Here is a 57671-nt window from a genome sequence, read left to right as displayed (position 1 = left end):
GCCCAGGTGCTCGCGCACCTCGTCGGCGACCGTCGGCAGATCGTCCGGATCGGGCACGACGCGGGCCGGCGGCAGCTGGTGCTCGAACCCGGCCGCCTCCGGGCGGTGGAAGGACGCCGTCAGATTGAAGATCGTCCGGCCCTGCTGGACGGCCGTCACCCGGCGCGTGGTGAAGGACCGGCCGTCCCTGACCCGCTCGACCTCGTAGACGATCGGCACCCCGGGACGGCCCGGCCGCAGGAAGTAGGCGTGCAGCGAATGCACCGGCCGGTCCCCGTCGGTGGTACGGCCCGCCGCCACCAGCGCCTGACCGGCCACCTGCCCGCCGAAGACCCGCTGCAGGGACTCCTCGGGACTGCGGCCGCGGAAGATGTTGACCTCGATCCGCTCCAGGTCGAGCAGGTCGACCAGACGCTCGGCGGGGTTCGTCATGCGCTTCTTCTCCACTCTCGCAGCGGCGCCGCCGTTACGGACGCGCTCACAACTGGCCCACCGAGGTGACCCGGAGAACCGCCCGGCCCTCCTCGTCGGACGCGGCCAGGTCGACCTCGGCACTGATGCCCCAGTCATGGTCGCCGTTCGGGTCGGCGAACGTCTGCCGGACCCGCCACAGCCCGTGCGCCGGGTCCTCGTCGATCTTCAGCAGCTTCGGGCCGCGGGCATCGGGCCCGGTGCCCAGCTCCTCGTACTCGTCCCAGTACGCGTCCATCGCCTCGCCCCACGCGTCCTCGTCCCAGCCCGCGTCGCCGTCGAGCTCGCCGAGGTCGCGGACCCGGTCCAGCGCGGCCAGCTCGACCCGGCGGAACATCGCGTTGCGCACCAGCACCCGGAAGGCGCGGGCGTTCGCCGTGACCGGCTTGACCTCGTCGGCCCGCTCCTGCGCCTGCTCGGCCGTCTCCACCTCGGGATTGGCGAGCTGCTCCCACTCGTCGAGGAGACTGGAGTCGACCTGACGGACCATTTCGCCGAGCCAGGCGATGAGATCCTCCAGGTCCTCGGACTTGATGTCGTCCGGGATGGTGTGCTCCAGCGCCTTGTAAGCGCTCGCGAGATAACGCAGCACAATGCCCTCGGTACGCGCCAGCTCGTAGTTCGACGTGAACTCGGTGAACGTCATCGCGCGCTCGTACATGTCACGGATCACCGACTTCGGCGACACCGGGTGGTCACTCACCCACGGGTGGCTCTGGCGGTAGACGTCGTACGCGTGCCACAGCAGCTCGCTCAGCGGCTTCGGGTACGTGACGTCCTGGAGAAGCTCCATCCGCTCCTCGTACTCGATGCCGTCGGCCTTCATCTGCCCGACCGCCTCCCCGCGCGCCTTGTTCTGCTGCGCGGCGAGGATCTGACGCGGGTCGTCGAGCGTCGACTCCACCACCGAGACCATGTCCAGCGCGTACGACGGCGAGTCGGCGTCCAGCAGTTCGAACGCCGCGAGGGCGAACGTGGACAGCGGCTGGTTCAGCGCGAAGTCCTGCTGCAGATCGACGGTGAGCCGCACGATGCGGCCCTCCGCGTCCGGCTTGTCCAGCTGCTCCACCACGCCGCCGTCCAGCAGCGAGCGGTAGATCGCGATCGCCCGGCGGATGTGGCGCAGCTGCGCCCTGCGCGGCTCGTGGTTGTCCTCCAGCAGGTGCCGCATCGCCTCGAAGGCGTTGCCGGGCCGCGCGATGACGGACAGCAGCATGGTGTGCGTGACCCGGAAACGAGAGGTCAGCGGCTCCGGATCGGACTGGATCAGCTTGTCGAAGGTGGTCTCCGACCAGGCCACGAAGCCTTCGGGCGCCTTCTTGCGGACGACCTTGCGCTTCTTCTTCGGGTCGTCACCGGCCTTCTTGACGGCCTTCTCGTTCTCGACGACGTGCTCCGGGGCCTGTGCGACGACGAAGCCCGCCGTGTCGAAGCCCGCCCGCCCGGCCCGGCCCGCGATCTGGTGGAACTCACGCGCCCGCAGCGTCCGCACCCGGGTACCGTCGTACTTGGTGAGGGCGGTGAACAGCACCGTGCGGATGGGGACGTTGACCCCGACGCCGAGCGTGTCCGTACCGCAGATGACCTTCAGGAGCCCCGCCTGCGCGAGCTTCTCGACCAGCCGCCGGTACTTCGGGAGCATGCCGGCGTGATGCACACCGATGCCGTGGCGGACGTAACGGGAAAGGTTCTGGCCGAACTTGGTGGTGAAGCGGAAGTTGCCGATGAGATCGGCGATCTTCTCCTTCTCCTCCTTGGTGCACATGTTGATGCTCATCAGCGACTGCGCCCGCTCGACGGCCGCGGCCTGGGTGAAGTGCACGATGTAGACCGGCGACTGCCTGGTGTCCAGGAGCTCGGTGATCGTCTCGGTGATCGGCGTCAGCCGGTACTCGTAACTGAGCGGGACCGGACGGGTCGCCGAACGCACCACGGAGGTGGGGCGGCCGGTGCGGCGGGTCAGGTCCTCCTCGAACATCCGGACGTCACCGAGCGTGGCCGACATCAGGACGAACTGGGCCTGCGGCAGCTCCAGGATCGGGATCTGCCACGCCCAGCCGCGGTCCTGCTCCGCGTAGAAGTGGAACTCGTCCATCACGACCTGGCCGATGTCCGCGTACTTTCCGTCACGCAGCGCGATGGAGGCCAGCACCTCGGCCGTGCAGCAGATCACCGGGGCGTCGGCGTTGACCGAGGCGTCGCCGGTGAGCATGCCGACGTTCTCCGTACCGAACAGCTTGCACAGGTCGAAGAACTTCTCCGAGACCAGGGCCTTGATCGGGGCGGTGTAGAACGTGACCTTGTCCTGGGCCAGCGCGGTGAAGTGCGCACCCGCCGCGACCAGGCTCTTCCCGGAGCCGGTGGGCGTGGAAAGGATCACGTTCGCCCCGGAGACCACCTCGATCAGCGCCTCCTCCTGAGCGGGATAGAGGGTGATGCCCTGCGTCTCGGTCCATGACGAGAAAGCCTCGAAGAGGGCGTCGGGGTCGTCGGTCGGGGGCAGCTGATCGATAAGGGTCACGCCCCCATCTTGCCTGTCTTCCACCCCGATGAGGGAACCGGACGACCGCGCGAAGATCACGGGCGATACGCTGCCCTCTCAACTCGGCCGCACCACAACGATGATGGCCGGAACATGTGCACAGGCGATACCTGTCACTACCTATCGATTTCTACGGGGGCGGAAACAGCCATGATGGGACCGGCACACTCTCTGTCAGGAGCAGCGGCCTGGCTGGGGGTGGGCGCGGCCGCGGCTGCCGCGGGACACACCATGCCGTGGCCCGTCCTGGTCGTCGGCGCGCTGATCACCGCGGGCGCGGCACTCGCCCCGGACCTCGACCACAAGTCGGCGACCATCTCGCGCGCCTTCGGACCGGTCTCCCGCGGGCTCTGCGAGATCGTCGACACGCTCTCGCACGCCGTCTACAAGGCCACGAAGATGCGGGGCGACTCGAACCGCAACGGCGGTCACCGGACGCTGACCCACACCTGGCTGTGGGCGGTCCTGATAGGAGCGGGCGCCTCCGCCGCGGCGATCACCGGCGGCCGCTGGGCGGTGCTGGCGATCCTCTTCGTCCACCTGGTGCTCGCCGTCGAGGGACTGCTCTGGCGGGCCGCCCGGATGTCCAGCGACGTCCTGGTGTGGCTGCTCGGCGCGACCAGCGCGTGGATTCTGGCCGGCGTCCTGGACAAGCCGGGCAACGGCTCGGACTGGCTGTTCAACGCACCCGGCCAGGAGTACCTCTGGCTCGGGCTGCCGATCGTGCTGGGCGCCCTCGTCCACGACATCGGCGACGCGCTGACCGTCTCCGGCTGCCCGATCCTGTGGCCGATCCCGGTCGGCCGCAAGCGCTGGTACCCGATCGGCCCGCCCAAGGCCATGCGGTTCAGGGCCGGCAGCTGGGTGGAGCTGAAGGTACTGATGCCGGTCTTCATGGTGCTCGGGGGAGTGGGCGGAGCCGCCGCGATGAACTTCATCTGACGCACCCCTGCCGAGCTCCGGCACGACGGCGCCCCGGGCGGATTCACTTCCGCCCGGGGCGCCGTTCGCCATGACGGCGGAGCTGCGGGCCGGGTGCGCCCTTCCGTGCCGTCACGTTCCGGCCGGGTCAGCCGTGCCAGGACCGCCACAGCGCCGCGTACGCGCCGTCCGCCGCCACCAGCTCGTCATGACTGCCCAGCTCGCTGATCCGGCCCTGTTCGACGACGGCGATCACGTCCGCGTCGTGCGCCGTGTGCAGCCGGTGGGCGATCGCCACGACCGTACGGCCGTCCAGCACCCGCGCCAGCGAACGCTCCAGATGGCGGGCCGCCCGCGGGTCGAGCAGCGACGTCGCCTCGTCCAGCACCAGCGTGTGCGGATCGGCCAGCACCAGCCGGGCCAGTGCGATCTGCTGGGCCTGGGCCGGAGTGACGGCCAGACCGCCCGAGCCGACCTCGGAGTCCAGTCCCGCCTCCAGAGCCCTCGCCCAGCCGTCCGCGTCGACCGCGGCGAGGGACGCCCACAGATCCGCGTCCTGCGCCCCGGTGCGGGCCAGCAGCAGGTTGTCCCGCAGCGAGCCGACGAACACATGGTGCTCCTGGTTGACCAGCGCCACATGGGTACGGACCTGCTCCGTCGTCATCCGTGACAGCCGCGCACCCCCCAGCGTGACCTCACCGGTCCGCGGGGCGTAGATCCCGGCCAGCAGCCGGCCCAGCGTGGACTTGCCCGCACCGGACGGGCCGACCAGCGCCAGGCGCGTGCCCGGGGGGACATCCAGCGACACCTTGTGCAGCACGTCGAGGCCGGCGCGGTAGCCGAAGTGCACCTCGTCGGCACGCACGTCCCGGCCGTCCGGGGACACCGTGGCATCTCCCGCGTCGGGCTCGATGTCGCGGACGCCCACGAGACGGGCCAGCGACACCTGGGCGACCTGCAACTCGTCGTACCAGCGCAGGATCAGACCGATCGGATCGACCATCATCTGCGCGAGCAGGGCACCCGTCGTCAGCTGACCGACGCTGAGCCAGCCCTCGATGACGAACCAGCCGCCGAGCATCAGGACCGCGCCGAGAATCGTCACGTAGGTGACATTGATGACGGGGAAGAGCACGGACCGCAGGAACAGCGTGTACCGCTCCCATCCCGTCCATTCCTTGATCCGCCGGTCCGACAGGGCGACCCGGCGCGCCCCCAGACGGTGCGCCTCCACGGTCCGCCCGGCATCCACCGTCTCCGCGAGCATCGCCGCGACCGCCGCGTAACCGGCGGCCTCCGAACGGTAGGCCGACGGCGCCCGGCGGAAGTACCAGCGGCAGCCGAGGATCAGCACCGGCAGCGCGAGGAGTACCGACAGGGCCAGCGGGGGAGCGGTGACGGCGAGCGCGGCAAGCAGCAGCCCCGCCCACACCACACCGATGGCCAGCTGCGGCACCGCCTCACGCATGGCGTTGGCCAGCCGGTCGATGTCCGTGGTGATCCGGGACAGCAGGTCACCCGTCCCGGCCCGCTCCAGCACACCCGGGGGCAGCCGGACCGAACGCACGAGGAAGTCCTCGCGCAGATCGGCCAGTATCTCCTCACCGAGCATCGCGCTGCGCAGCCGCATCATCCGGGTGACCACGGTCTGCACGACCAGCGCCAGCCCGAAGACCGCCGCGGTGCGCTCCAGATGGAGGTCGGTGACCCCGTCGGACAGGTCCTCGACCAGTCCGCCCAGCAGATACGGGCCCACGATCGAGGAGATCACCGCGACCGTGTTGAGCAGGGTGACCACGGTGAACGGCCGCCGGTGGCGCCGGATCAGTTCCCGCACGTAGGCCCGTACGGTCGTGGGGGTGCCGACCGGCAGGGTCGTGGCCGACTCCGGGGCGGCCGGGTCGTACGACGGTGGTGCGACGCCGATCATGCCCTCTCCTCGATTTCCTCGCTCGTGCTGATGTCCTCGCCCCTGCCCGCTGCGGACGGGGCGGCGATCTCGTCGTCCGTCTCACGGGTGACGACCGCCCGGTACCGCGGCTCGCTGCGCAGCAGATCGCGATGGGTGCCGACCGCCACCACGGAGCCCCGGTGGACCAGTGCCACCCGGTCGGCCACGTCGAGCAGCAGCGGGGAGGAGGCGAACGCGACCGTCGTACGGTCCTTGCGCAGCGCCTTGATGCCCGCGGCGACCCGCGCCTCCGTGTGCGAGTCGACGGCGGACGTCGGCTCGTCGAGCACCAGCGCCTGCGGATCGGTCACCAGCGACCGGGCCAGGGCGAGCCGCTGACGCTGCCCGCCCGAGAGCGACCGGCCGCGTTCGGTGATCCGGGTACTCATCGGGTCACCGCCGGAGTGGACCGACGCCTGCGCCAGCGCGTCCAGGACGTCACCGCAGTGCGCGGCCGACAACGCCTCCTCGGCAGCCACCCGGCCGGACGACGGCACGTCCAGCAGTTCGCGCAGGGTCCCGGAGAGCAGCACCGGGTCCTTGTCCTGGACCAGAACGGCGGTCCGTGCCGCGTCCAGTTCCAGCTCGTCCAGGGGTACGCCCCCGAGCAGGACCGAGGGCTGCTCAGTGGCCGCCGCCGCGCCCTCGGCCTCTTCCTCCTGCACCAGGGCCGGGGGGTGGCCGCCCAGCCGGTCCGCCAGCCGGCCCGCCTCGTCCGGGTCGCCGCAGACCACCACGGTGAACAGACCCTCCGGTGCCAGCAGCCCGGTGACCGGGTCGTACAGATCCCCGGCCGGAGCGGCGTCGACCGTCGACGGCCGGGCGACCCGGCTCAGCGAGAGCACCCGGACGGCGCGCTGCGCGGACGGGCGCGAGAAGGAGTAGGCCATCGCGATCTCCTCGACGTGCCGCAGAGGAAAGAGCATCAGCGTCGCCGCGCTGTACACCGTCACCAGCTGGCCGACCTCGATCTTCCCGTCACGGGCCAGCGCGGCGCCGTGGGTGACCAGGGCGATCAGCAGCAGGCCCGGCAGCAGCACCTGGATCGCCGAGATCAGCGACCACATCCGCGCGGTGCGCACGGCGGCCTTGCGGACCTCCTGCGAGGCGCGGCGGTAGCGCTCCAGGAACAGTTCCTCGCCGCCGATGCCGCGAAGGACGCGCAGCCCGGCAACGGTGTCCGAGGCCAGCTCGGTGGCCTTGCCGGCCTTCTCCCGCTGGGCGTCGGCGCGGCGGGTGGCGCGGGGCAGGAGCGGCAGTACGCCCAGGGCGAGCAGCGGCATGGCGAGTGCCACGAGCACGCCCAGCGAGGGCAGGTAGAGGATCAGTCCGACGCAGATGATGACCAGGGCGGCAGCGGCGGCGGCGAAGCGGGAGAACGCCTCGACGAACCAGCCCATTTTCTCCACGTCGCCGGTGGATACCGCGACAACCTCGCCCGCGGCGACCCGGCGGGTCAGCGCCGAGCCGAGCTCCGCGGTCTTGCGGGCCAGCAGCTGCTGGACCCGGGCGGAGGCGGTGATCCAGTTGGTGACAGCGGTCCGGTGGAGCATCGTGTCACCGACGGCGATCAGCACGCCGAGTACCGCGATCATGCCCCCGGACATCGCGAGGCGGCCGCCCGAGCGGTCGACGACCGACTGGACGGCGAATCCGACGGCAAGCGGCAGGCCGGCGAGGGAGCACTGGTGCAGCAGGCCCCAGGACATGGACTTGAGCTGGCCGCGGATCTGATTGCGGCCGAGCCAGAGCAGAAAGCGAGGGCCCGACCGGACATCGGGATCGCCGGGATCCGAGTACGGAAGATCGCGAATGTGCATGACGTCCCAAAGATCGTAAGGAGCTGAGATCCGTGGGGGGATCTCCAGAAGCACGTGGGGGAACAGGCAGGAAGGACAGCTGGGATAACAAACCGTCCAAGCTTCGCGTGCCATGGTGATTGGGGCAAACCCTTTTGCGGTCGGCGACGGTGACGACGGTGACGGCTTCAGGGACGGCGACGTCGACCGTGGGACGCGCAGGGGCTGCCGGACGGCGCGGCAGCAACGGCCGCGCGGTGCACGGGTAAAGTTTCGGCACGCATTCGCCGGCCTCCGTACGGCCGGGCGCAATCCGATGCCCCCGGGGTGCGAGCATGGGCGGATGCATATAGCCGGTGCGGTACGAGTGGTGGTCTCGGCGGCCGCCTGCGGTGTTCTCCTCACGACCCTGGCGTCGTGCGGCGACGGGCAGGACGCGAAGACGAGGGGCGCACGGTCCGGCGGTGCCCAGAAGGACAAGCCCCGGACCGTCGATCTCAAGCGCATCCCGGACGTGGGCGACCGGCTGCAGTCGCAGATCCCGTCCAACTCCCGCCAGGTCGTGGCCGTCTACGGGGCGGGCAGGAACTCGGCGGACTCCACGGTCGTGCTGTACACCAAGTCCGGTTCCACCTGGGACAGGGCCGCCGGCTGGAAGGGCCACAACGGCAAGAAGGGCTGGACGGCCGACCATCACGAGAACGACAAGCGCAGCCCGGTCGGCGTCTTCACCCTCACCGACGCGGGCGGTGTGCTGCCCGATCCCGGCGCACTGCTCCCGTACACCGAGACGGCGTCCATCCAGGCCCCGCACTACTGGGCCAAGTCCCACTGGAACGACTTCGACTACGTCATCGCGATCGACTACAACCGGGTCAAGGGCACCGCGCCCAACGACCCGACCCGCCCGCAGGGCCAGTCCAAGGGCGGCAGCATCTGGCTGCACATGGACCACGGCAGCGGCACGTCGGCCTGTGTGAGCATGCCGAAGGCGGCCATGGAGAAGCTGCTGCGCACCCTGGACCCGAAGCAGAACCCGGTCGTCGTGATGGGCGACCGCGCCAGTCTCCGGGCCTGACGCCGGCCGCCCGGGCCGCTACCGGCCCGGGCCCGGGCGGGTCGCCCGCTCGAGTTCCATCAGCACCGAGTAGTAGGAACGGCCCGTCGCCCTGTCCATCCCGATCTCGCACATCCGGTTGGCCGACAGATAGGTGTCGTACTCCCGGGTGTTCACCTCGGCGGCCTCCTTCGCCGTAGCCGAGGCCGTCAGTTCGGGGTGCAGCATGCCCCGGTCGCCCGCGAAGCCGCAGCACGCGGCGTCGTCCGGGATCACGACCTCCTGGGCACAGGCCTCCGCGACCGCGCGCAACTGGCCGACATCGTCCAGATGTTCCATCGAGCACGTCGGGTGCAGAACCGCTGAAGCGGCCTTCCGCAGCACCGTCAGCTCCGGCAGGAGCTCGTCCGCCGCCCAGACGAGGGAGTCGACCACCGTCAGCTCGCGGTGCAACTCCCGGTTGTCCTCGGTCAGATACGGCACGACCTCATGGGCGATGCCCAGGGTGCACGAGGAGGCGTCGACGACCAGCGGCAGCTTCCCGCCGGCCGTCCAGCCCCAGGCGGCCTCGACGATCCGGTTGGCCATCACGGCGTTTCCGGCGTCGTACCCCTTGGAATGCCAGATCGTCGCGCAGCACGTCCCCGCGACGTCGTCCGGGATCCAGACGGGCTTTCCGGCGCGCCCCGACACGGCGACCACGGCCTGCGGCAGGGACGGGCCGCGATGCCCCTCGGGGCCGCCGAAGATGCGATTGACGCAGGCCGGGTAGTAGACCGCGCTCGCCCCCGCCCTGGCGGTGCGGGGCAGCTTCCGGGCCGCGGCGCCGGGGATCTCCGGCAGCCACTCGGGTACGAGATCGGGGCGTACGGCCCTGCGGGCCAGACCGGTGACGCCTGCGAGCAGCCGGTCGTCGATCCGGCCCGCAGCGGCCACCGCGAGGCGCGCCGCGGCCTCCACGGCGCGGAAGTTCTTCGCGGTGAGGGCTGCGACGCGCTCCTCGCGGGGGGAGTGCCGCCGATGGCGGAAGTCCTTCATCATGGCGCCCGTGTCGATCCCGACGGGACAGGCGAGCTTGCAGGTGGAGTCACCGGCGCAGGTGTCCACGGCGTCGTAGCCGTAGGAGCCGAGCAGTTCCTTCTCCACCGGTGAACCGTCCGGCTGCCGCATCATCTCCCTGCGCAGCACGATGCGCTGGCGCGGCGAGGTGGTCAGGTCGTGGCTCGGGCAGGTCGGTTCGCAGAAGCCGCACTCGATGCAGGGGTCGGCCACGGCTTCGACCTGGGGAATGGTTTTCAGCCCGCGCAGATGGGCTCTCGGGTCGCGGTCCAGGACGATCCGGGGTGCCAGCACTCCGTCGGGGTCGATGACCTGCTTCGTGCGCCACATCAGCTCGGTCGCCCGCGGGCCCCACTCCAGCTCCAGGAACGGGGCGATATTGCGTCCGGTGGCGTGCTCAGCCTTGAGCGATCCGTCGAACCGCTCCACGGTCAGCCGGCAGAAGTCCGCCATGAACGCGGCGTACCGGTCGACGTCGGACGGCTTCGCCGCGTCGAACGCGAGCAGGAAGTGGAGGTTGCCGTGGGCGGCGTGGCCCGCGACGGCTGCGTCGAAACCGTGCTCGGCCTGGAGCTCCAGCAGCGCCTCGCAGGCGTCGGCCAGCCGGGAGGGCGGGACCGCGAAGTCCTCCGTGATCAGCGTCGTGCCCGACGGCCTGGAGCCGCCGACCGCGGTGACGAACGCCTTGCGGGCCTTCCAGTAGCCGGAGATGGTCCGGGCGTCCCGGGTGAACTCGTTGGTCACCGAGGTGACGGGCCGGACCAGCTCCAGCTGCCGCACGACGTCGGCCGCCGCCCGCTCGTACACCTCCTGGGCCGCCTCGTCCGGGGCCCGGAACTCCACCAGCAGCGCCGCGGTCTCCTTCGGCAGCCCGGCCCAGTCGGCCGGCACCCCCTGGACGCGGACGGACGCGCGCAGGGTGTTGCCGTCCATCAGCTCCACGGCGATGGCGCCCGCCTCGTTGAACAGCGGGACGGCGGCCGCCGCCGCCGTCAGGGACGGGAAGAAGAGAAGCGCGGTCGAGACCCGGCGGTCCAGCGGGAGCGTGTCGAAGACGACCTCCGAGATGAAACCGAAGGTCCCCTCCGAACCGACCATGAGCCCCCGCAGGATCTCCACGGGTGTCGAGCCGTCCAGGAACGCGTCGAGCCGGTAGCCGTTGGTGTTCTTGATCTCGTACTTGGCCCGGATCCGGGCGGTGAGCGCGGCATCGGCCTCGATCTCCGCCTTGAGTGCGAGCAGCCCCGCGCAGAGCCGCGGCTCCGCATGGGCCAGATCCTCGTCCGCCGCCGGGTCGCCGGTGTCCACGACGGTGCCGCTGGGCAGCACGAAGGTGAGCGAGGAGACGGTCCGGTACGAATTCCGGCGTGTGCCGGCGGTCATCCCGGAGGCGTTGTTGGCGACGACTCCGCCGATCGTGCAGGCGATCGCGCTGGCCGGGTCGGGGCCCAGCAGCCGGCCGTGCCGGGCGAGGGTGGCATTGGCCCGCATCACGGTCGTCCCCGGGCGGATCCGGGCCCGCGCGCCGTCGTCCAGGACCTCGATGCCCGCCCAGTGGTGCCGTACGTCGACGAGGATGTCCTCACCCTGCGCCTGGCCGTTGAGGCTGGTGCCGGCGGCCCGGAACACGACGTTGCGGCCCTTGCCGTGGGCGTACGACAGGATCGCGGAGATGTCGTCGATGTCCTCGGGGACGACGACCACCTGGGGCACGAACCGGTAAGGACTGGCGTCGGAGGCGTAGCGGACCAGGTCGGAGATCTTCCAGAGCACCTTCTGCGGGCCCAGCAGCGCGGTCAGCTCGCCGCGCAGCGGTTCGGGTGTGCCCGGCGCCTGCGCGTCGGGCACCCGGTCGTGGGAGGGCGCCCGCCCCGCGCCGGGGCGGAGTGCTTCCGGGTTCGGCTCCAGCAGTGGCATCTCGGATCCCCTCGGCGGCTCGGCGCGGTGCCCCGCACCCGGTCAGCAGCGGCGCTCCGGCATTCCGTTGACCAGAGCGGTCAGCAGACCGCCGAGCACCTCACGCTGATCGGCGGTCAATGGAGCCAGGATCTCCTCTGCGGCCGCCCGGCGCGCGTTGCGCAGCGACCGGAGAGTGGCGACGCCCTCGTCGGTGATCTCGATCCGGACCACCCGGCGGCTGTCCGAGTCGGGGGCGCGGCGCACCCGGCCGCTGGCCTCCAGGCCGTCCACCAGCGTGGTCACGGCGCGCGGGACGACGTCGAGACGCTGCGCGAGATCCGCCATCCGCGGCGGGCCGTCGTAGTGCGCGACCGTGCGCAGCAGCCGGAACTGCGCGGGGGTGATGCCGATCGGCTCCAGCTGACGGCTCTGAATGCGCTGGAGCCTGCGGGTCAGCCGCAGCAGCTGTTCGGCGAGCACGCCGTCGGGGTCGGGGGAATCCATACCAGGAACAATATCAGGACCTTGTTCATTGTGAGTATAGGTAACAATGAGCTATGCTCTCATCCGTTCGACTGTCACGGGCTGCGATCCCTGCGCCCCGGACGGCCGCAGACCGGGGCGCGCCACGCCGTACCAGCAGGCCGTTCCCGTTCCCCGTTGTCGCACGTCCGACGAAGGAGCCCATGAAACCCGACGAACCCACGTGGACACCCCCGAACCGGGATGCCGCCCAGCCGCCCGCCGAGCTGCGCCGCATCCTCCGCCTCTTCCACCCGTACCGCGGCCGCCTCGCGGTGGTCGGACTGCTCGTCGGCGCCTCGTCGCTGGTGTCGGTCGCCTCGCCGTTCCTGCTGCGCGAGATCCTCGACACAGCCATCCCGCAGGGGCGGACCGGGCTGCTCTCGCTGCTCGCCCTCGGGATGATCCTGACCGCTGTGATGAACAGCGTCTTCGGCGTGCTGCAGACGCTCATCTCCACCACCGTCGGCCAGCGGGTCATGCACGACCTGCGCACCGCCGTCTACACACAGCTCCAGCGGATGCCGCTCGCCTTCTTCACCAGGACCCGCACCGGCGAGGTCCAGTCCCGGATCGCCAACGACATCGGGGGCATGCAGGCCACCGTCACCTCGACGGCGACCTCGCTGGTCTCCAACCTCACCGCCGTCATCGCCACGGTCGTCGCCATGCTGGCGCTCGACTGGCGGCTCACCGTCGTCTCGCTGCTCCTGCTGCCGGTCTTCGTCTGGATCAGCCGCCGGGTCGGCCGCGAGCGCAAGAAGATCACCACCCAGCGCCAGAAGCAGATGGCGGCCATGGCCGCCACGGTCACCGAATCGCTCTCCGTCAGCGGCATCCTGCTCGGCCGCACCATGGGCCGCTCGGACTCGCTCACCAAGGGCTTCGCCGAGGAGTCCGAGCGGCTGGTCGACCTCGAAGTGCGCTCCAGCATGGCCGGACGCTGGCGGATGTCGACGATCGGCATCGTCATGGCCGCCATGCCGGCCGTCATCTACTGGGCCGCCGGTATCGCCCTTCAGTCCGGTGGGCCGGACGTCTCCATCGGTACGCTCGTCGCGTTCGTCTCGCTCCAGCAGGGCCTCTTCCGGCCCGCCGTGAGCCTGCTCTCCACCGGGGTGCAGATGCAGACCTCCCTCGCCCTCTTCCAGCGGATCTTCGAATACCTCGACCTGACGGTGGACATCACCGAGCCGGAGAAGCCGGTACACCTGGAGAAGATCCGCGGTGAGGTGCGCTTCGAGGACGTCGACTTCAGTTACGACGAGAAGAGCGGCCCGACGCTCAGCGGTGTCGATGTGACCGTGCCCGCCGGCGCCAGCCTGGCCGTCGTCGGCCCCACCGGTTCCGGCAAGTCGACGCTCAGCTATCTGGTACCGAGGCTGTACGACGTCACCGGCGGCCGGGTCACTCTCGACGGCGTCGACGTACGCGATCTGGACTTCGACACCCTCGCGCGGGCCGTCGGGGTGGTCTCCCAGGAGACGTACCTCTTCCATGCCTCCGTCGCCGAGAATCTGCGGTTCGCCAAGCCCGATGCGACCGAGGCCGAGATCGAGGCGGCGGCACGTGCGGCGCAGATCCACGACCACATCGCCTCGCTGCCCGACGGGTACGACACCCTGGTCGGTGAACGCGGCTACCGCTTCTCCGGCGGCGAGAAGCAGCGCCTGGCCATCGCCCGCACGATTCTGCGCGATCCGCCGGTCCTGATCCTCGACGAGGCGACGAGCGCGCTCGACACGCGTACCGAATTCGCCGTGCAGGAAGCGATCGACTCCCTTTCCGCCGGGCGTACCACGATCACCATCGCCCACCGGCTCTCCACCGTGCGTGATGCCGACCAGATCGTGGTCCTGGACGGCGGCCGGACCGCCGAACGCGGCAGCCATGAAGAGCTGCTCCAGAAGGACGGACGCTATGCCGCGCTGGTCCGCAGGGACTCCCAACTCGCCCCCGTAGCAGGCTGACCGGCCGCAGTGAGCAACCGGGGCCCCGGGGTGCCGGGACGTGCGTCCTTAGGGCATGATCGCCGCCCATGAGAGCTCTCCTCGGGGTCGAACTCCCCGGATACCGGCCAGTCGCCGACGACGCGTGGGCGAACGAGCATGACGACTTGCTGTCGCTGCACTTCTTCGCTCTGCCTCCCGACCTGCCGGCCGGTCTCGATGACGGTCCGACGCTGCGCAACGCGCTCACGCACCACACCGCGCGGGCGGGCGGCGGGCTCATCGAGGCGTCCGTGAAGAAGGTGGGGGAGCTGCCGGCCCTGCGTCAGATACTCAAGCTTCCGCTGCCGGACCAGCCGAGCGGCCAGGCGTTCATCGGCAGCTTCACGGTGCCGCGCGCCGGGTGCAGCACCGTGGTGAAGATCCAGACGGTGGAGCGGGGCATGACGGGTATGCGGGAAGCCGTCGTCCTGGCCAAGGTCGGACCGCAGGAATACTTCCGGCCCCACCCCTACGCCCCGGACGTCCAGGGCGGTCTGCCGTTCCACGTCGCCGACCATGCGCGGTGGGATGCGGAGTTCCCCGATCACCCGCTGACCCGGGTGCGGAACACACTCGACGTGCTGGCCCAGGCCGTCTCGGTGGACCCCGGCTTCGCCGCCCTGCCGCCCTTTAACGGACCGGGACCGCGCGGCTGACGGCACACCGCACACGCGACGGCGCCGCCGCACCCGTGGGACGGGGAGCGACGGCGCCGGGTGGAGCGATGGTCAGATCAGCCAACCCACGAAGTGGACGACGCCGGCAAGCAGGTTGGTGAGGAAGTTCATCGGTGTTTCTCCTTGTGCATGGTGTATCTCAGGGACAGCACAGTCGCGGTCTGCAGCCCGTCGCTTGCGCCCTGTAATCATCTGCTGCCGCACGGCAGTTGAGCAACGAATGCCGAAACGATCACGCGTTCCAGCGAACATCCGATCCCTTGTTCGTTTGTTCGCATCGCGTGATGCGGGGTGCGTGTCGTCGAGGACGGGGTACCGGACGGCGCGACCGCTGCGGGATAGCGTGCCCGCATGGTGAACGAGTCCCCGGACGTACCTCCTCGCCGCAGGCCCGGCCGCAGGCTCCGCCCGACCCGGCGCGGCCGTCTGGTGCTGCTCATCGGCGCCGTCCTCGTACTCGCGGTGGCCGCCGCCGTGCTCGTCCCCCTGCTGACGAGGGAACCGAAGAGCCAACAGGCCACCCGCACCCTCGTGATTCCCGAAGGGTGGCGGGCCTCGCAGGTCTACGCGGCCGCCGACAAGACGCTCGGCGAGCCGGCCGGCACCACGAAGAAGGCCGTTGCGACGGCGGACCTGCCCCTGCCCCCCGAGGCGAAGGGCAACCCGGAGGGATACCTCTTCCCGGCGACGTATCCCATCACCTCCGCCACGACCCCGAAGAGCCTGCTGCGCTACATGGTGGACACCGCGCTCGAACGCTTCGGCGCGGACCACATCACGGCCGGAGCACAGCGCAACGGCGTCACCGTCTACCAGACGGTGACCATCGCCAGCATCGTGCAGGCCGAGGCGGACACCGTGTCCGACATGGGCAAGGTGGCCCGGGTCATCCACAACCGGCTCGCGCGCGGCATGCCGCTCCAGATGGACTCCACCCTCAACTACGCGATGAATCGCAGCACCCTGGACACCACCACGGGCGACACGAAGATCGACAGCCCGTACAACAGCTACGAACACAAAGGGCTGCCGCCGACGCCCATCGGCAATCCCGGCGAGCAGGCGATGGTGGCGGCGATCAGCCCCACCCGCGGTTCCTGGCTGTACTTCGTCACGGTCGCGCCCGGCGACACCCGCTTCACCGACGACTACGCGGAGCAGCAGCGCAACGTCGCCGAGTTCAACCGCAACCGCCGCAACGCGGGCAACGGCTGAGCGTTACGCGCGAGCGCTACGCCCGAGGGGGTTCACGCGGACACGGACACTGCTCCCAGTGCAGCGGGCCCGGATTCCACTTCCTGGGCAGCGGACACGGGCATCGCTCCCCGCTCAGCGGGCTCGGCCCGCTCCAGCAGCCGGCCGATGACACGTACGGCGGCCCGTCCCGCCCGGTTCGCGCCGATGGTGCTGGCCGACGGCCCGTACCCCACGAGATGGACGCGCTCGTCGCGCACGGCCTGCGTCCCCTCGATCCGGATCCCGCCGCCGGGTTCCCGCAGCCTCAGCGGGGCCAGATGGTCGACGGCGGCCCGGAAGCCGGTCGCCCAGAGGATGACGTCGGCCTCTACGCTGCGACCGTCGTCCCAGGCCACGCCGGTCGGCGTGATCCGGTCGAACATGGGCAGCCGGTCGAGCACCCCCGACGCGCGGGCGGCCCGGACGGCGTCGGTGACCGGCAGCCCGGTGACACTCACGACACTCTGCGGCGGCAGCCCGCGCCGCACCCGCTCCTCCACCATGGCCACGGCCGCCCGGCCCTCGTCCGCACCGAACGGGCCCTCCCGGAAGACCGGCGGCCGCCGCGTCACCCAGTGGGTGTCCGCCGCCACCTCCGCGATCTCCATCAGGTGCTGGGTGCCGGAGGCCCCGCCGCCCACCACGACCACCCGCTGCCCGGCGAACTCGGCCGGCCCGGGGTAGTTCGCCGTGTGCAGCTGCCGCCCGCGGAAGGTGTCCTGACCCGGGTAGCGCGGCCAGAACGGCCGGTCCCAGGTCCCCGTGGCGTTGATCAGGGCGCGCGCCGCGTACGTACCCTCCGACGTCTCGACGAGCAGCCGCCCGCCGTCGCCCTCGCGCACCGCGCTCACCTCGACAGGCCGGTGCACCCGCAGGCCGAAGGTGCGCTCGTAGGTGTCGAAGTACTCCCCGATCACCTCGGACGAGGGCCGGCTGCCGTCTGCGCCGGTCAGCTCCATGCCGGGCAGCGCGTGCATGCCGTGCACCTTGCCGTACGTCAGGGAGGGCCAGCGGAACTGCCAGGCGCCGCCGGGATGCGACGCATGGTCGAGCACCACGAAATCGCGGTCCGGCTCCAGACCGCTGCGGCGCAGATGGTAGGCGCCGGACAGACCTGCCTGTCCGGCGCCGATCACCACGACATCCACTGAGTGCACCCCGGTGTTGTTCACGCTTCTACCAACCACGTCGGGGGCGTGGGTCTTCCCGAGGCTCCCGGGGAGCTCAGCGTCCCCCGGCGAACAGCAGCGGCGCGCCGCCCGGCGCGGAGGCCGGCCGGCCGTTCACCGCCGGCACCCCCGGCAACGGGGATGCCGGGACGGCCGACAGCAGCCCCCGGGAGGCCAGCTCAGGAGTGACGCCCTCGCCGAACCAGTACGCCTCCTCCAGATGCGGGTATCCGGAGAGCACGAAGTGCTCCACACCCAGGGAGTGGTACTCCTCGATCCGGTCCGCGACCTCCTTGTGGCTGCCGACCAGCGCGGTGCCCGCACCGCCACGCACCAGACCGACGCCGGCCCACAGATTCGGCGCGATCTCCAGCTTGTCGCGGGAACCGCCGTGCAGCGCCAGCATCCGCTGCTGCCCCACCGACTCGCTCCGGCCCAGGGCCTGCTGAGCGGCGGCGATCGTGTCGGCGTCGAGGTCGCCGAGCAGCCGGTCGGCCGTGGCCCACGCCTCGCGCGAGGAGTCGCGCGAGATGGTGTGCAGCCGGATCCCGAAGCGGACCGTGCGCCCCCGCTCCTCGGCCAGACCCCGGATCCAGTCGATCTTCTTCTTCACATCCGCGGGCGGCTCGCCCCAGGTCAGATAGACATCGGCATGAGCGGCCGCGACCGGCCCCGCCGCAGCCGAGGAACCGCCGAAGAACACCTCGGGCAGCGGGTCCGGCGGCAGCGCGGTCAGCCCGCCCTCCACCTGGTAGTGCTCACCGTCGAAGTCGAACGGCTGCCCGCTCCAGGCTCCCCGCACCACCGACAGGAACTCCGCCGTCCTCGCGTAGCGCCGGTCATGGTCCAGATGGTCCCCGAACCGCCGCTGCTCGGTCGAGTCACCGCCCGTCACCACGTTGAGCAGCAGCCGGCCCCGGGTGATGCGCTGGTAGGTCGCCGCCATCTGCGCGGCGAGCACCGGCGAGATGACCCCGGGACGGAACGCCACCAGGAACTTCAGCCGCTCGGTGTGCTGGGCCAGCGCCACCGTCGTCAGCCAGGCGTCCTCGCACCATGTCCCGGTCGGCGTCAGGACCGCCTCGAACCCGAGCTGCTCCGCGGCCTTCGCGATCTGCGCAAGATACTCGATGTCGGGTGCGCGCACCCCGCTGACCGGCGTGATCCGGTCCCGCTTGATCCCGCCGTCGGTGTACGCATGACGGTCGACGAGCGTGCGCCCGTCGCCGCCCGTGGGCAGGAACCAGTGCAGATGGACATTCATGAGGAGGCCTTTCCGTACGAGCGGGGAGTGGTCGAGGACGCGGGGAGATCGCGGTTGAAGCGGGTGTCGACGTAGTCCTTGAAGGTGAAGCGGTGCGGAATGAGCTTCAGATCGGCGAAGGTGTCCGCGATCTCCTGCTCGGACGCGATCGCGGCCGGATCGACGGCGACGGGAACCCGGGTTCCGTAACTGCGCTTCACCGCGTCCAGCGCCACCTCGTAGGGCAGCCCGGTCTCCTTCGCCCAGACCTTCGCCCACGCCTCGGGGTGCTTGAACACCCAGGCCTGCGCCCGCTCCAGCCGTACCAGCAGATCGCCGATGGCCTTCGACTTCCCGGAGTCCTTGAGCGAGGCGGGGGAGGCGACCTGGAACCCGAGGCCGTTGACGATCCCCTCACCGGTGGTCAGCACCCGCGCCTTGCCGCCGCGCAGCACCTGCGAGGTGTACGGATCCCAGATCGCCCAGGCATCGACCTTGCCCCGGCTGAACGCGGCCAGCGCATCGGCCGGCTGGAGATAGTTCAGCTTCACGTCCGACAGGCCGAGCCCCGCCTTCTTCAGCGAGCGGATCAGCTGGAAGTGTGCCGAGCTGCCCTGAGCGACGGCGATCGACCTGCCCTTGAGCTGGGCCGGGCCCCGCAACGGCGAATCCCTGGGAACGACGATGGCCTCGCCGGCCGAGGAACCGTGTGTGGCGCCCACCACCACGATCCTGGAGCCGGCGCCCGCCGCGAACACCGGTGGGGTATTGCCGACCCCGCCGATGTCCACGGCCCCCGCATTGACCGCCTCCAGAAGGGGCGGCCCGGAGGTGAAGGTGGACCATTTGATGCGGTAGTCGAGATCGTCGAGCTCACCGGAGGCCCGCAGGATGGCTTCGTAACCCCCCTTCTGGTCACCGATGTCGAGCGTGACGCTGCCCTTTCCGTCCGTGCTGCTAGCGGTGGAGGCGGAGGTGGCACCCCCGCAGGCACTGAGCAACAGGGCGAGCGGCAGCAAGAGGGCAGGCAGGGTACGGCGATTCATGGTGGTGTCTCTCTTCGGTCGCGCGGGAGTGAGGTTTCAGACGGCTTCTGCGGGCGCGGGACCGGTGGTCTCCACCCCGAGCTCCGAGAGCAGCCGCGTACGCAGCGCCGCGAACTCGGGGGTGCCGGGACTGCGGGGGCGGTCCAGGGCGACAGGTGTCTCGTACGCGATGGCGCCGTCCCGCATCACCAGCGCACGGTCGGCGAGCAGCAGGGCCTCGTCCACATCGTGCGTGACGAGCAGGACCGCGCAGCCGCGGCGCTGCCAGAGTTCGGCGACCAGTTGCTGAGCCCTGATCCTGGTCAGGGCGTCGAGGGCGCCGAACGGCTCGTCGAGCAGCAGCAGATCGGGCTCACGCACCAGCGCCCGGGCCAGCGAGGCGCGCTGTGCCTCACCCCCCGAAAGCGTCCTGGGCCAGGCCCCCGACCTTGCTGCGAGTCCCACCTCGGCCAATGCCCGTTCCGCCACGGCTCGTTCGGGCTTCCCTGGAAGCCCGAGCAGCACATTGCGCCAGACCCGCTTCCACGGCATCAGCCGCGGCGCCTGGAAGGCGACCGCCCGCCTTCTGGGTACCAGTACCGTTCCCCGGATCTCCCGGTCGAGGCCGGCGAGCACCCGCAGCAAGGTCGACTTCCCGCACCCGCTGCGCCCGAGCAAAGCGGTGAACTCCCCTGCGCGCAAAGTGAGATCGAGCCCGTCGACGACGGCCCTTCCATCGAAGGAACGAGTCAGTCCCTCGACGCGCACCGCATCCTGCGGCGTCGCGTCCGAGGCGGGCGAGAGGGCGCTCACTGGCCCGTGAAGGTCGGTCGCCATTGCAGCAGCAGCCTTTCGAGAATGCGGACGATGACATCGGCGGCGAGGCCGAGGAAGGCGTAGACGACCAGGCAGACGACGATCACATCGGTACGGAAGAACTCCCTGGCCTGGTTCATCAGGAAGCCGATTCCGGCGTCGGCGTTGACGGACTCGCCGAACACCAGCGCCAGCCAGGCGGTCGCCAGCGAGTAGCGCAGCCCCGTCATGGCCCCGGGCAGCGCTCCCGGCAGCACCACATGCCGCACCAGACCCCACCGCCCGAGCCCCAACGACTCACCCGCTTCGATCAGTTGGGGATCAACACTGCGAATGCCCGCGTACACGTTGAGATAGAGATGAAAGGCCACGCCGAGCGCGATCAGCGCCACCTTCGGGGCCTCGCCGATCCCCAGCCAGATGATGAACAGGGGAATCAGCCCGACCCAGGGAACGGTCCGCAGCATCTGGACGCTCGCGTCGATCAGATCCTCACCCAGCCGGGAGAGCCCGGAGACGAGCGCGAGCGCGGTCCCGGTGACACCCCCCAGCAGCAGACCGGCGGCAACGCGCTGAAGGGAGACACCCATGGCGGACGGCAGGGTCCCGTCGGCGATCAGATCCGACCCGGCACGGGCGATGGTGCCGGGAGAGGCCAGCACATCGGGGTGCAGCACGCCGGTGGCGCTGAGCACCTGCCACAGGGCCAGGAGCAGCAGCGGCCCAACGGTGCGCCGCAGCCACCGGGGCACGTTCCGCAGCCGCGCCCCGCGGACGGCCTGCGGTGTGACGGGCTCCAGTTCCAGGAGGCGAGGCGGGGAGGAAGGGACCGGCGAACCGGATTTGAGGGATATATCGGGTGGTGCGAGAGCGTGGTCGACGGTCATGAGAGCTCCACGAGCGATTCAAGGGCAGGGGAGGGCATGGCTCACACCGGGCGCACAACGGCCCTGTCGCCTTGCGGGAGCCGTTGGAGCACCGCAACAGGCCGACGGGGGCGGAACACACCGGGACGCGGCCGGACGGGCGCGACGGAATGCGTTCGCGGTCAGGAACGGACGGACGGTGCGCCCGGGATCACTGACGGCAGATGTGCTGAGAGAACGTCAGCAGCCGCGACAACACGCGGCGGAAGCCACCCGCAGCAGGTCGATGTGACCGCGCGAGGTGAGCAGGGCTGAACGGAACATGGCGATGAACGTAGCGATGCCGCGTGGAAGCGGTCAACGGTGTCTCGGCACGTGGACGCGCGATCCCGCTCCGCGGGCGAGAGGACGGTCCCATGCCATCCGCCTCATGAAAGCGTGAGGCTGAATGACAAGTTCAGGCAGCGGCCCGGCCGCGCCGCTGCCACCTTGATGCGCATGCGTCAGACGGCCGGGCTCTCCAGGTACTGATGGGAGTTCCGCCAGGAACGGAATGCCTCTTCGAACCATGGAATCCCGGCAGAGAGTGGGACAATGCTTTCGCACGTTTCGCTGTAGTAGCTGCGCTGCTTCTCGGGCCGCGGGTGTGTACTCAGTCTCTGTACATTGCTGTAGCGATCGGCCAGTTTGAGCGAAACGACCTCTCCCGGGGCGGACCGTATGCTCCGGAGGTACCGGAGGCGGACCTCCCCCGGATCCTCCCCGGGCGCGGGTTCCGGCTTGGTCACCCAAGCCACCAGACCGGCCACGCGGGGACCGAACTCCTCCCGGACCTCGTCGATCGTGCAGTCGGTGTCCTCCACCACATCGTGGAGAATCGCAGAGACCAGTACATCCTCATCATGGATACCGGCACCCAGAACCAGGATCTCCAGAACCTCGAGGAGATGCTCCATATACGGCTCTCCGGCGGGCCGCCGCTGGTTCCCGTGGAATCGCCGGGCGAACTCCACGGCCGCGCCAAGACGCTTCAGTGAGACCGAAGGGGCGAGGAGAGGCAGTTCCTGAATTCCGGTGTTCCAGTCGTGCCATGAGTCGAATATGCGCGTCGCCAAGGCTACTCCACCTCTGATTCTTCCAAGGTCCTGCTGTATTCCGGCCATCGGGGAATTGTCGACGGGGTTCACCCTCATGGGCAAATGGTGTGGGTCCGGGCCGCGGTCAGATCGTGCACGGCGTGGCGGAATCCGGGACGGGGCGCGCCCTTGACGGCCGGCGTCCCGCACCGCGGGTTGAGGAGGTTTCCGACGATCAGCGCAGGTGTCCTTACGCGGCGGTGGGCCTCGTTCCTGCGGGCCCGCCCACGACCGTGAGCAGGTCAACGACGAAGATCAGTGTCGAGCCTGCCGGGATCAACGGAGAGGGTGACTGCTTGCCGTAACCGAGACGCGGGGGAACGATGATCTCGCGCCGGCCACCGACCTTCATTCCCCTCACTCCCCGGTCCCAGCCCTTGATGACCCTGCCGCCGCCCACGGCGAACTTGAACGGCTGGTCCCGCTCCCAGGAGGAGTCGAACTCCCTTCCGGACGCGAACGTGACCCCTGCATAGTGAACCTGGACGACCCTGCCCGGCTGAGCCTCGGGGCCGTCCCCCACCACGAGGTCCCGGATCGTCAGCTCGGTGGGCGCGTCGCCCTCCGGAACCTCGATTCTGGGCTTTGTCGGTTCGCTCATCACAGTCCCATCGCTCGCCACCGGAATTCCCCGCACGGGCCGGTCGGACACATGGCCATTCCATGCGGCAGGCGATCACGCTACCGGCAATGCCCATGCTCCGAGGCCATGCCACCGGTGTCGAGGTCTCCCGGGTGATCAAAGGCGACGACATCGGGATCGACAACAACGTGGACAGCCGAAAGGCGCCTGTCAGCCGGTCGCGAGGGCGGCCGATGCGTCGATGAGGGTGAGTTGGCCCGGGCCTGCTCTCCGTGTCCGGGCCTGTTCCACGAAACGGCCCAGCTCCGCGCCGACGGTGGCCGAGTCGATGCGCTTGATCACGGGCAGCGTGGCCTCGACGATCTGACACGCCTCGTCGAGGCGGCCGGCACCTGCCAGGGCTGTCGCCTGCCGGACCGCGAAGCGGGCCTGGGAGTTGCTGTCCGCCGGGACGGCCGAGCCGTGCAGGCGCTCGGCGGCGAAGAGGTCGGCGGCCGGCTCGAAGCGACTGAGGCCGAGCATGCAGGACGCCTCGATGAGCCGGGGGTTGCCGTTCTCGATGCGCGGGCCCCAGTGAGGGGTCCGGTCGCCGGTGACCTCGGCGGCGTGGCTCCTGACCCGCTCCAGCGCCCCCCCCCGGCAGGCCCCCGCGTCGCCACGGCGCGCATGTCCCTGGGCCGCGCGTCGCGCGGCGTGCGCGCGGATCACCGGGTTGGCCCGCAGGGGCAGTCCCCCGACGGTGCCCGGCGGCAGCATGTGGTCGGTGGCGTTCAGCCCGGACGGTCACACCCTGGCCGCCACCACCGACGACGGCGTGGCCACGCTCTGGGACCTGAAGGTCGAGTCCGCCATCAGCCGCATCTGCGCCGGGAGCCCCGGCGCCCTGAGCCGGCAGCAATGGAAGCGATACGTTGTCCCACTGCCGTACGACCCACCCTGTGTGGCACCGAGTGACCTGAGCCGGAGATTCCCTGGCAGTATGCGGCCACTTCGTCGATCAGTCCTGCACGGGGAGGCCGGGGCCGTGGACATGGAAGGTGAGCCCGGTGATCCGTCCTGACTGGATCACCGGGCCGTGCTGAACTCCGCCGTTGACGGCGTTGTGTACGGGTTCCGGACGGGCCTGGGCCGTGCTGACCAGCTGCTGGAGAGCGGACAGCACCTCATGCAAGTCGTCGGCCGTGACGGAGTCCGTCCGGAGCAGCCGGTACAGATCGGCGCGCCATCGATCCTTGACCTCGCGGGTGGCTTGCGCGTCGTCAGCGTCCCCGGCTGTCAGTCTGGCCCGGTCGGCATCCAGGTCCGCGGCTGTGGGGCCACCTGGACCGGTACGAGAGAAGAGCCGTCCGACGACAGCACGCGCCTGTACCCAGGAGTCGGTGACCATGAGTGAGACCAATGTGGTGGCTCCCGACGCGGCGAGAGCAGCGAACTCGGATTCCATCATTCCTCCCTGAGGGTCAGATCCCGGCCGGCGGCCGGGTTACGCCGGTGGTGCTGTCCGGCGGCTCTCCGTCCGGGGTGAAGCCCGCCGGCGGGTCGAAGCGGTGCACCAGGTCGTCAGCCGTCTCATGCTGATCCTGGTCCCTGATGGCGTCCGCGATCTGCTTGGCCAGCAGCCTCCGTTGGGTGTCCCCGTCCTCGAGGCCCAAGGCGTTCAGCGCGTCAGCGAGGTGGTCTGCGGCCGTGGGCGCCCGCTCGAAGGCGGCCGCGTGCCATTCCGGGTTCTGCTTGCCGTCCTGGTCCTCACGCGGCTGAGGGATGAGGTCCCGCAACCGCTCGGGGACGTCGGTGTCATTGGCCGCGGAGGTGAGCCGGGCGAGCAGGCCGAGATCCTCCACTGTCCTCTCCACCTGTTCGTCATTCTTGGCGAGCCACCAGACCACGGCGCTGCCTGTGTTCTTGAGGACGTCTTCGCCCAGGTACTTGCGCTTGCTCTGCTCGTACTTGCGCTGGTGCTCCCAGACCGCTTGGTCCTTGCGTACACCGGCGAGGCTGTCCAGACGCTCCTGGTCGTGCTCGTGCAGGGTGAGCCGCACATCCTCGGCCATCGCATGGAGCTGCCCCGTGCTGTCGGGAAGCAGCGAGCTGAGCACACCGCTCAGCTCGTGCTGGACGAGTGAAACCCGGCCCGGCTCCCGCTGCTCGGTGATTGCTCGGGCACGGTCGAGTACGGCTTCGACGGCGAGGCCCGCCGGGTTCAGCACACGGCCGTGACCGGACGCGTTGAGGGCGTCCCAGCGAACGGTCGCGGAGATCAGGAAGTCGTAGTCGGTCCATTGGCTGGGCAGTGCCACACGGCTGACGTGGTGTTCGGTTCGCTCGATGGGAGCAGCGGTGAGGTGTTCCTCGAAGGCGACCGAAACGGAGCCGCGGCGCAGCGCGGCGGCTCTGAAGGCCGTGGCAGGGGCTGCGAAGAGGAGCACCGAAAGGATCGCCCACGCCCACATGGGCCACTGTTGTGTCACGCCCAGGATGGTCAGCACCAGACCGCACAGGACGGTGAGGAAGACGGTGGTCGACTTGCATCCGGTGGTCACCGCGCGGTCCCCCTGGGTGATGCCGCCTGCGGCGGCGTGATCGGTCGGCTGAGGCCTTGAGCTGAGCAGATCTTCTGAAGCAGCAGGTCGGTGGTGAGTGCCGCGCGTAAGGATCCGCCGGGCGCGGTGCGTTCGGCGTCGCGGGCGCTCGCGTACAGCGCGGCGAAGGCCGCACCGCGCCGGCCCTCGCACCGGTCGGCGGCGCCGACGAGGAGGTCGAGCAGCATGTCGCCTCTGGTTCCGGCATCAACCGACGTGTGGAGCCAGCGTTCCGCGTACGGTTGCCAGGTCGGCCGCGGCAGTCTGTTGAGTACGGCACTCCAGCAGGTGATCACGGAGGACCGCACTCTCCTCTCCTCCGCCAGCGCGCGCCCGTTGTCATACGGGTCGGTCAGCGCCTCGGCGACGCCGACCCGCAGGAAGATGCCGAGGTCGGCCTGTGAGGGCTCGGAGCGTGCCAGGCGGTGGAGCAATCTACGGCGCAGTCGGTGGCTCGACTCCACCAGGTCACTCAGCGCTTGCAGCGCGCCTGCGGTGCCGTGCTCGCGGCGCGCCAGGTAGTACAGCCGGAGCATGGCCTGGTCGGGGTGGCCGGCTGCGATGACATCGGCACAGACCTGGACCAGGACCCGGGCATACTCTCCCTTGAGGTGCTTGTTGGCGCACGACTGGTAGATCCAGCCACGCAAGGCCCCTGCGTGTTCGGGATCGCCGAGACCGCAGGTGAGCGCCTGGACGGCGGCCTCCAGCCCGGCCCTGCTCGTGGCCGTCGAGCCCCAGTCCTCGGCCAGCGACGCCAGTCCTTCCGCGCGACCGGTCCGCAGATACTCCCCTGCCAGCTTCGCCACGAGGCCGTCGCGCAGCTCCTGGGTGACATGGGGGCTGTTCAGGGCCACGCTGCGCGCGGTCCATGCGCCGAGATGCTGACGCAGATCGGGCATGTGGTCCCAGAAGTGGGTTCGGACCGCCGAGTCGTAGTCCAGGTCCCTGAACCACACGCGACCGTCCGGTCCGGCACCGGCGGAGATCTCCGCCAGGCGCTCGGCGAGATCTTTGCGCTGGAGCAGCGGGAGGTCGTCGGGTGGCGAACCGACGGTGTGCAAGAGGAGCTGAGCGGCGCGGTGGACGACATCGGCGTGAGCGCCGTGGAGCATGGCCACGCTGATCAGCAGTGCCCGCTGAGAACTGTCACCCAGCCTGGCGACGAGGGCGGCGACCTCCTCCCGCCGGTCGGCCTGCGCCTTCCTGGCAGTTGCGCACCACTGCGTGAACTCATCGCCCGATGCGGCAGCCTCGCGCGCCCGCCGTACCAGGTCGGCGAAGTCCGCGACTTCGCGCAGCGGCCGCCGCTCGTACAGGAACTCCGTGACCGTGGGGTCGGGGCGGAGATACTGCTCGGGCGGTAGGCCATGCGTACGCAGGTGCCGTCGCAGGACCCACTCACGGCGCGGCTGCAGGATCTCGACTCTGTATTGCTGAAGATCGGATTCGAGGGTTCCGCCATGCGGCATGACGACCACGAGATGCGCGCGCTCCTCGTGTACGGCCTTGCGGAGGGCGGAGAGGTCGGCTCGGCAGGCGGCCCACCGGACAGTGTCGGCAGCTGACAGGTCCAACAGCAGCCGGTCGCCTGCTCCGACCAATTCCGGGTCGGCGAGGGGAAGCTCGCCGGCCTCGTCCGGCAGGAGTTCCCGGAAGGTGCCCATGTCCTTGTGGTGTTCGCGCAGGAGCACTCGGGCCGCGCACGACCGGCCGCTGCCGGGTTCGCCGTCCAGGATCACGGTGCCGGTGTCGGCCAGCTGGGAACGAGCGTTTCCCATGCCGGGCGGGGCGACCAGCACGCGCCGCAGCCACGCGAGCTGGTCGTCCGCGAAGCGTGTGAAAGAGGGTCTGCCCATGGCCTGCTGGTCGGCGAGGACGGTGACGTTGATGTCCCCGTTGCCGTTGTGCTGTGGCCCGGTCGTGCCTGTCACCCACGTTGTGCCATTGAGTTCGCTCACCGGCCGTCGTCCTCCTGCCCGTCGGATTCACCGAACCGGTGCCGGATGTCGCCCTGGTGGTTGCCCTCGAAGTACGTCATCCCGCTGCCGGAGAAGTGCCGGCCGCCCGACTCATGGCGGGAGTTCTGGTAGATGTCGCCCTGACCTGTGTGGACGGGCCCGGTGGATCCCTTGATCACGGTGCCGCCGACGTCTCCGGTGAAGTCACGGCTCTGCACCGCGGTTCCGCTCACGTCCCCGATCGAGTTGGTCACGGAGTCCGGTGCGAGCGACGAGGCGGTGTCCCGGTCCAGGTCGCGCAGGCCGGGGACCATGTCGGCCACCACGTCACCGAGACGTTTCAGTCCCGTCTCCACGTCCTGTGTACTGAAGGGGACGGACTGGATGTCGGCGAGCCGGGCCAGCTCGTCAGGCAGATCTCCAGCGTTCAGCCGGTCGGTCTTTCTGCCGTCCAGTACGGGGATGACGGGAAGCTCACAGGCGAACGCCTCCATGATCTCCTTACGAACCCAGTCCTTCGGATCGCGCAGCCGGTTCTGGAAGTTGGTCCAGTCAGGGCCGATGACAGCCAGGAGAACCGCGCTGCGACGCAGACCGGTCAGCAGTTCATCGGGATAGGCCCGGCCGGGGGCGATGGACTTCGATGCGCGGAAGATCCGGTCGCTGCCGAAGCGACGCGACAACTCCTGGTCGATCAGGGCGGCGGTCTTCTCGCCGTCCCCTGTGCGGTAGTTGATGAATACGTCGGTCATTTCGAAGCCTCTCGTCAGGAAGTGGGAGGGCGCGTCAAGGTGCCGAGCCGCGGAGCAAGTCGGCGTACGGCATCATGATTCGGATGGCGGGCCAGGAGGCGGGCGAGGCGCCGGAGGTCGATCGTGACGGTTGCGGACCGGATCGCGGCCACGCCGTCGAGAAGCGGCGCCGTCAGGGCACAGGCGTGGTCGATCTCGCCGTCCGACGCATAGGCCAAAGCCCGGCGTACGCCGTACCGCACCTGGGTGCGGACCGCGTCCCGGGAGACCAGGGCGAGCTGCCGGTCCAGTTCCTCGGCGGCCTCCCGCGGGCGGCCGAGGTCGACCAGGCACCAGCCGGTCACCATGCCGACCGAGTCGGGCAGGTGCATGCTGCCGATCACCGGGCTGTCGGCGCCGTCCTGGCGGGCAAGGAGCGTGCGGGCGCGGTCCAGAGCGCGCCTGCAGGCGTCGCGGTCGCCTGCCAGCGCATGCCCCTGAGCCTCACGTTGCGCCGCCAGTCCCCGGATACGCGGAGGCAGTGTGCCGCTCTGGGCCCGCTGCGCCAGGGCGACCGTCTGCGCCGCGTCGTCCTGGTACAGCGTGATCAGGGCCCTGCGGACCAGCGCGTAGCCGCCCAGTGTGCGGTCGCCTCCGGCCGACGCCAGATCCACCGCGCGCTGCGTCCACCACAGTGCAGCACGCTCGTCCCCCGTCTCCTGCATCAGCCAGCCCACGTATTCGGCGTACCGGGAGCCGAGCGCCAGCAGGTCCCTGCGGGTGCCGGCGTCGGTGTGCGCCGACAGTTCCCGCAGCGTGTGGGTCTGGGCGATCAGGCCGGGAAGCAGGAACCCGGGCTCGACGCTCTGCCCCAGACGCCGGTAATGCGTGAACAGGGAGCGGGATGCCTCCAGCATGCCGGCGCCCGCGGACGGGGCGACCGGGCCGGGGGAGCCCATGGGCAGTCTCATCAACGAGGCGGCGCCGGCCCCCACGGCCTGTCGCCGTCCGACGGGCTGGAACCAGCTCGGGCCGTCCGGTGACAACTGCATGGTCCATTCCTCCTCATTGATTCCGTCAGCCGTCTGTAAGGGCGGCGTTTCGGCAGCGGGTCCGGTGGCCCGGGCGACAAGTGCTCCGTCGGCCCGGAGGGCGGCGTCGCACAGTCGGACGAGATCGCGGCTGGGTGCCTTGATGCCTCGTTCGACCTTGCTCAGCTGCGCCTTGCTGTAGTGCACGGCGGCAGACAGCGCGGTGAGGCTGAGTCCGGCGTCCAGGCGACGCTTCCTCAGCTCCTCGCCGAACCCGGTGGACGGCTGTGGCACGGGAACCTCCAGAACCGTCCGTCCGGGCGCAGGCGTTCGCAGGGAAAGCGTGCGGCAGTCCCGGCCGGACGGACAAGGTGATCGGTGCTGTTTCCCGTTTCCTTCTCCGCAGGTGAGGGGCGCTACTCCCGTGAATCGGGGGCCGTTCTCATTTTCGGGGGCGCAGTGTGCGGCACGTGCGCCCCTTCATCGGGCAGTCGGAGAGCCACATCCAGGAAGGGCAGACCTCACCCGAGGGATCCAGTCGCGATGCCTGCACCGGATATCAAATGAGCCGTAGACATGGCCTGTTGTGCCCATGTGCTACGTCATAAAGGGAATCACCGGAAATCACGGCCTCTGTCCGGTTGGATGAAATGGTCGGGCCCCGGCTCCTGGCCGGCTCACCGACCCAAGGCTGTGCGCGAACGAGGGGGGAACAGCCATCACGTCCACATGGAGTGCCGCAGAGGGTGACGGATTCCGGGCGGCCGTTCTCGCTCTGACCCGGCGGCGCATCGAGATCTACAGGGATGCCGGCGAGAGCTGGCGGTTCGCCGAAAGCCTGAAGTCCGTCAGCGAGGACACCGCCCAGGAGTACGAGGGCCGCACGATCCTCGAACTCGTGCAGAACGGCCACGACGCACTCGGCAGCGCCGAACCGGGAAGAATCGCCGTCCTGGCGGTCTCCCAGGAGAGCGGCGGGGTCCTGTACGTCGCCAACGAAGGCGCGGCGTTCGCCGAGGAGAACTTCCGCGCCATCACGGAGCTGGCCCTGTCGAGCAAGGCGGCGGGCGAGGGGATCGGCAACAAGGGCCTCGGATTCCGCAGCGTTCTGCAACTGACGGACTGGCCCGAGATCTACTCGAAGTCCTCGCCGTCCTCTCCCGGCTTCGACGGATACTGCTTCCGCTTCACCAGGCCCGAGGACGTGCGCACCCTGGTGGACGATCCGGCACTCGCGACCCGGGTGATCGAGGACATCTCGCCGCTGGCACTGCCGGTACCGGCCGATGTCACTGATCCCGTGCTCAAGGAACTGGCTGAGGACGGGTATTCCACGGTCGTCCGGCTCCCGCTGCGCGACCGGCACGCCTGGGGACTCGCGGTGGCGCAGGCGGAGAGCATGGTGGCGGGCGAGGCCCCGCTTCTGCTCTTCCTCGACCGAGTGGCCGAACTCCTCGTCGAGGTGCGCGACGGCTCCGATACCGCCTTCCGGCAAGCCCTCACACGTACCGAGCTCACATCGGACCTGGTCACCGCAGGCGAGAACGAATGGGTACGGGAGATTGATCTCGCCGGGGCGGGCCGCTACCTGCTGGCGCGTCGGACACTCGATCCCGAGGACCTGAACGAAGCGGTTCGCCGCAGTGTCCGGGCGCGCGAGATCGACGCCGCCTGGGAGAACTGGGATGCCGAGGCATGGGTGGCGGTCGCGCTGCGCCTCGACGCACCGCTCGCACACGGACGCATGTACACCTTCCTGCCGATGGCCGAAGGCGTCCACGCTCCATTCCCCGGTCATGCTCATGCCCCGTTCTTCACCAAACTGGCCCGCCTCGACATCAGTGAGGCCGTCGCTCTGAACGCGTACCTCCTTGACCAACTCGCCGCGCTGACACTTGAACTGGGCAGGCGCATCCGCGCGGAGACCCCGCATCCGCGCGCCGCGGACCTAGTGCTCGACCTCATGTGCTGGGACGCCCCGGAACGGCTGGACGCCGCCCTGGACGGGAAGCTCGCCGCCGAGCCGATCGTCCCCCTGCACGGCCGGGAGGCGTGGGGTTCGCTGCAGGACTCCTACGGATGGAACGACGGCAAGCGTTCCTGGCGCGTCCTCACCACGGAGGCATTCACGAGGGCCGGAGCCGACCTGCTGGCCCCGTCCGTCGGCCCGGTCCGCCACACGCGTCTGGACAAGCTGTGCAGAGCAGTCCTGTCCAGGTCCTTCCGACCGCCGGCGCTCCTGACCGCCGAGTGGGCCGAGACCGTGGCCCAGGCACTGCTCGGCGGGACGGAACCAGCAGGACAGGTGTGGGCGGACTTCTACAGTGACCTGTCCCAGGCATTCGCCAGGGACCAGGGCGTGTTGCGGGGCCGGCGCATCATCCTCACCCAGGACATGCGGCTGAGAAGTGCCCTCGGCAGCCGGGCCGGGTCCGGCAGGCAGGACGCGACCGTCTTCTTCCACCCCGAGCCCGACGACATCGCGGACGGCGACGCCGTCACCCGGGTCCCGGGCGACCTCAAGGCACTCCGGCGCCGTATCTCCTTCACCCACCCGGCGATTGCCTGGGACACGGCCGGACGCGGATTCCTCGAGCGCAACGCGCTTGTGCGCCCCTACCAACTGGACCGGGTCTTCGACGCGTTGGAGGATCTCCTCACCGACCATGCCTCGGAGGCGCTGGGCCGCGACGCCCTCACCTTCACCTTCCGGCAGTACCCCCTGCTGACCCAGGCCCAGCGCCGGCGGCTGGCCCGGATTCCCTTCCGGCTGCCGCTGGCCGACGCCGGCCGGTGGAGCAGCGCCGCACGCTGTTCCTTCTCACCCGCCTGGGGCACCGAGGGGGCGCGGCGGCTGGAGCGGTTCCTCGCCGAGGGCGGATCCCGGATCCCGGCCCTGGCCGCACAGCAGGACCAGTGGATCAGCGGACCCGACGACTGGCCCGCGCCGGTCCGGGACCGGGTGGCCTACGCCGAGTTCCTGGAGGCCCTCGGCGTAGGCGACGGGCTGAGACCGGGAGCCGTCGGGGAACGCCTGGGGGCCTGTCAAGGGTACGAACTGCGGCCCGCGGGCCTCGCCGTGCGCCTCGGGCTGGAGGACGCTCTCGCCGACGCCTGGTCGGCCGATGTCAGGAGCGGGTGGACCAAGTTCGCACATCCGTACACGCCGTACGAGTTCACGAAGGCGCCGGCGTACCTGGCGGGAGCGACCGAGGTCGCCGGGCTCGGCGCCGCCGCCCGACGCGAGTTCGCCGAGCTGCTGATGCACGGGCTCCGCACCTGGGGCGAGGACGTTCTCGCCGTCACGGTGCACAGGCCCACCTACCCCTTCAAGGACGCGCACGTCTGGCCCACTCCGCTGGCCTCCTACCTTCGAAGCCTGGACTGGCTCCCCGTGGAGGACCCGGTGGGTCCGTCCTTCGTCGAGCCTCGTCGGGCCTGGTTCAGCACCGACGGTGAACTGCCCGTCTTCGTACCCGCGTTGCCTCTCTCTACCCGGCGCCTGCTCGGCGACAGAGGCGTCGCCGAGCGGATGCTCCGGCTGGGGCTCCGCCGGTGGGACGATCCGCAGCATGCCGGGGCGGCGGTGAAACAGCTCGCTGACGTGCTCGACAAGGGTGAGGTGCCCGAGTACCTCAGCGTCTCGTTCAAACGGCACTACGAGCGGGCGTGGTCGAACATTGCCCGGACGGGCCGGTGGCCATGGGCGCCGGGTGAGGACGTCCGTCTCGTGGTGAGCCGCACACATGAGCTCGGCACCTTCACGCCGGCGGCCGACGGAACCCCGGTCATCGTCTGCGACGAGGCGGACCCCTTGAAGGAAGCGCTCATCGAGCCGGCCGGGCATCCCGTCCTCGTCGTACCGGCGGAGTCCGGTGACGCCGTCGTCCGCCTCGCCGAGGCGAACGGGCTGAGCGCGCAGCGCACGTCGGCGACCCATGTACAGGTACGTCATCGCGACGGCGCCCCCATCATGCCGTCGGGACAGACGGCGGTGTTCACCAGGGGACGGGAGTGGCTGTTCACCGTGGTCGCGCTCGTCATGGAACTCAAGTCCGGGGCGTTCGTGCGCCGCAGCGAGCGCGGCGTCCGTGCCGCGCTCGAACGGCTCCGTGCACTCCGCGTCGTGCACGCCGACGATGTGGAGATCACCGTCTCCGGGACACCGGCCGAACCGCCGTCGTCGACACGCGCACTGCCATTGCCGGATGACGAGCACCCCACGGTGGTCGTCTGGAGGAGCGACGAGGGCTGGGACGAGCTACAGGCGGCGACGCCCGCCGTTGCACAGCTGCTGGGCAGGCCGTGGTTGCAGGACGCGCTGGAACTGGTCCTGGTCAAACTCGAGCGGAGCTTCGACGGCCGCAGCCCCGCGCTCATCGACGACAGCGTCCTTGCGGCGGCGCTGGACACGACCGAGGCCAAGGTCACCGAGTTCAGGCGCAACCTCACCGGCGATGTGCAGGACACATTGAGACTGCTCCGCCCGGTACTGGTGTGTCTCGTCGCCGACACCTGGAACGAGGAGGCCGCCCACATCCTCGACCGCGCGGCCGGCGAGCGTGAGCTCGTCGAGATCATCGACCGGCTCGCGCCTGATCTGCCGCGCTCGCCGACGGATCTGGTGGCTCTGGCCCGCTCCTGTACGAGGCCCGCCGAGCTCCGGGACGAACTGAGGCTCGACTTCCAGCGGTTCAACGCCGCACTCGTCTCTCTCGGCCACCCTCCGGAGTACTACCCCGATCGCCATGAACAGGCCTTCGGAGACTTCGTGCGCGCCCGTTCCGGGATGATCCTCGACCGGCTTCGCGAGCGGTACGCCATGGTCGCGCAGCGGGGCGAGGACATCTCCCGTTACGCCGTGGTCCGCGGATTTCACGACCTGCAACCGGACCCGGACTGGCTTCCCCGGTTCATCACCCCGCCCGAGGAGGCGATGTACGGCAGGGTGCGGGAGTGGCTCCGTGCGCAAGGAGCCGAGGACGACCTCGAACGGTCCACCGAGCTCGAGCCCGTCGACCGGCTGCGTGTACGCAACGCCGCCACGCTCGACGCGCTCGTGCCGACCCTGGTTCCCCTGGTGGCCGCATGGTGCCGCCGCCACGGCGTTCAGGTGCCCGCCGGGTGGCACGGGGCGGCATTGCTGGAGTGCAAGAGCCATGTCGACGGCACCGGGCTGAGCGACCTGCTGGCGTTGAGCCAGGAACAACTGCTCGACGCGGTCGCACACGCGCTGGGGTGGCCCGCCGGAATGCCGCGTGCCGCGGATGCCGCGGCACTGGGTCTCACCGACAACGATTTCGCCCAGACGGCGCGGTCCCGGATTGCCGGCGGCTCCGTCGATGTCGCTCCGCGCACCATCACCATCGGAGAGGCCGAGGTCAGGGTCGGGCGCGACCAGCTCTCCACCATCGCGGACATTGCTTCGAGGACCATCGGTGAGGCGTTCCTCACTCAGTCGGGCAGGGCGCGCCTGGACACCGTGTCCGGTGTGCCCCGGCCGCGGCCCGGAGGTGCCGGTGGCACCAAGCCGCGCATCGTCGTCGCGAATGTGAACCAGGCCAACGACGACCAGCGGTCAGCCGTCGGCCTGGTCGGTGAGGTGGCCGCGCGTGCATGGCTTCAGCGCCACTACCCTCACGTGCGCTGGACCTCGGGCTACGCGGCCGTGGTCAACGGAGACGGTGAGGCGTCCGACAGCCTGGGATACGACTTCGAGGTGGCATGGCGTGACACCACCCGACGGTACGAGGTGAAGGCGCTGAGCGAACCGTGCGTCGGGCGGGTGGAGTTCGAGCTCGGACAGTCCGAGGTGGACGCGGCCCGCCGCCACGCCCGGGACAACCGCTTCCGCATCCTCCTGATCACCTCGGCCCTTGTCCCGGAGGACCGCCGCGTCTTCGACCTGCCGAACCCGTTCTCGGTCCAGGGCCGCGACCGCTTCAGGATGGTCAGCCGGGGAGTGCGGTATCAGTGCTCGCCCTTGGGGAGGGGGTAGCGAACGGGCCGCTACGTCTCGCCGATGACCGCGGCCCGTCCGGCGGTGCGCGGCGGCGTTCTGGCCGCCGCTCTCCGTCCCCGCTGCTTTCCAGCGGCATGCCGCTGGGCGCCGAGTACTGCCCCCGACAGACCTCAACGGGGTTCAGTGCTCGCAGAGGGAGAACTCTCGTTCGTAGAGCTGCTCGTTGTGCTCGGCGACGAAGAACTTGCGTTCCTGCATGAGTTCCTCGCGGTAGTTCTTGGCCTGTTCAAGCGTCATGGTCGAGGTGTCCGACCATGGTTGTTGCGGTGGCACGTCGGATGTCGAAACGATCTTCTCCGACGGGTCGACCAGGAAGAACGCGAGAATCTTGCGATATCCCGGACGGGTGGGGTCCGCGAGGCGGAACGATCCGACGCGGTGTTGCAGGATGTTCGGGAACGCCAGGCAGCGGCCCGCTGGGGTCGATGCCGATCCCAGCGCCTGGTTCAGTGCGTCCTCGTCCTCCAGGCCGTACACCTCACGCAGACCTTTGTCGTCGTTCTGTTCGTAGTGCGGGTCGTCGAGTGCCGCCCGGAAGCCCAGCCGGCTCTCGGTGATGTTCTCGCTGTCCCAGTAGTAGATGCCGGTCGATACGATCCGCTCGTTCAGCATCCCCTCGACATGCCAGGAACCGCCGGGGTACTCCGGCTCGTCCGGGGTGAGATGAATGGTGGCGAGCTTGACGATGACCTGGAGACGGCGGCCGCGCAGATCGACTCGGGCGGATCCAGCGGGCAGCTCGGGCGGGGCGAAGGCCGGGGCGTCCGGGATGACCGGGCGGCGGTTCTCCCACCAGTCCTCCTGGGCCACCTCCCAGGCATCGAGGGCCTCTGTGTAGGCCGCGTCACCACCGTAGGAGGATCTGTTCGGAGTCTCCGGCTCCGATTCGTACCATCCATAAGGATCGGCCTCGATCCGCAGGGGCCGCGGATGGCGCAGATCGGTGAGCACGTTCTCGAACAGAGGGCGCAGGCGCGCGAACAAGTCCGGCAGGACGGAGGCCAGTTCGTGATGAGTCTCGGGGTGGACGTTATTGACGTACGAACGGAACGTGACATCGCCCTCGGAACTGACGTCGATGTCCGTGGGCAGCCACTGGAATCTCTCCGAGAACTCGTACTTCGAGTAGCGGGCCGCCTGCGGGTTCTGCCAAGCCCGCTCGGGCGCACCGCTCACCTCTCTCACCAGACAGAACAGTGAGGGATGAACCAGATCCACCACCTGGCCGTCGGATCCGGGATGCCAGTCCTGCTCCGCCTCGGGGACCTGTTCCAGAACCCGAACCGCCTTGCTCAGCCGGGATCTGAGCCTGTCGTCGACCAGCGTGTCCGACTGCCACACCCCGTCGACGGCGGACACCTCGATGCCGGTCCGCTCGTCCCGCAGCTTCGCGTAATGCACGAGTTCCGCGAGCACGTATCGAACCTGCGCCTCGGTGAGCCCCTGGCCGACCGCTTCCTGCGTCCATCTGGCGACGATGCCGGCATCGTTCATCTTGTCGAACCACCCAGGCTTCGCCCGAAGGTGTGAGCTGCACTGCGTCATCTGAAGTTCCCGCAGCGTCCGGGGTGTTGCGAACGATATGGAACGGGCGACATGAAAGGGCAGCGGGAAAGCGGACAGGGCAGTCAATTCTCTTGGTCCTCCGAGTCGATGTGCGGTGGCGGAAAGGGTACTTCAGCACACTGACACCGCTGCCGAGCCGGCCGAGTGAGGCGGCAGGCAGGCGATCCTTCGGTCAATCGGGCTGGAAACGCACAGGTTCCGGAGCGTGCGGAAACGCGCAGCACATGTCGTACGTCATCCGGAGCCCGCGTACGTGACGCAGGCGCACCGGCGTTCACCGTGCGCGCCGCGGTGCGACTTCCACAGAGAGGTCGTTGTCGAGTGTGTAGTACGGACGGGCCGATACCCCGCCGAGCGTGGCGGCCGGGTAGACGAAGACCGTCTTGCGGTCCGCGATGTCGTCCAGCAGCCGGGCCACCCGGATCCGCGGCGCGCCGGCGGCCGGGCGGACGTACACGTCCCAGATCACCGGTGCCTCCCCGGCGCCCGGCCCTCCGCCCTCCGCCACGAGTTCCTCGTAGTCGACGGTGAACGAGAAGTCCTGGTCCCCCTCGACCCGGAGTGCGATCCGGCGTACGGCGGAGTCCTGCCCCCGTCGGGTCAGCGACACCGCCGCGCCTTCCCCCAGCCGGGCGCCGAGCAGCCGCGCCGTCACGGTCATCGAGTCATCCGTGAGGACGATCCGGCCGGCCTCCGCATGCGTGGCGCGCCGCCAGGCCCGTACGGCGAGCCGGCCGTCCTTCGTGGCGTACGGGATCCGGACCGCCGGCGGCGTGGCCCGGCCGTGGCCCCCGCCGGACACCAGCGCGCGCAGATCACGCAGGCCGGGCAGCAGCGGTGTGCGCTCCTCGCCCGGCGCGCCCACGACGTAGGCGTCCCAGCGGCCCTCCTCAAGAGCCGGGGCCGCCTCCAGTACGGCCCGCCACTGATCCTGGCCCACGGGCTCCAGGTCGACGTAGCGGCCGGTCCCCTCCGGCTTCCCCTTCTTCGGGCGCAGCTGAAGCAGCAACCGGGGACGCGCCGAGACGGGCAGCGGCAGCCGGACTCGTACGAGCAGCCGCCCTCCCTCCTGCGCGGTCACCTCCCCGCGGGGCTTCTCCACCGGTCCATTCACGCCATCGCCATCGCCATCGCCATCGCCGTCACTGCCACTCATCGCCGTGCCTTCCGTACGACCCTCGCGACACTGCCGGCCGCGACGAGCAAGGTGTCCCTGGCCGCGTAGCCGCTGCTCACCAGGGCGTGGTCCGTTCCGCGAGCCGCTCGGCCGTCGCTCCGGGCCGCCAGCAGTTCCTCAAACAGCTGCTCGGCCTGGGCCACGACGGGAGTGGGGGCGTAACGCCGGGAGTTCTCCAGCGCGGTGCGCCCCATGCGCCGGCGCAGTTCGTCGTCCCTCACGAGGTCCAGCAGGGCGCCGGCCAGCGCGTCCCGGTCGCCGACGGGAACCAGCCGCCCGTCCTCACCGGGGGTGATGATCTCGCCGGGTCCGTACGCACAGTCGGTGCTCACGACAGGAAGCCCGCAGCGCATCGCCTCGACGATGGTCATGCCGAAGGGCTCGAAACCGGACGTCGCCGCACCGATCGAGCCCTTGACCCACTCGGCTTCCATCGGGGTCACCGCGCCCATCAGGAAGACGTTGTTGTACAGCCCGAGCCGGTCGATGAGCCCGCGCAGCCGCTCCTTCTCCTCGCCCCTGCCGTAAATGCGCAACGTCCAGTCGGGATACTCGGCGGCGACCGCGGCGAAGGCCTCGATCAGCAGGTCGAACCGCTTCACCGGTGCCAGCCGCCCGGCGGCAACCACGACGCGCTCGCTGCCGTCCGCCGGTGGGAGGGCCGGGGCCGGGACACTGTTGGGCAGCGCCTGCACACGTACACCCGGCAGCCGCATCTTGCGCCGGTAGGCGGCGGTGTCGGCCTCCGTGACGGGGGTGATCGCGTCCAGGCGCGGATATACCCGGCGCAACGCCTGGCGCAGCCGCGGCGGGTGGTGGTCGAGCGTGAGGTGCTCCTGTCCGACCCGCACCGTCCGCGCGGGGGCCTGGAGGGCCAGGTGGACATTGAGGCCGGGGCGGGTACCCACGACGACGTCGGCGTCGAGTGTCGCCAGCGCCTCGCCGATGCGCTCATCGGTGAGCGCGCTGTACTCCCGGTAGCGGTACTCGGACGAGGGAAAGATCTTCGCCGGAGTCAGATGCCGCGGGTCGTTCTTCTCGTGCCGCACATCCACCAGGGGCCGCAGCCGCACGCGCGGGTCGAGTGCGAGGCTGGGCCGCTCCCGGTTCCGGAGCGCCGAGATGATCTCCACACCGTGCCGATCGGCCAGCGCTCGGGCTAAGTTGAACGTGGTGGTGATCGTCCCTCCTATCCCATATGCGTTGTGAATAAGAAATGAGATTTTCATGCCGTACATGACGGTCATCACCTGCGGAAGGTTGCCTGCGTAACCCCTCGGCGAGAAAAGATCCCCTGCCGTGACCTACCGGCCGGCCCATCACCGGACCCACCGGCCGGGGCTCTCACCTCAGCCCCGACGCCTGGCGTCCACGTCTGTCCATGCCCCTTGCGCCTCCAACTGCCGCCTCAACTCAACTCGTACAGGTGATGACTGATCGTTTCCTCGCGGCGGGCGGGAGTGACTTCCATGGCACCGTGCAATGACTGAGGGAGAGCGCCTCCATGTGACGGGGCGCCTTCCAGAGAGGTGCAGCGTATGCAGATCCGGAGGGCGGCACTCGCCGTCGTCATGAGTGCGGTGGCGCTCGGCGCCACCGCCGCCGCAGCGGCCCCGGCATCCGCCGGTCCCCAGGCCACCAGCTGCGGCGAGGCCGTCCGTAACACGCGCTCCGATCTGCAGCAGGCAGGGGCACCGACCGGCGCCACCGACTGGCAGGGCGTACGCAACGCCGCGCAGGACTTCCTCAACCAGCACCCATGGAACAGCCCGGGTACCCAAGCCCTACAGGCGGACGTCAACGACCTCAACCGGCTTTGCGCGCCGTGAGGTATGTCCGGTGCGGCGCTGTTCGGCTGCCCACCGCTCCGGACCGCCGCACGTGATCACCATCAGTAGGACAGCCGTGTACGGCTCTCGCCGTCCTCGCTCTGCTCACCACGATGGCGGCCGCGGTGCCCGCAGTGGCAGCCGGCCGCCGACTGAGGGAACCGACCCGTCGCGGCAGCACGGCGGGACTGCTGCGGGGTGCGGCGGCGGGGTGCGGCGCGCTGCGGAACCGTACGCACGGATCGCGACGCCTGCCCCGCGCTGCGGAACCGTACGCACCGCACCGCGACGCCTGCCCCGCGGCCGCACACACGGTGCCGCGGGGCAGGCGTCGTTCCCGTCCGGCCGGTGGCCGGTCCGGGCGCTGTCAGTGAGGCAGCCCGACCGCCCTTTCGCCGCTGCGCCGCTGCTGGATCACGACGGCGATGACGAGGAGCGCGCCCTGGGCGACGTTCTGCCAGAAGGTGTTGATCCCCTGCACCGTGAGACCGTTCTCGAGGCAGCCGAGCAGGGCCACGGCGAGCAGGGTGCCGCCGATCCCTCCCTTGCCTCCCTTGAGCGCGGCGCCGCCCAGGGCGGCCGCGGTGATCGCCTTGAGCTCGAGGCCCTCGCTGCCCGAGACGGGCTGGCCCGAGCCGGTGCGGGCGGTCAGCAGGATGCCGGCGATGGCGGCGACCACGCCGATGAGCGCGTAGACACAGATCAGGTACTTGTTGATGTTGATGCCGGCGAGGCGGGCGGCGGTGTCGTTGCCGCCGATGGCATACAGATTGCGTCCGATGTCGGTGTACTTCAGCAGCAGGTGGACGGTGACGGCCACGACGATCAGGATCCAGACCATGACCGGCAGACCGGCAATCTTGCCGCGCCCGAGGAAGATGAAGACATCGTTGTTGAGGACATAGCCCTGCGCGCGTCCGTCGGACAGGAGCTGGGCGAGTCCCTTGTACGCGGCGAGGCCGGCGAGTGTGGCGATGGTGGGGTTGACCCGGCCGTAGACGATCACGAGCCCGTTCAGTGCGCCGATCAGCATCCCGACGCCGACGGCGGCGGCCATGCCGAGGAAGGCGTTCGAGCCGGCCGCGGTGAACGTCATGGCGCTGACGACGGAAGCCACGCCGACCTGAGAGCCGACGGAGATGTCGAGGCCGCCGCAGATGATGACCACGGTCTGCACGATCGCGAGCAGCCCGGTGATCGTCGCCGCTTCGGCGATGACCTGCATGTTCGACAGACTCAGGTAGTTGTCGTTCAGGACACCGAACAGGATCAGTACGACGGCGAGCGCGCCGATCAGGCTGACGTTCTGGCCGCCCAGGCCCGCGAGGAGGTTCGGCCGACGCGAAGCCGGGCCGTCGCCGGGGGAGCCCTTCACGTCCGGGGAAGGGGTACTGGTGAGGGTCATGATGCGGCTCCGGGGGCGGTGCCGACGATGTCATCGGCCATGGCGAGTTGGAGAATGGATTCTTCGGTGGCTTCGCTGCGGTCGAGCTCGCCCGTGATCCGGCCGCCCTGCATGACGACGACACGGTCGGCGAGGCCGAGGAGTTCGGGGAGCTCGGAGGAGATGACCAGCAACGCGACTCCCTCGGCGGCGAGATCGGCGATGATCTGGTAGATCTCGGCCTTCGCGCCGACGTCGATGCCGCGGGTCGGTTCGTCGAGGACCAGGACCTTGGGCTTGCGGGCCAGCCATCGGGCCAGGACCACCTTCTGCTGGTTGCCACCCGACAGCTTGCGCACCTCGTGGTCGATCGAGGGGGCGCGGACCCGAAGCCGGTCGGTGTACTCCTGCGCGAGGCGGCGTTCGGCCGCGCGTCGGACGAAGCGGAAGCGTCGCAGCCGGTCCAGCACCACGAGCGAGGTGTTGTCCTTGATGGACTGCTGCAGGAACAGGGCCTGGGCCTTGCGCTCCTCGGGTGCGAGCCCGAGTCCGGCGCTGATCACCTCACCCGGGCGGCCGCTGCGCAGCGGCGTGCCGTCGAGCGTGACCGTACCGCTGCGGATGGGGAGGTCGCCCGCGAGCGCGAGGGCCAGTTCCGAGCGGCCGGCCCCGATCAGGCCGGCGAGGCCGACGACCTCGCCCGCCCGCACCTGCAGCGAGATGTCGGTGACATCGTCGGTCGTGAGGTTCTGGACGTCGAGGACCAGCCGGTCCACGGCCGCACGCCGGCGCACGAATACGGAGGACAGGTCGCGGCCCACCATCCGGCGCACGAGCTCGCCCTCGTTCGTGGCACGGGCGTCCTGGACGCCCACCAGGCTGCCGTCGCGCAGCACGGCGATGCGGTCGGCGAGCTGGAAGATCTCCTGCATGCGGTGCGAGACGTAGACGATCGCGATGCCCTCGTCGCGCAGCCGCCGGATGAGTGTGAAAAGAGCGTCCACCTCGTGTTCCGACAGCGAGGAGGTGGGTTCGTCGAAGGCGATCAGCCTCGCGGTCGTGCTGCCGGTGAGGGCGCGCATGATCTCGACCAGCTGGCGTTGTGCGGGCGTGAGCTGCGAGCCGAGCAGGGCCGGGTCGAGGACGTGGGCGAATCCCAGCCGGTCCAGGTCGGCCTTGATGCGCCGGTTGAGTTCGGCCCGGTCCAGCATCCGCCCGCGCCTGCGGGGCAGGGCGCCGGCGTAGACGTTCTCCGCCACGGAGATGTGGGGGATGATCTCGGGTTCCTGGGGGATGATCCGGATGCCGGTGGCCCGTGCGCGGGCGGGGGAGTCGAGTGCGATGTGCTCCCCGTCCACGACCACGCTCCCCTCGGTGGGCTGGTGGTCACCGGTGAGGATCTTCAGGAGGGTGGACTTGCCGGCGCCGTTCTCGCCCATCAGCGCGGTGATCTGTCCGGCGGGGAACTCGAGCGTGACATCGCCGAGCGCCTGCACCGTACCGAAGCGCTTGGTGATGCCCGACACGGCGACGGGACAGGGGTGGGACGCCGCCGGGCCGCCGGGGGGTTGTGGTGCGGCGGCCGGGTGTTGCGCTGGGATCATGGGTCGGTTCACCTCGATGGCATGGTGCAGGCAAGGTCGGGGGCGCGCGGTGCGGTCACCGGCGGGCGGCGGCGGGTCGCAGCCGCCCGCCGGGAGTACTCAGCTGCAGGTGACTCCGGCGCTCTTCCACGAGGTGTGGTCGACCATGGTGGTGGGGGCGAAGGCCTCGGCAGGGAACTTCTTGCCGTTCTTGAGCTTGTCGTACATGGTCTGGACGGCCAGGGCGCCGACGTCCTTGCCGTTGATGAAGAGCGCCGCCTTCATGCCGGTCGGCTTGTCGGACTGCCACTCCTTGCAGGCGAGGTAGGCGCCGAGCCCGACACCGATGACCTTGTCCGGGCTGATGCCCGCATTGGCGAGCGCGGTCACGCCGCCCATGACGTTCTCGTCGTTGCAGCCCCAGATCACCCAGTTCTTGACCTTGGAGTTCGCGGTGACGGTCGCGGCGATCTTGTCCTGGGCGCCGGTGGGCGTGTTGTCGGTGGGGACGTCGATGGTCTTCACACCGGGAACGGCCGCCTGGAAGGCCTTCTTGGCGCCGGTGACCCGGTCGCCGCAGACCGTCACGTCCTGCTTCCACGCCGAGATGACGCGGGTGTCCGAGGCCTTCCAGCCGGCCTTCTTGTACTCGGCGGCCGCGCGCTTGCCGACCTCCCCGCCCATCTGGGCGCCGCTGAAACCGATCCGCGGCACGAGGTCGTCCTTGCCGCAGGCGGCCGGGTCGGGGCCGGTGGCGCAGATCTGGTCGTCGGACGTCAGCAGCGCGACCTTGCCGTCCTTGGCGGTCTGCACGACCTGCGGACCGACGGCCGGGTCGGGTACGACGATGATGACCCCGCTCGTCTTCTGCGCGATCGCCGACTGCACTTCACTGACGGTCTTGTTGGCGTCGTTGCCGAGGTTGACGACCTTGAGGCCGATACCGAGCTCCTTCGCCTTGGCCTTCGCGCCCGCGGCCTCGCCGATGAAGTACTCCTGGTCACCCTGCTTCTGCAGATACGTGAGCGAGATCGCGCCCTCGACCTTGCCGGCCTGGTCGTCGGTGGTGGTGGCCTCCTTGCCCGAGGAACACGCGCTGCTCAGGCCGAGGGCCAGCAGCAGACCGGTGGCGGCGGCCGCACGGCTGGGGGTGGAACGGAACATCGGTGGCTCCTTTGTGCTGACAGCGACCGCCGCTTCACAGACGCGCGGAGGCCGGCTCGAGAAGAGGGCGGAAGGGGTTGCGGGGCGAAGAGCGCCTCGACAGGGAACCTGGATCTTCGAAATCAAACAGGATCCAACGTTTAACTACATAACACAACGTGTCATCTTGAACGTCAAGAGTTGTGACGCGTCGAGACGAGTCTGTGATGTTCGGTTGCCGGTATGTGTGAACGGGCAACAAAATGCCCTCAGTTCGCCTGAACGTGCCATCGATGCCGATAGCGCGCACAGGCGTACTGAGGGCGCAACAAAAGTGAACAGGCCCAGGGGATGGGCTACTTGACGGTGAACCCCTGGTCCTTGCCGTACTTGACGCTCGCGTCCTGCCAGGACTTCAGGCCGTCGGTGAGCTTGGTGGAGGAGACGTACGCCTTGCCCACGGTGTCGTTGAAGACCGAGTTCGCATAGACCTGGTAGGGCAGGTAGGACCAGTCGGCGCCGACGTTACGGGCCGACTCGGCGAAGACCTGGTTGGCCTTCTGGCCGCCGAAGTAGGGGAACGGGGTGTCCAGGAACGTCTTCGACTCCAGGTCGGCGCGGGTGGCCGGGAAGGCACCCTCGGCGACGCGGGTGCTCGCACCGGCTCCGGTGGTCGCGAACTCCGTGAAGGCGTAGGCGAGTTCCTTGTTCTTGGCTGCCTTCGGCACGGCCAGCGAGCTGCCGCCGTTCTCCGCGCTCGCCTTGTCGCCCTCGGTCCACTGCGGCAGCGGTGCGACCCGCCAGTCGCCGGAGGCGGACGCGACCCCGGAGGTGAGGTTCGCCGGCATCCAGGCACCGATGGAGAGGGTGGCCAGGGATCCGTCGGCCAGGCCCTTGTACCAGGCGTCGCTCCATGAGCTGATCGGCGCGACCAGCTTCTCGTCCAGGAGCTTCTGCCAGGTCGCGGTGTACTTCTTGGTGCCCGCGTCGCCGAAGTCGACGGTGACGTCCGTGCCGTCGGTCTTGTAGGGGCGGCCGCCGGCCTGCCAGATGAGGCTGGTCGTGGCGCCGGCATCACCGGTGTCGTTGGTGATGAAGATCTTCGGGTCGGCCTTGTGGAGGGTGCGGGCCGCGTCGACGTACTCGTCCCACGTGGCCGGCACCTTGATGCCGTGCTTGTCGAAGACCTTCTTGTTGTAGAAGAAGGCCATGGGGCCGGAGTCCATGGGCAGCGCGTAGACGGCCTTGTCCTGGGTGACCGCGTTCCACGGGCCGGGCGTGAAGGTCTTGTCGTACTTCTGCGCACCGTAGGAGGACAGGTCCTCGACGGACTTGCCGATGGCGAACTGACCGAGCGCGTAGTACTCGACCTGCGCGACATCGGGGGCGCCGGAGCCGGCCGCGATCGCGTTCTGCAGGGCGGTGTACTGCTTGTCGCCGGTGCCCGCGTTGACCAGTTCGACATCGACCTTGGGGTACTTCTTCTCGAAGTCCGCCGCGACCTTCTTGAGCGTGGGCTCCCAGGCCCACACCGTTACCTTCCCGCCCTTCTCCAGTGCGGACTTGACGTCCTTCGGGCCGCTGCCCCCGTCGCCGTCCGCGGCGTCGGAACCGCAGGCCGTGGCGGTCAGAGCGAGTGCGGAGACCACGGCGAGTGCGCCGAGCAGTCTGCGGGTGTGCGTTCTCATGGGCTGTGCTCCTGGTCGGTCGTGCGGGTGGAGTGGGAGAGGGGTGGAGGCAGGGGCGGGGCTGTTCCCTGACGCTGCCTGCGGTGGGCCGGGGCTATTCCTTGACGCTGCCCGCGGCCAGGCCGGACTGCCAGAACCGCTGGAGCAGCAGGAAGATCACGACGATCGGCACGATCGTCAGCAGTGAGCCGGTGATGATGAGGTCGAAGACGGCCTCACCGCCGGCGGTCTGGGCCTGGGCGTTCCAGGCGCTGAGGCCGAGCGTCAGCGGGTACCAGTCGGGATCCTTGATCATGATCAGCGGCAGGAAGTAGTTGTTCCAGGTCGCGACCATGGAGAACAGCAGGACGGTGACGGTGCCGGGCATCAGCAGCGGCAGGGCGATCGTGAAGAAGGTGCGCAGCTCCCCGGAGCCGTCGATGCGCGCGGCTTCCAGGAGCTCGGTGGGGACGGCCTCGGAGGCGAACACCCACATCAGGTAGAGCCCGAACGGGGAGATCAGGGACGGGATGATGACGGCCCACGGGGTGTTGGTGAGACCCATCTTGCTGAACATCAGGAAGGTGGGGACCGCCAGAGCGGTGCCCGGGACCGCCACGGCTCCGAGGACGACAGCGAAGACCGCCTTGCGTCCGGGGAAGTTGTACTTGGCGAGGGCGTATCCGCCGAGAACGGCCAGGACTGTGGCGCCGCCCGCGCCGGCGACGACGTACAGCAGGGTGTTGAGCAGCCAGCGGACGAACACTCCGCCGTCGTAGGTGAGGGTGCGGGTGATGTTGTCCCAGAGGTTGAAGTCGTCGGCGAACCAGAGCCCGAAGGAGTCGAGCAGCCCGTTCTGGTCCTTGGTGGCGTTGATGACCAGCCAGCCGAGCGGCAGCAGGGTGTAGATGAGGGCCAGGCCCGTGACGAGCGTGAGGGGGAGGCTGCGGCGGGGGCTGAGCGGGGTGTGCGGGAGCCGCTTGCGGCGTCTGGACGTCATGCTCGGGGCCGCGGTCACCGGAGCGGCGCCGGCGGGCCCGGCGGCTTCGGTCGCCGCCGCTGTGGTGAGGGAGGTGGTCATCGGCTCAGCCCTTCCGCATGCCGCGCAGCTGGACCGCGTAGGCGATGATCGCGGTGATCACGCCCATCACGATGGCCACGGTCGCCGCGTAGTTGTGCTGCTGGCCCGCGAAGGACAGCGAGTAGGTGTAGAGGTTGGGAGTGAAGTCGCTGGTGATGGCGTTGGGCGCGAGCTTCTGGAGGATGCTCGGCTCGTTGAACAGCTGGAAGCTGCCGATGATCGAGAAGATCGTGGCGATGACGAGCGCACTGCGGATCGCCGGCAGCTTGACCGACGCCACGATGCGCCACTCGCCGGCGCCGTCGATCGCCGCGGCCTCGTAGAGCGAGCGCGGGACGACCTTGAGCGCGGAGTAGAAGATCAGCATGTTGTAGCCGACGAACTCCCAGGTCACGATGTTGCCGATAGCGGCGAGGACCAGAGAGGGGGAGAGCGGATCGGGAAGTGTCACCCCGAAGGTGTCGTTGATGTTGCCGACGAGGCCGAATCGGGTGCCGTAGATGAAGCCCCAGATCAGGCTGGCCACGACGGCCGGGACTGCGTACGGGAGGAAGACCGAGACGCGGAAGAAGGCCGTGCCGTACAGCCGGCCGCTGTCGATCGCCAGGGCGATGAGCAGCGCGAGGCCGAGCATGATCGGTACCTGGACCAGGAGGAAGAGACCCACGCGGGCCAGGCCCTCCCAGAACCGGGGGTCCGCGAGCGCCTCGCTGTAGTTGTCGAGGCCGACGAAGGACGTGCCCCCGATCAGGCGGTCCCGGAAGACGCTGAGGTACAGCGCGTATGCGATCGGGGCGAGGAACACGAGGCCGAAGACCGCGACGAACGGACCGACGAAGCCCCAGCCGACCAAGGCCTCCTTCCGGCGACGGAATTTGGTTCGTCGGCGCGGCGATGGGGCCGCCTGCGCAGAGGTCGTCAGGAGCGTCATGGTGGTTCCTTGCGTCGTGACCGACTGGTTGGGAACGGGACGGAGACAGCGAAGGCCTCGACAGGAAGGCCGGAAGAAGTAGGACTCGATGATCCATGTTTACGTAATCATCGGGTGGCTTGATGGTTGCATCACCGTCAGATGGGCGTCAAGCACAAGGAGGTAGCGATCAAACATGATTTGGCGGAGAGGGTGCGATTTCGGCGCTCGGGAGGGTTGCCCCGACGGCGGCTCGGTCGGCCGGCGGGGCTGCGCCGGGTGAGGTGGGGGAGCGGGGGTCCCGTCGCGTGACCGCGCAACCTCCCCGTGGAGGCCCGGCAGGGGTACGCCTACGGCTCGATGGTGCACCGACGCGCCCGCCGGCCCGGTCCGGGGGCGGGCCGGCGGGGTGGCGCTCGGAAAACCGCCAGGTGGGCGGGCCGGCGGGGCGGTGGTCGGAAATCCGTCAGGTGGGCGGGTCGGCGGGGCCGGGAATCCGTCAGGCGGGCGGAGGCGCCGTGCTGCCCCGGATCACCAGGGTGGGCTCGACGGCGAGTCGCCGCGGAGCGTTGCTGCGGCGTTCGATCTGTTCCAGCAGCAGGGTCACGCAGTGCCGGCCCACCACATCGAAGTCCTGGTGCACCGTGGTCAGTGGCGGCTCGAAGAACGGAGCCTCGGGTACGTCGTCGAAGCCTGCCACGCTGATCTCGCCCGGCACGGACCGGCCGGCCTCGTGCATGGCCCGCAGGACCCCCAGCGCCATCTGGTCGTTCGCCGCGAAGACCGCCGTGGCGTCGGGGATCTGTGCCAGCGTACGGCCAGCCAGGTAGCCCGATTCGGCGGTCCAGTCCCCGTGCAGGGTCGGACGTACCGGGGCACCGGCCGCGACGAGCGTGCGCTCCCACGTCTCGGCGCGCCTGCGGGCGGCGAAGGAGTCGCGCGGACCGCTGACGTGGTGAACGGTCCGGTGGCCGAGTTCCAGCAGGTGGCTGACCACGCTCTGGGTGCCACTGGCCTGGTCGAAGTCGACGTTCGGGTACTGGTGCCCGGTGTCGCCGTCGGCGACGACCACCGGCATCGTGGGCGGCAGGTGCAGCGACGGTGTGTCGAGCATCTGCGACTCGATCAGCACGATGCCGTCGACGGACTGCAGCATGAGGTGGCGGAAGGCCTGCCGTACGGCGGCTTCGGTCTGTGCCCGGACTCCCATGAAGTTGACGGAGAAGCCCGCCTCGCGTGCCGCGTCGGCGATGGCGCCGAGCGTACGGGCGTTGCCGTGCGCGCCCACGTCGAAGCTGACCACGCCGATCGCGCCGAACTTGCCCGTGACCAGGGCACGTGCCGCCGCGTTGGGGCGGTAGCCGAGCTCCTGCATCGCGGCCAGCACCCTGGCGCGCGTGGTCTCGTCGACGTTGTCGTGGTTGTTGGCCACGCGGGAGACGGTCTGTGACGACACACCCGCCTTCGCCGCGACCTCCGCCATGGAGGGCCACTTGCGGGGCGGGCGCGAGCGGGGCGTTCTCGTTGCCTTGTCCGCCACCTTCGACCGATCCTTCCCCGGGGTTCGAGGGCGCGTGGGTGCCGCGCCCCATCGAGTCATGTTGACGCAAACAAGCCCCCGGGGTCAAAAGCGAAGCCGCTTTCGTCCGAATCCTTGACAGGCTTCCGCGCCCCTCCCAAACTTCCGGCTACATCGTGTTTACGAAAACATTACGTAGACGGCGGTGCTCGGCACGGTCCGAACGGCCGTCTCCCCCCACCCCGCTGTTCCGCGCTCCCGCAGCGGCCGGCTGCCGTGCTGCCCCAGCGGAACCACCAGTCCGACGAGAGACCACGAGGTGTCGCGACATGCGACTGAAGATCTCCAGGACGGCGGCATTGCTCTGCGCCCTCCTCTTCTCCCTGCTCAGCAGCGTGGGCACCGCCCACGCCGCCCCGGTGACCATCGCCAACGGCACACAGTTCACCGACCCGGCCGGCAATCCCGTGCATGCGCACGGCGGCGGCGTGATCAAGGTCGGGCAGTACTACTACTGGTTCGGAGAGGACCGAAACACCGACAACACCTTCCGGTACGTCTCCGCATACCGTTCCACCGACCTGAAGTCCTGGGAGTTCCGCAATCACGTCCTGACCGAGGCCACCGACCCGGAGCTCGACTGGGCCAACATCGAGCGGCCCAAGGTCATCTACAACGCTTCCACCCAGCAGTTCGTGATGTGGATGCACAAGGAGAACGGCTCCGACTACGGCGAGGCGCGCGCCGCGGTCGCGGTGTCGTCCACGGTGGACGGCGACTACACCTGGCGCGGCAGCTTCCGGCCCCTCGGTGAGATGTCCCGGGACATCTCGACCTTCGTCGACACCGACGGCACCGCCTACATGATCTCGGCGGCCAACGAGAACGCCGACCTGCACGTATACCGTCTGACCGCGGACTACACCGCCGTGGAGTCGCAGGTCCAGAAGCTGTGGGCGGGCCAGTGGCGTGAGGCGCCCGCCATGTTCAAGCGGGACGGCGTGTACTTCCTCCTGACCTCCGGGGCCACGGGATGGGCCCCGAACCAGCAGAAGTACGGCACCGCGAGCAGCATCACCGGTTCCTGGTCCGACCTGAAGGACGTCGGGGACCCGACGACCTACCGCAGCCAGACCGCCTACGTCCTGCCCGTCCAGGGCACCAAGGGCACCACCTTCCTCTACATGGGAGACCGCTGGGGCAACTCCATGGGCGGAATGGTCAACGACTCCCAGTACGTCTGGCTCCCGCTCGCCTTCCCCACCAGCACCACCATGACCATGGACTACTCCCCGCAGCTCACCGTCGACACCGCCGCGGGAACCGTGAGCGGAATGAACGGGCCCTGGGAGAAGCTGACCGCGCGCAACAGCGGCAAGTGCGCCGACGTGGCGAACTTCGACTCCGCGGACGGCGCTCAGGTGGTCCAGTGGGGCTGCGGCAGCGGTGTGAACCAGAACTTCTGGATCAAGAAGCTGAGCACCGGCTATGTGCAGATCATGGCCCGGCACAGCGGGAAGTGCCTCGGCATCGCCGGTGCCTCGACCGCGGACGGCGCACTCGTCGTGCAGAACACCTGCGACGGCTCTGCCTCCCAGCAGTGGAAGGTCCGCACGACCGACGCCGCGGGCTACGTCCAGTTCCTGGCCCGGCACAGCGGCAAGTGCCTCGACGTCGTCAACCAGTCGACGGCCGACGGAACCGCCCTCGAGCAGTGGACCTGCAACACGGGCGACAACCAGAAGTGGCAGCGCTCGGCGGCCTGACCGCGCCACCCGCCGTAAGACAGGCGTGAGGCGGGCACCGTCCCCGGACCCCACGCGACACTGCGCCTCCTGGCCCCGGGCCAGGAGGCGCAGCGGCGGGAACCGAACCCACCCCGCACTCACCCCACCCCCCCCACGTGAAGGAGCATCCGTGTTCTCCACCCGCAAGCGGCCGGCGTCGCCCCGGGCCCGGCTCCCCAGAAGTCTGACCGCCCTCGGCGCCTCCGCGGCGCTCGTCGCGACAGCCGTCACGGCCGTGGGCTCCGGCTCGGCGCCGGCGAGCGCCGCGGAGGGCCCCACCGCGGCGCTGACCGTACGTCTCGACCCCAGCTACCAGCATCCGTCCTTCGAGGGATGGGGAACCGCGCTCGCCTGGTTCGCCAACGTCACCGGCGGATGGCCGGACGCGCAGCGCAACGCACTCGCCGACGCCCTCTACGGCGCCGACGGCCTCGGCTTCACGATCGCCCGCTACAACATCGGCGGCGGTGACAGCCCCGAGACCACCCCCTACATGCGGGCCGGTGCGGCCGTCCCGGGCTACTGGAACAGGCCCGGCCCGGAAGCCCCCGACTGGTGGGACCCGAACCGTTCCGACCACTGGAACCCCGGGGCCGACGCCAACCAGCGCTGGTGGCTCACCGCGGCCAAGGCGCGCGGTGCCACCACCTTCGAGGCGTTCTCCAACTCCGCGCCGTACTTCATGACCAACAGCGGGCTGGCCTCGGGAGCGGCCAACGGCTGGCAGGACAACCTCCGGTCCGACCAGTACGACCGGTTCGCCGCCTATCTCACCGGAGCTGTCCAGCGCGCCCAGTCCGGCAGCGGAGTCACCTTCGACTCCGTCTCACCGGTCAACGAGCCCGACACCGACTACTGGCACGCGGGCGGCGGCCAGGAGGGTTCGCACTGGGACCCGGCCTCCCAGGCGCGCATGATCACGACCCTGCGCGCCGCGCTCGACGCGAAGGGCATGGCGACCCCGATCGCCGCGATGGACGAGACGAACCCGGGGAAGTTCCGCTCCGACTGGGAGGCGTACACCCCTGAGGTCCGCAAGGCGGTGGGCCGGCTCAACACTCACACCTATGGGACGAACGGCCGAACCGGGGCCCGGGACATCGCCAAGGGCGAGACCACACCGCTGTGGATGTCCGAGGTGGACACCGGCGGCAGCGCCCCGCAGAGCTTCACCGACATGAGCCCCGCTCTCGATCTCGCCCAGCACATCAACGACGACATCCGCGAGCTGGAGCCGCGTGCCTGGGTCCTGTGGCAGGCCGTCGAGGACTACGAGAACATGTCGCCGGGGCACGAGAACTCGAACTGGGGCCTCATACAGACCGATTTCACCCCCGACGACGCGGCCACCGAGCCCCTGCGCAAGAACAAGAAGTACTGGGCGATGGCGAACTACAGCCGCTTCGTCCGCCCCGGCGCGCGCATCCTCGACACCGACGACCCGCAGACCCTGGCGGCGGTGCGACCGGGCGGCAACGGTGTGGTGGTGGTCCACACCAACCCGACCGGCCAGGAGCGCGAAGTCACCCTGAACCTCGACGGCTTCCAGACGGCATCGAACGGGCCCGTTGAGCGGTGGACGACCGATGCCACCAGGAACCTCCAGCGTGACAGCGACGCGGCAGTGAGCGGCCGGACCCTCAAGGCCACCGTGGGCCCCGGCTCCGTCACCACGTTCGTCCTGCCCACGGTCGCCGGTGTGAACGCGGCGACGGCCACCGCCCCCACGGGCACACCCCGCCTGCTGCTCAACGACAACAGCGGCAAGGCGCTCGCCGTAGCCACCGCCAACGGCAAGAACACCCCGGTACAGCAGACGCCCGCCCCGGCGGACACCTCACAGCAGTGGACCTTCACCAAACTGTCGGCCACCGACTGGGGCAGCACCGCCGCCTACCGCGTCACCAACGTCAGGACGGGCAAGGCCCTCTCGGTCTCCAACGGTGCACTCACCTTCGCGTCACCCGGATCGTCCACCGCACAGCAGTGGATCCGTTCGACCACGGGGGACGGCCACAGCACCCTGATCAACGCGGCCGGCGGCAAGCTCCTGGATGTCACAGGTGCCTCCACCGGCGACGGGGCTCCGGTCGGGGTCTATCAGCCGACCACCGGTGGCAACCAGTCCTGGACCTTCCCGGGCACGGCGCCGGACGCGTGGAAGACCCTGGCCCTGCGGAACGGCTCCAAGTGCCTCGACGTCAGCGGCGCCGGCACGCAGGACGGCGCGGCCGTCGTCCAGTACGGCTGCAACACCGGCACGAACCAGCAGTGGTCGCTGCGCTCCACCGGCGACGGATACGTGAACGTCGTCGCCCGCCACAGCGGCAAGTGCCTCGACGTGAGCGGACAGTCCACGGCCGACGGCGCCGAAGTCCTCCAGTACACCTGCAACGAGGGCCGCAACCAGGACTGGGCGGTCCGGAGCACCGGCGACGGATACCTGACGCTCACGGCCCGGCACAGCGCCAAGTGCCTGCAAGTGGCCGGGGCCTCCACCGCGGACGGCGCGGCAGTCGTCCAGCGGACCTGCGACGGCGCCGCTGCCCAGCAGCTCCGCCAGGGCTGACGCAGACGGAGGCGGGCCCGGTCCTTCGACCGGGCCCGCCTCTCCCGTGTACGTGCCGGCGGGGGCTACTCCTCGGTGGGCCCGAGATCGGCCGTCGCGCGGAACTCGACCGTCCGGGCCCGGTGCGCCGCGTGGAGCTCCAGCACGACGACTTCGTTCGTGCCGGCGTGCAGCACCGGTGCCGGGACGTACAGGGACCGCTGCGGGCCGCGGGACCAGTAGCGGCCGAGCGCGAAGCCGTTGACCCAGGCGTTGCCCTTGGTCCACCCGTCGAGGTGGAGGAAGGCGTCGGCCGGGCCGGTCACCTCGAAGGTGCCCCGGTGGAAGGCCGGTCCGACGGGGGACGCGGCGAGGGGAGCGAAGGCGATGTGCTCCAGGGACGAGAGGGGAAGGGGCCGGCTGCTCCAGCCCGCGAGCTCGGCGCCGTCGAGAAGGACCCTGCCGAGCAGGCCCTTGCGGTCGTGAATGCCCTGGCCGTAGTTGACCCGCCCCTGGTTCTCGACCAGGACGGTGAGCGTGCTGCCCGCCCGGGGAACCGTGAAGGCCAGGGCGTGCTCGTGGTTCTCGCGCTCCAGGACGCCGACGGGCTGCCCGTCGACGAAGACCTGGGCGCGGTCGCGGACCTGCTCGACCTCCAGCAGGGCCGGGCCCTTGAGCGGCAGGGCCGTCTCGTACAGCACGAAGCCGAAGTCCTGCTCCAGCTCCTCCATGGTGAGCGGCCGGTGCGCCTCCACGGCCGCCCCGAACGCCGCTGCGTCGGGCAGCAGAGCGGCGCTCTCGGTCAGCGGTACGGTCCGGCCGGCGAGCTTGGGGCCGGGCGGCGGGACGGGTCCGTCCGGTACGGGCGCGTACTTGGCGATCACCTCGCGAAAGGCGGTGAACTTCCCCGTGGGGTCGCCGGCTTCGTCGAGCGGGGCGTCGTAGTCGTACGACGTCACGGTGGGACGGTAGGTGTGCTTGTCGTTGGCGCCGTTGGTGAAGCCGAAGTTCGTACCGCCGTGGAACATGTAGAAGTTCACCGAGGCCCCGGCGGACAGGAGTTCGTCCAGCTCCCGCGCCGCGTGCTCGGGCTCGCGCACCACATGGTGGGCGCCCCAGCGGTCGAACCAGCCGATCCAGAACTCGGTGCACATCAGTGGCCCCTTCGGCTGCTGGGACCTCAGGGCGGCCAGCCCCTGGCCGGAGCGGCTGCCGAAGTTGGCCGTGGCGAGGACGCCGGGCAGCGCGCCGCGTTCCAGGTCGGCGGGCTGGTCGCAGGTGAAGAGGGGGACGTCGACCCCGCATCGGCGCAGTGAGGCGGCCAGGTGCTCCAGATATTCGGTGTCCTCGCCGTACGCCCCGTACTCGTTCTCCACCTGTACGGCCAGGACGGGGCCGCCCCGGGAAGCGAGGTACGGCTGGAGCGGGGTGAGCAGCCGGTCGAAGTAGTCGTCGACCGCGGCGAGGAAGCGGGGGTCGCGGGAGCGCAGCTGTATGTCCGGTTCGGCGAGCAGCCAGGACGGGAGGCCGCCGCCCTCCCACTCGGCGCAGATGTACGGGCCGGGCCGCAGCAGCACGTACAGGCCCTCCGCGGCGGCGAGGTCGAGGAAGCGGGGCAGGTCGAGCCCGCCGTCCAGGCTGAAGCTGTCGGGCCGCGGCTGGTGCAGGTTCCAGGGGACGTAGGTCTCGACGGTGTTGAGGCCCATGAGCCGGGCCTTGCGCAGCCGGTCCGCCCACTGCCCGGGGTGTACACGGAAGTAGTGCAGGCCGCCGGACAGGAGCCGAAACGGTTCGCCGTCGAGGGTGAAGCCGCCGTCGTCGAGCTGAAGAAGAGGCATGTACGGGTGCTCCTGTGTTGGGTGAGGTGCGCTGTCGAGAGGGCCTGCCGGGCACTATGTTTGCGTGAACATACCCAGCATGACAAGCCTCGGCCGGGTTCAGGCCCACTGCCGCCGCCGGCGGGCGGCCCCCGTCCACCTCGGTGACCCGCGTGGAGAGTCGGCGGCCGCCGGGGTGCATCCAAATGTTTACGCAACCATGATGATACGCGGCATGCGCCCCAGGTCACGGCCTCGCGCGGGGCAAGTGGCTCGATAGCGGACTCGGGCGTCCCATAAGTTCCCCAGAAATTAACAGGACCGCACATATATTGACGCGTTGTTGTGGTGCGTGCTGCACTGGCCCGGCACGTGGCGGTGCGGTGCGCGCATCGAATGTTTACGTTCCCAGTAGATGTGGGCCGGGGTGGACCCGGCACCGGGCGGCCGCCGCTCAGCCCCCCCGCCTCGGCACTTCCCCCCTCGCTCTCCTCCTGCTGAAGGAGTCACGCCATGTCCTCTCACGACAGCCCCCTGGACCGCAGAGGTTTCCTCGCCGCGGCCGCTCTCACCGCCGGCGCGGTGGTGCTGCCCGGCGGCATCCTGCCCACACCGGCCGCGGCCGCCGTCCCGCCCCAGGTGACGCTGCCCCAGCGGGGCATGTACGACACCGTTGCGGCGTCGTCGTGGACCGACGGCTTCGTCACCGGCAACGGCGAGTACGGGGCGGTGTTCCACGGGACACCGGCCCTGGAGAAGATCGTTCTGAACCACCACCGCTTCGTGCTGCCCAACGGCACCCGCGACGTGACCCCTCCCGTCCTGGCCGGACGTCTGGACGAGGTGCGGGACAAGGCTCTGGCAGGCGACTACTGGGGCGCGGCCGGGACCTTCGCCGAGGGCTGGTCCCTCCTCTGGACCCAGACCTTCCACCCCGGATACGAGCTGCAGCTCAGCACTCCGGGCGCGACCACCGCCAACGACTACGCCAGGATCACCGACTTCCGCACCGGCGAGGTCACCCACACCTGGACCGACAGCGCCGGCGTCTGGAAGCGGCACGCCTTCGCCTCACGGGCCGACAAGGTGGTCGTACACGAACTTCTCCCGGCCGGCGGCAGGACCGTCGACACCACCATCAAGGTGAACACCGGCCTCGAAGGCGTGCCCGGTGATGTCGCCTTCGCCACGATCGCCACCGTCTCGGGCGGGCAGGGCTACCTCAACCTGCGCGGCACCTACCCGTCCGGCCAGGGGGCGTACGGATACGAGGGAGTCACCCGGGTCGTCGTCACCGGCAACAAGGCCTCGGTGTCGGTCAGCGGTGACACACTGGTCGTCGCCCGCGCGGCCAAGGTGCTCCTGCTCACCAAGCTGGGCCGGTACGAGAAAGCCGGCGAGTGGAACGCCAAGCCGCTGCACGCCGCACTGGCCGCGCTTCCCACCGACTACGCCGCACTGCTGGGGCGGCACGCGCCGCTGCACCAGGCCATGTTCGACGGTTCGAGTCTGGATCTCGGCGTCTCCGTTGCCGACCGGAAACTGTCCACATCCGAGCTGACCGCACGGCAGAACAACGACCGGTCGGTTGTCGACATCGCGCTCCTGGAGCGGATGTACGACAGCGGGCGCTACCTGTTCGTCAGCTCCAGCGGTGTACTGCCCCCACGGCTGACGGGCATCTGGTCCGGCAGCTGGGACGGTGCCTGGGCCGATGACTTCACCACCGACGCCAACATCAACCTGCAGATCGCCGGCGGCAACATCCTGAGCCACGGCAATGCCATGCAGGGCTACTTCGACCTGATTCTGGGACAGCTCGACGACTGGCGGAGGAACGCCGCCAATCTGTACGGCACCCGGGGATTCCTCGCTCCGTCCCGTACCGACGGCGAGTACGGACACATGCTCCACTTCAACAACTCGGACTTCCCCGGGCAGTGCTGGACCGGCGGAGCCGACTGGCTCCTGTATCCGCTCCTCGAGTACTACCAGGTGACCGGTGACACGGCATTCCTCCGGGACAAGCTCGGCCCTGCCCTGCTGGAACTCGCCCTGTTCTACGAGGACTTCCTCACCAGAACCGACTCCGAAGGCAAGGCGGTCTTCGTTCCGTCGTTCTCCATGGAGAACTCGCCCTCCAACACCGGTCAGATGCTGTCCGTCAACGCCACGGGCGACATCATGGCCGGCCGTCACGCCCTTCAGGCGGCTGTCGACGCCGCGAACCTGCTGAAGGTGGAGCAGGGCGCCGGCCAGGGCGTGGCGCGCTGGAGTGCTCTGCTGGCCAAGCTGCCGGACTACACGGTCAACGGCGACGGTGCGCTGGCCGAATGGTCCTGGCCCGGCCTGAACGACCGCTACAACCACCGG

41 protein-coding genes (2 of these 41 cut by a window edge) are annotated in these 57671 nt (G+C 69.7%); 10 read left to right on the top strand and 31 right to left on the bottom strand.

The window, feature by feature from the left end; genetic code table 11:
• On the bottom strand, positions 1–432 hold the 5' end (the start) of the coding sequence (locus tag OG782_RS04140) for an acyl-CoA thioesterase (RefSeq protein ID WP_406448024.1). 450 nt of this gene lie to the left of the window's left edge; the window shows 432 of its 882 coding nt (coding positions 1–432); the start codon lies at positions 430–432; its stop codon lies off the left edge, out of view.
• Between the two features lie 46 nt (positions 433–478).
• Positions 479–2992 carry a DEAD/DEAH box helicase gene (locus OG782_RS04135; RefSeq protein ID WP_406448023.1) on the bottom strand — a complete coding sequence of 838 codons (2514 nt, stop codon included), beginning with the start codon at positions 2990–2992 and terminating at the stop codon, positions 479–481.
• A 171-nt stretch (positions 2993–3163) separates the two neighbouring features.
• On the opposite strand from OG782_RS04135, the gene OG782_RS04130 reads away from it, so the two are divergent.
• Positions 3164–3955, top strand: a complete 792-nt coding sequence (locus tag OG782_RS04130) for a metal-dependent hydrolase (protein WP_406448022.1) — start codon at positions 3164–3166, stop codon at positions 3953–3955.
• Positions 3956–4082: 127 nt separating this feature from the next.
• Here OG782_RS04130 and OG782_RS04125 read toward each other — a convergent pair whose 3' ends face one another.
• Both OG782_RS04125 and OG782_RS04120 read right to left on the bottom strand, forming a co-directional pair.
• Positions 4083–5864: an ABC transporter ATP-binding protein gene (locus OG782_RS04125; protein ID WP_406448021.1), complete on the bottom strand. Its 1782-nt coding sequence runs from the start codon at positions 5862–5864 to the stop codon at positions 4083–4085.
• Complete coding sequence (locus tag OG782_RS04120) at positions 5861–7705, bottom strand: ABC transporter transmembrane domain-containing protein (RefSeq protein WP_406448020.1); 1845 nt, start codon at positions 7703–7705, stop codon at positions 5861–5863. The genes OG782_RS04125 and OG782_RS04120 overlap by 4 nt, the downstream gene beginning before the upstream one ends.
• 322 nt (positions 7706–8027) lie before the next feature.
• Here OG782_RS04120 and OG782_RS04115 point away from each other — a divergent pair, with 322 nt between their 5' ends.
• The gene (locus OG782_RS04115) at positions 8028–8762 is read left to right on the top strand and encodes a L,D-transpeptidase family protein (RefSeq protein WP_406448019.1); all 735 of its coding nucleotides are present in this window, start codon (positions 8028–8030) and stop codon (positions 8760–8762) included.
• An 18-nt stretch (positions 8763–8780) separates the two neighbouring features.
• On the opposite strand, the gene OG782_RS04110 is transcribed toward OG782_RS04115, so the two are convergent.
• Together OG782_RS04110 and OG782_RS04105 are read right to left on the bottom strand one after the other, a co-directional pair.
• Complete coding sequence (locus OG782_RS04110) at positions 8781–11717, bottom strand: FAD-binding and (Fe-S)-binding domain-containing protein (RefSeq protein WP_406448018.1); 2937 nt, start codon at positions 11715–11717, stop codon at positions 8781–8783.
• A 42-nt stretch (positions 11718–11759) separates the two neighbouring features.
• Entirely contained in the window at positions 11760–12203 is a 444-nt protein-coding gene (locus tag OG782_RS04105) for a MarR family winged helix-turn-helix transcriptional regulator (RefSeq protein WP_406448017.1), read from the bottom strand.
• Between the two features lie 182 nt (positions 12204–12385).
• Here OG782_RS04105 and OG782_RS04100 point away from each other — a divergent pair, with 182 nt between their 5' ends.
• The 3 genes from OG782_RS04100 (at position 12386) to mltG (ending at position 16104) form a co-directional block, all read left to right on the top strand.
• Positions 12386–14191: an ABC transporter ATP-binding protein gene (locus OG782_RS04100; RefSeq protein WP_406448016.1), complete on the top strand. Its 1806-nt coding sequence runs from the start codon at positions 12386–12388 to the stop codon at positions 14189–14191.
• Between the two features lie 68 nt (positions 14192–14259).
• Entirely contained in the window at positions 14260–14868 is a 609-nt protein-coding gene (locus OG782_RS04095; protein ID WP_406448015.1) for a hypothetical protein, read from the top strand.
• 372 nt (positions 14869–15240) lie between these two features.
• Positions 15241–16104, top strand: coding sequence for an endolytic transglycosylase MltG (gene mltG / locus OG782_RS04090; protein WP_406448014.1), 864 nt, complete (start codon positions 15241–15243; stop codon positions 16102–16104).
• Between the two features lie 32 nt (positions 16105–16136).
• Here the strand turns inward: mltG and OG782_RS04085 are convergent, their stop codons facing one another.
• The 14 genes from OG782_RS04085 to OG782_RS04020 form a co-directional block, all read right to left on the bottom strand.
• The gene (locus tag OG782_RS04085; RefSeq protein WP_406458834.1) at positions 16137–17282 is read right to left on the bottom strand and encodes an NAD(P)-binding domain-containing protein; all 1146 of its coding nucleotides are present in this window, start codon (positions 17280–17282) and stop codon (positions 16137–16139) included.
• Between the two features lie 67 nt (positions 17283–17349).
• Positions 17350–18558, bottom strand: coding sequence for an LLM class flavin-dependent oxidoreductase (locus OG782_RS04080; RefSeq protein WP_406448013.1), 1209 nt, complete (start codon positions 18556–18558; stop codon positions 17350–17352).
• Entirely contained in the window at positions 18555–19583 is a 1029-nt protein-coding gene (locus OG782_RS04075; protein WP_406448012.1) for an ABC transporter substrate-binding protein, read from the bottom strand. Before OG782_RS04075 ends, OG782_RS04080 begins: the two co-directional genes overlap by 4 nt.
• Before the next feature lie 36 nt (positions 19584–19619).
• Positions 19620–20399: an ABC transporter ATP-binding protein gene (locus OG782_RS04070; protein WP_406448011.1), complete on the bottom strand. Its 780-nt coding sequence runs from the start codon at positions 20397–20399 to the stop codon at positions 19620–19622.
• Positions 20372–21265, bottom strand: coding sequence for an ABC transporter permease (locus tag OG782_RS04065; protein ID WP_406448010.1), 894 nt, complete (start codon positions 21263–21265; stop codon positions 20372–20374). Before OG782_RS04065 ends, OG782_RS04070 begins: the two co-directional genes overlap by 28 nt.
• A gap of 219 nt (positions 21266–21484) precedes the next feature.
• The gene (locus tag OG782_RS04060; RefSeq protein WP_311307964.1) at positions 21485–21568 is read right to left on the bottom strand and encodes a putative leader peptide; all 84 of its coding nucleotides are present in this window, start codon (positions 21566–21568) and stop codon (positions 21485–21487) included.
• 179 nt (positions 21569–21747) lie between these two features.
• Positions 21748–22437 (bottom strand): HD domain-containing protein, encoded by a 690-nt coding sequence (locus tag OG782_RS04055; RefSeq protein WP_406448009.1) that lies wholly within the window; start codon positions 22435–22437, stop codon positions 21748–21750.
• A gap of 133 nt (positions 22438–22570) precedes the next feature.
• Positions 22571–22981 (bottom strand): FKBP-type peptidyl-prolyl cis-trans isomerase, encoded by a 411-nt coding sequence (locus OG782_RS04050; protein WP_406448008.1) that lies wholly within the window; start codon positions 22979–22981, stop codon positions 22571–22573.
• A 192-nt stretch (positions 22982–23173) separates the two neighbouring features.
• Entirely contained in the window at positions 23174–23719 is a 546-nt protein-coding gene (locus OG782_RS04045; protein ID WP_406448007.1) for a hypothetical protein, read from the bottom strand.
• 241 nt (positions 23720–23960) lie between these two features.
• On the bottom strand, positions 23961–24407 hold the full coding sequence (locus OG782_RS04040) for a hypothetical protein (protein ID WP_406448006.1): 447 nt from the start codon (positions 24405–24407) through the stop codon (positions 23961–23963).
• A gap of 16 nt (positions 24408–24423) precedes the next feature.
• Entirely contained in the window at positions 24424–25503 is a 1080-nt protein-coding gene (locus tag OG782_RS04035; protein ID WP_406448005.1) for a hypothetical protein, read from the bottom strand.
• Positions 25500–27503 (bottom strand): hypothetical protein, encoded by a 2004-nt coding sequence (locus tag OG782_RS04030; RefSeq protein ID WP_406448004.1) that lies wholly within the window; start codon positions 27501–27503, stop codon positions 25500–25502. Before OG782_RS04030 ends, OG782_RS04035 begins: the two co-directional genes overlap by 4 nt.
• Entirely contained in the window at positions 27500–28255 is a 756-nt protein-coding gene (locus OG782_RS04025) for a toll/interleukin-1 receptor domain-containing protein (RefSeq protein WP_406448003.1), read from the bottom strand. The genes OG782_RS04030 and OG782_RS04025 overlap by 4 nt, the downstream gene beginning before the upstream one ends.
• 14 nt (positions 28256–28269) lie before the next feature.
• Complete coding sequence (locus OG782_RS04020) at positions 28270–29559, bottom strand: helix-turn-helix domain-containing protein (RefSeq protein ID WP_406448002.1); 1290 nt, start codon at positions 29557–29559, stop codon at positions 28270–28272.
• A gap of 397 nt (positions 29560–29956) precedes the next feature.
• Here OG782_RS04020 and OG782_RS04015 point away from each other — a divergent pair, with 397 nt between their 5' ends.
• Entirely contained in the window at positions 29957–35263 is a 5307-nt protein-coding gene (locus tag OG782_RS04015) for a sacsin N-terminal ATP-binding-like domain-containing protein (protein ID WP_406458832.1), read from the top strand.
• A gap of 144 nt (positions 35264–35407) precedes the next feature.
• Here OG782_RS04015 and OG782_RS04010 read toward each other — a convergent pair whose 3' ends face one another.
• The 3 genes from OG782_RS04010 to OG782_RS04000 form a co-directional block, all read right to left on the bottom strand.
• Positions 35408–36919, bottom strand: coding sequence for a DUF4246 domain-containing protein (locus OG782_RS04010; RefSeq protein ID WP_406448001.1), 1512 nt, complete (start codon positions 36917–36919; stop codon positions 35408–35410).
• 208 nt (positions 36920–37127) lie between these two features.
• Positions 37128–38009, bottom strand: a complete 882-nt coding sequence (locus OG782_RS04005) for a hypothetical protein (RefSeq protein ID WP_406448000.1) — start codon at positions 38007–38009, stop codon at positions 37128–37130.
• Complete coding sequence (locus OG782_RS04000) at positions 38006–39259, bottom strand: glycosyltransferase family 4 protein (RefSeq protein ID WP_406458830.1); 1254 nt, start codon at positions 39257–39259, stop codon at positions 38006–38008. Before OG782_RS04000 ends, OG782_RS04005 begins: the two co-directional genes overlap by 4 nt.
• A gap of 309 nt (positions 39260–39568) precedes the next feature.
• Here OG782_RS04000 and OG782_RS03995 point away from each other — a divergent pair, with 309 nt between their 5' ends.
• The gene (locus OG782_RS03995; RefSeq protein WP_406447999.1) at positions 39569–39859 is read left to right on the top strand and encodes a hypothetical protein; all 291 of its coding nucleotides are present in this window, start codon (positions 39569–39571) and stop codon (positions 39857–39859) included.
• 367 nt (positions 39860–40226) lie between these two features.
• Here the strand turns inward: OG782_RS03995 and OG782_RS03990 are convergent, their stop codons facing one another.
• The 7 genes from OG782_RS03990 to OG782_RS03960 form a co-directional block, all read right to left on the bottom strand.
• On the bottom strand, positions 40227–41264 hold the full coding sequence (locus OG782_RS03990) for an ABC transporter permease (protein WP_406447998.1): 1038 nt from the start codon (positions 41262–41264) through the stop codon (positions 40227–40229).
• Complete coding sequence (locus tag OG782_RS03985) at positions 41261–42847, bottom strand: sugar ABC transporter ATP-binding protein (RefSeq protein WP_406447997.1); 1587 nt, start codon at positions 42845–42847, stop codon at positions 41261–41263. The genes OG782_RS03990 and OG782_RS03985 overlap by 4 nt, the downstream gene beginning before the upstream one ends.
• Before the next feature lie 99 nt (positions 42848–42946).
• Positions 42947–43990, bottom strand: a complete 1044-nt coding sequence (locus OG782_RS03980) for a substrate-binding domain-containing protein (RefSeq protein ID WP_406447996.1) — start codon at positions 43988–43990, stop codon at positions 42947–42949.
• A gap of 335 nt (positions 43991–44325) precedes the next feature.
• Positions 44326–45657, bottom strand: a complete 1332-nt coding sequence (locus tag OG782_RS03975; RefSeq protein WP_406447995.1) for an ABC transporter substrate-binding protein — start codon at positions 45655–45657, stop codon at positions 44326–44328.
• A 94-nt stretch (positions 45658–45751) separates the two neighbouring features.
• Positions 45752–46717, bottom strand: coding sequence for a carbohydrate ABC transporter permease (locus OG782_RS03970; RefSeq protein WP_406447994.1), 966 nt, complete (start codon positions 46715–46717; stop codon positions 45752–45754).
• A 4-nt stretch (positions 46718–46721) separates the two neighbouring features.
• On the bottom strand, positions 46722–47648 hold the full coding sequence (locus OG782_RS03965) for a carbohydrate ABC transporter permease (RefSeq protein WP_406447993.1): 927 nt from the start codon (positions 47646–47648) through the stop codon (positions 46722–46724).
• A 478-nt stretch (positions 47649–48126) separates the two neighbouring features.
• Positions 48127–49110 (bottom strand): LacI family DNA-binding transcriptional regulator, encoded by a 984-nt coding sequence (locus tag OG782_RS03960; protein WP_406458828.1) that lies wholly within the window; start codon positions 49108–49110, stop codon positions 48127–48129.
• A 365-nt stretch (positions 49111–49475) separates the two neighbouring features.
• On the opposite strand from OG782_RS03960, the gene OG782_RS03955 reads away from it, so the two are divergent.
• Positions 49476–50912, top strand: coding sequence for an RICIN domain-containing protein (locus tag OG782_RS03955; protein ID WP_406447992.1), 1437 nt, complete (start codon positions 49476–49478; stop codon positions 50910–50912).
• A gap of 151 nt (positions 50913–51063) precedes the next feature.
• A complete protein-coding gene (locus OG782_RS03950; protein WP_406447991.1) occupies positions 51064–53502 on the top strand; it encodes an RICIN domain-containing protein in 2439 nt (812 codons plus the stop codon).
• 65 nt (positions 53503–53567) lie between these two features.
• Here the strand turns inward: OG782_RS03950 and OG782_RS03945 are convergent, their stop codons facing one another.
• Positions 53568–55319: a beta-galactosidase gene (locus OG782_RS03945; RefSeq protein WP_406447990.1), complete on the bottom strand. Its 1752-nt coding sequence runs from the start codon at positions 55317–55319 to the stop codon at positions 53568–53570.
• A 492-nt stretch (positions 55320–55811) separates the two neighbouring features.
• Here OG782_RS03945 and OG782_RS03940 point away from each other — a divergent pair, with 492 nt between their 5' ends.
• A protein-coding gene (locus tag OG782_RS03940) for a glycosyl hydrolase family 95 catalytic domain-containing protein (RefSeq protein WP_406447989.1) crosses the window boundary here: on the top strand, positions 55812–57671 show its 5' portion. It continues 1041 nt past the right edge of the window; the window shows 1860 of its 2901 coding nt (coding positions 1–1860); the start codon lies at positions 55812–55814; its stop codon lies off the right edge, out of view.

This window comes from Streptomyces sp. NBC_00876 (assembly GCF_045207435.1).
GTDB lineage: Bacteria > Actinomycetota > Actinomycetes > Streptomycetales > Streptomycetaceae > Streptomyces.
Note: the sequence above shows the minus strand (reverse complement) of the source record. Positions and strands in the feature narration are given on the sequence as shown.

Excerpts from the sequence above, each read along its gene's own strand:
- OG782_RS04130 (WP_406448022.1), top strand. The coding sequence starts at position 3,164 with ATGATGGGACCGGCACACTCTCTGTCAGGAGCAGCGGCCTGGCTGGGG.
- OG782_RS04125 (WP_406448021.1), bottom strand. The coding sequence starts at position 5,864 with ATGATCGGCGTCGCACCACCGTCGTACGACCCGGCCGCCCCGGAGTCG.
- OG782_RS04120 (WP_406448020.1), bottom strand. The coding sequence starts at position 7,705 with ATGCACATTCGCGATCTTCCGTACTCGGATCCCGGCGATCCCGATGTC.
- OG782_RS04115 (WP_406448019.1), top strand. The coding sequence starts at position 8,028 with ATGCATATAGCCGGTGCGGTACGAGTGGTGGTCTCGGCGGCCGCCTGC.
- OG782_RS04110 (WP_406448018.1), bottom strand. The coding sequence starts at position 11,717 with ATGCCACTGCTGGAGCCGAACCCGGAAGCACTCCGCCCCGGCGCGGGG.
- OG782_RS04105 (WP_406448017.1), bottom strand. The coding sequence starts at position 12,203 with ATGGATTCCCCCGACCCCGACGGCGTGCTCGCCGAACAGCTGCTGCGG.
- OG782_RS04100 (WP_406448016.1), top strand. The coding sequence starts at position 12,386 with ATGAAACCCGACGAACCCACGTGGACACCCCCGAACCGGGATGCCGCC.
- OG782_RS04095 (WP_406448015.1), top strand. The coding sequence starts at position 14,260 with ATGAGAGCTCTCCTCGGGGTCGAACTCCCCGGATACCGGCCAGTCGCC.
- mltG (WP_406448014.1), top strand. The coding sequence starts at position 15,241 with ATGGTGAACGAGTCCCCGGACGTACCTCCTCGCCGCAGGCCCGGCCGC.
- OG782_RS04080 (WP_406448013.1), bottom strand. The coding sequence starts at position 18,558 with ATGAATGTCCATCTGCACTGGTTCCTGCCCACGGGCGGCGACGGGCGC.
- OG782_RS04075 (WP_406448012.1), bottom strand. The coding sequence starts at position 19,583 with ATGAATCGCCGTACCCTGCCTGCCCTCTTGCTGCCGCTCGCCCTGTTG.
- OG782_RS04070 (WP_406448011.1), bottom strand. The coding sequence starts at position 20,399 with ATGGCGACCGACCTTCACGGGCCAGTGAGCGCCCTCTCGCCCGCCTCG.
- OG782_RS04065 (WP_406448010.1), bottom strand. The coding sequence starts at position 21,265 with ATGACCGTCGACCACGCTCTCGCACCACCCGATATATCCCTCAAATCC.
- OG782_RS04060 (WP_311307964.1), bottom strand. The coding sequence starts at position 21,568 with ATGTTCCGTTCAGCCCTGCTCACCTCGCGCGGTCACATCGACCTGCTG.
- OG782_RS04055 (WP_406448009.1), bottom strand. The coding sequence starts at position 22,437 with ATGAGGGTGAACCCCGTCGACAATTCCCCGATGGCCGGAATACAGCAG.
- OG782_RS04050 (WP_406448008.1), bottom strand. The coding sequence starts at position 22,981 with ATGAGCGAACCGACAAAGCCCAGAATCGAGGTTCCGGAGGGCGACGCG.
- OG782_RS04045 (WP_406448007.1), bottom strand. The coding sequence starts at position 23,719 with ATGCTGCCGCCGGGCACCGTCGGGGGACTGCCCCTGCGGGCCAACCCG.
- OG782_RS04040 (WP_406448006.1), bottom strand. The coding sequence starts at position 24,407 with ATGGAATCCGAGTTCGCTGCTCTCGCCGCGTCGGGAGCCACCACATTG.
- OG782_RS04025 (WP_406448003.1), bottom strand. The coding sequence starts at position 28,255 with ATGACCGACGTATTCATCAACTACCGCACAGGGGACGGCGAGAAGACC.
- OG782_RS04005 (WP_406448000.1), bottom strand. The coding sequence starts at position 38,009 with ATGAGTGGCAGTGACGGCGATGGCGATGGCGATGGCGATGGCGTGAAT.
- OG782_RS04000 (WP_406458830.1), bottom strand. The coding sequence starts at position 39,259 with ATGAAAATCTCATTTCTTATTCACAACGCATATGGGATAGGAGGGACG.
- OG782_RS03995 (WP_406447999.1), top strand. The coding sequence starts at position 39,569 with ATGCAGATCCGGAGGGCGGCACTCGCCGTCGTCATGAGTGCGGTGGCG.
- OG782_RS03990 (WP_406447998.1), bottom strand. The coding sequence starts at position 41,264 with ATGACCCTCACCAGTACCCCTTCCCCGGACGTGAAGGGCTCCCCCGGC.
- OG782_RS03985 (WP_406447997.1), bottom strand. The coding sequence starts at position 42,847 with ATGATCCCAGCGCAACACCCGGCCGCCGCACCACAACCCCCCGGCGGC.
- OG782_RS03980 (WP_406447996.1), bottom strand. The coding sequence starts at position 43,990 with ATGTTCCGTTCCACCCCCAGCCGTGCGGCCGCCGCCACCGGTCTGCTG.
- OG782_RS03975 (WP_406447995.1), bottom strand. The coding sequence starts at position 45,657 with ATGAGAACGCACACCCGCAGACTGCTCGGCGCACTCGCCGTGGTCTCC.
- OG782_RS03970 (WP_406447994.1), bottom strand. The coding sequence starts at position 46,717 with ATGACCACCTCCCTCACCACAGCGGCGGCGACCGAAGCCGCCGGGCCC.
- OG782_RS03965 (WP_406447993.1), bottom strand. The coding sequence starts at position 47,648 with ATGACGCTCCTGACGACCTCTGCGCAGGCGGCCCCATCGCCGCGCCGA.
- OG782_RS03960 (WP_406458828.1), bottom strand. The coding sequence starts at position 49,110 with ATGGCGGAGGTCGCGGCGAAGGCGGGTGTGTCGTCACAGACCGTCTCC.
- OG782_RS03955 (WP_406447992.1), top strand. The coding sequence starts at position 49,476 with ATGCGACTGAAGATCTCCAGGACGGCGGCATTGCTCTGCGCCCTCCTC.
- OG782_RS03945 (WP_406447990.1), bottom strand. The coding sequence starts at position 55,319 with ATGCCTCTTCTTCAGCTCGACGACGGCGGCTTCACCCTCGACGGCGAA.